The organism is Streptomyces sp. Q2 (assembly GCF_056820935.1).
The window spans coordinates 57672-113485 of record NZ_JBXEJE010000015.1 but is presented as its reverse complement, the minus strand read 5'-3'; the positions used below and the strand labels follow the sequence as shown (position 1 = coordinate 113485).

General features: G+C 70.9%; 54 protein-coding genes. 36 read left to right on the top strand and 18 right to left on the bottom strand.

Annotated features, from left to right (window positions below):
- Positions 1–51 precede the first annotated feature (51 nt).
- Positions 52–315 (bottom strand): GlsB/YeaQ/YmgE family stress response membrane protein, encoded by a 264-nt coding sequence (locus ACWBNA_RS18275; RefSeq protein ID WP_482705423.1) that lies wholly within the window; start codon positions 313–315, stop codon positions 52–54.
- 630 nt (positions 316–945) lie between these two features.
- On the opposite strand from ACWBNA_RS18275, the gene ACWBNA_RS18270 reads away from it, so the two are divergent.
- A complete protein-coding gene (locus tag ACWBNA_RS18270) occupies positions 946–1482 on the top strand; it encodes a DinB family protein (RefSeq protein WP_482705422.1) in 537 nt (178 codons plus the stop codon).
- A 31-nt stretch (positions 1483–1513) separates the two neighbouring features.
- Here the strand turns inward: ACWBNA_RS18270 and ACWBNA_RS18265 are convergent, their stop codons facing one another.
- Positions 1514–2101, bottom strand: a complete 588-nt coding sequence (locus ACWBNA_RS18265) for a DUF4291 domain-containing protein (RefSeq protein ID WP_482705420.1) — start codon at positions 2099–2101, stop codon at positions 1514–1516.
- 203 nt (positions 2102–2304) lie between these two features.
- On the opposite strand from ACWBNA_RS18265, the gene ACWBNA_RS18260 reads away from it, so the two are divergent.
- Positions 2305–2973 carry a maleylpyruvate isomerase N-terminal domain-containing protein gene (locus tag ACWBNA_RS18260; RefSeq protein ID WP_482705419.1) on the top strand — a complete coding sequence of 223 codons (669 nt, stop codon included), beginning with the start codon at positions 2305–2307 and terminating at the stop codon, positions 2971–2973.
- 95 nt (positions 2974–3068) lie between these two features.
- On the opposite strand, the gene ACWBNA_RS18255 is transcribed toward ACWBNA_RS18260, so the two are convergent.
- The 4 genes from ACWBNA_RS18255 to ACWBNA_RS18240 form a co-directional block, all read right to left on the bottom strand.
- The gene (locus ACWBNA_RS18255) at positions 3069–3902 is read right to left on the bottom strand and encodes a class II glutamine amidotransferase (RefSeq protein WP_482705511.1); all 834 of its coding nucleotides are present in this window, start codon (positions 3900–3902) and stop codon (positions 3069–3071) included.
- 326 nt (positions 3903–4228) lie between these two features.
- Positions 4229–5644: a DEAD/DEAH box helicase gene (locus ACWBNA_RS18250; RefSeq protein WP_482705418.1), complete on the bottom strand. Its 1416-nt coding sequence runs from the start codon at positions 5642–5644 to the stop codon at positions 4229–4231.
- Between the two features lie 209 nt (positions 5645–5853).
- Positions 5854–6768: a phosphatase domain-containing protein gene (locus tag ACWBNA_RS18245; protein ID WP_482705417.1), complete on the bottom strand. Its 915-nt coding sequence runs from the start codon at positions 6766–6768 to the stop codon at positions 5854–5856.
- Between the two features lie 2 nt (positions 6769–6770).
- The gene (locus ACWBNA_RS18240) at positions 6771–7979 is read right to left on the bottom strand and encodes a T4 RnlA family RNA ligase (RefSeq protein WP_482705416.1); all 1209 of its coding nucleotides are present in this window, start codon (positions 7977–7979) and stop codon (positions 6771–6773) included.
- Positions 7980–8311: 332 nt separating this feature from the next.
- On the opposite strand from ACWBNA_RS18240, the gene ACWBNA_RS18235 reads away from it, so the two are divergent.
- Positions 8312–9523: an MFS transporter gene (locus tag ACWBNA_RS18235; protein ID WP_482705415.1), complete on the top strand. Its 1212-nt coding sequence runs from the start codon at positions 8312–8314 to the stop codon at positions 9521–9523.
- A gap of 81 nt (positions 9524–9604) precedes the next feature.
- Here the strand turns inward: ACWBNA_RS18235 and ACWBNA_RS18230 are convergent, their stop codons facing one another.
- A complete protein-coding gene (locus tag ACWBNA_RS18230) occupies positions 9605–10807 on the bottom strand; it encodes a glycoside hydrolase family 64 protein (RefSeq protein WP_482705414.1) in 1203 nt (400 codons plus the stop codon).
- Positions 10808–11064: 257 nt separating this feature from the next.
- Between ACWBNA_RS18230 and ACWBNA_RS18225 the strand changes: the two genes are divergently transcribed.
- The 5 genes from ACWBNA_RS18225 (at position 11065) to ACWBNA_RS18205 (ending at position 16234) form a co-directional block, all read left to right on the top strand.
- Positions 11065–11490 carry a VOC family protein gene (locus tag ACWBNA_RS18225; protein ID WP_482705413.1) on the top strand — a complete coding sequence of 142 codons (426 nt, stop codon included), beginning with the start codon at positions 11065–11067 and terminating at the stop codon, positions 11488–11490.
- A gap of 200 nt (positions 11491–11690) precedes the next feature.
- Positions 11691–13673, top strand: coding sequence for an amino acid transporter (locus tag ACWBNA_RS18220; RefSeq protein ID WP_482705510.1), 1983 nt, complete (start codon positions 11691–11693; stop codon positions 13671–13673).
- Between the two features lie 192 nt (positions 13674–13865).
- Positions 13866–14489: a class I SAM-dependent methyltransferase gene (locus ACWBNA_RS18215; RefSeq protein ID WP_482705412.1), complete on the top strand. Its 624-nt coding sequence runs from the start codon at positions 13866–13868 to the stop codon at positions 14487–14489.
- Between the two features lie 243 nt (positions 14490–14732).
- On the top strand, positions 14733–15326 hold the full coding sequence (locus ACWBNA_RS18210) for an ALF repeat-containing protein (RefSeq protein WP_482705411.1): 594 nt from the start codon (positions 14733–14735) through the stop codon (positions 15324–15326).
- A gap of 287 nt (positions 15327–15613) precedes the next feature.
- Positions 15614–16234, top strand: coding sequence for a GOLPH3/VPS74 family protein (locus ACWBNA_RS18205; RefSeq protein ID WP_482705410.1), 621 nt, complete (start codon positions 15614–15616; stop codon positions 16232–16234).
- Positions 16235–16286: 52 nt separating this feature from the next.
- Here the strand turns inward: ACWBNA_RS18205 and ACWBNA_RS18200 are convergent, their stop codons facing one another.
- Positions 16287–17429: an acetamidase/formamidase family protein gene (locus tag ACWBNA_RS18200; RefSeq protein WP_482705409.1), complete on the bottom strand. Its 1143-nt coding sequence runs from the start codon at positions 17427–17429 to the stop codon at positions 16287–16289.
- 143 nt (positions 17430–17572) lie between these two features.
- On the opposite strand from ACWBNA_RS18200, the gene ACWBNA_RS18195 reads away from it, so the two are divergent.
- Positions 17573–18319 (top strand): sulfite exporter TauE/SafE family protein, encoded by a 747-nt coding sequence (locus ACWBNA_RS18195; protein ID WP_482705408.1) that lies wholly within the window; start codon positions 17573–17575, stop codon positions 18317–18319.
- A 138-nt stretch (positions 18320–18457) separates the two neighbouring features.
- On the opposite strand, the gene ACWBNA_RS18190 is transcribed toward ACWBNA_RS18195, so the two are convergent.
- Positions 18458–20659 carry a cytochrome P450/oxidoreductase gene (locus ACWBNA_RS18190; RefSeq protein WP_482705406.1) on the bottom strand — a complete coding sequence of 734 codons (2202 nt, stop codon included), beginning with the start codon at positions 20657–20659 and terminating at the stop codon, positions 18458–18460.
- A 156-nt stretch (positions 20660–20815) separates the two neighbouring features.
- On the bottom strand, positions 20816–21898 hold the full coding sequence (locus tag ACWBNA_RS18185) for an NAD(P)-dependent alcohol dehydrogenase (protein WP_482705404.1): 1083 nt from the start codon (positions 21896–21898) through the stop codon (positions 20816–20818).
- 72 nt (positions 21899–21970) lie between these two features.
- Here ACWBNA_RS18185 and ACWBNA_RS18180 point away from each other — a divergent pair, with 72 nt between their 5' ends.
- From ACWBNA_RS18180 to ACWBNA_RS18140, 9 genes are all read left to right on the top strand, one after another.
- Complete coding sequence (locus ACWBNA_RS18180) at positions 21971–23416, top strand: aldehyde dehydrogenase family protein (protein WP_482705403.1); 1446 nt, start codon at positions 21971–21973, stop codon at positions 23414–23416.
- 11 nt (positions 23417–23427) lie between these two features.
- Entirely contained in the window at positions 23428–24630 is a 1203-nt protein-coding gene (locus ACWBNA_RS18175; RefSeq protein ID WP_482705402.1) for a PucR family transcriptional regulator, read from the top strand.
- Positions 24631–24867: 237 nt separating this feature from the next.
- Positions 24868–25890 carry an alcohol dehydrogenase catalytic domain-containing protein gene (locus ACWBNA_RS18170; RefSeq protein ID WP_482705401.1) on the top strand — a complete coding sequence of 341 codons (1023 nt, stop codon included), beginning with the start codon at positions 24868–24870 and terminating at the stop codon, positions 25888–25890.
- Positions 25887–27308, top strand: a complete 1422-nt coding sequence (locus ACWBNA_RS18165) for an amidohydrolase family protein (protein ID WP_482705400.1) — start codon at positions 25887–25889, stop codon at positions 27306–27308. Before ACWBNA_RS18170 ends, ACWBNA_RS18165 begins: the two co-directional genes overlap by 4 nt.
- Positions 27305–27973, top strand: coding sequence for a flavin reductase family protein (locus ACWBNA_RS18160; protein WP_482705399.1), 669 nt, complete (start codon positions 27305–27307; stop codon positions 27971–27973). Before ACWBNA_RS18165 ends, ACWBNA_RS18160 begins: the two co-directional genes overlap by 4 nt.
- A 64-nt stretch (positions 27974–28037) precedes the next feature.
- A complete protein-coding gene (locus ACWBNA_RS18155) occupies positions 28038–29126 on the top strand; it encodes a BMP family ABC transporter substrate-binding protein (protein ID WP_482705398.1) in 1089 nt (362 codons plus the stop codon).
- 43 nt (positions 29127–29169) lie between these two features.
- The gene (locus tag ACWBNA_RS18150; protein ID WP_482705397.1) at positions 29170–30726 is read left to right on the top strand and encodes an ABC transporter ATP-binding protein; all 1557 of its coding nucleotides are present in this window, start codon (positions 29170–29172) and stop codon (positions 30724–30726) included.
- A complete protein-coding gene (locus ACWBNA_RS18145; RefSeq protein WP_482705396.1) occupies positions 30723–31901 on the top strand; it encodes an ABC transporter permease in 1179 nt (392 codons plus the stop codon). The genes ACWBNA_RS18150 and ACWBNA_RS18145 overlap by 4 nt, the downstream gene beginning before the upstream one ends.
- Positions 31898–32812, top strand: coding sequence for an ABC transporter permease (locus tag ACWBNA_RS18140; protein WP_482705395.1), 915 nt, complete (start codon positions 31898–31900; stop codon positions 32810–32812). The genes ACWBNA_RS18145 and ACWBNA_RS18140 overlap by 4 nt, the downstream gene beginning before the upstream one ends.
- 74 nt (positions 32813–32886) lie before the next feature.
- On the opposite strand, the gene ACWBNA_RS18135 is transcribed toward ACWBNA_RS18140, so the two are convergent.
- The gene (locus tag ACWBNA_RS18135) at positions 32887–33921 is read right to left on the bottom strand and encodes an aldo/keto reductase (protein WP_482705394.1); all 1035 of its coding nucleotides are present in this window, start codon (positions 33919–33921) and stop codon (positions 32887–32889) included.
- A 188-nt stretch (positions 33922–34109) separates the two neighbouring features.
- Here ACWBNA_RS18135 and ACWBNA_RS18130 point away from each other — a divergent pair, with 188 nt between their 5' ends.
- The 6 genes from ACWBNA_RS18130 (at position 34110) to ACWBNA_RS18105 (ending at position 38309) form a co-directional block, all read left to right on the top strand.
- Positions 34110–34562, top strand: a complete 453-nt coding sequence (locus ACWBNA_RS18130) for a VOC family protein (RefSeq protein ID WP_482705393.1) — start codon at positions 34110–34112, stop codon at positions 34560–34562.
- Positions 34547–34942: a nuclear transport factor 2 family protein gene (locus tag ACWBNA_RS18125; RefSeq protein ID WP_482705392.1), complete on the top strand. Its 396-nt coding sequence runs from the start codon at positions 34547–34549 to the stop codon at positions 34940–34942. Before ACWBNA_RS18130 ends, ACWBNA_RS18125 begins: the two co-directional genes overlap by 16 nt.
- Before the next feature lie 160 nt (positions 34943–35102).
- The gene (locus ACWBNA_RS18120) at positions 35103–35963 is read left to right on the top strand and encodes a fumarylacetoacetate hydrolase family protein (protein WP_482705391.1); all 861 of its coding nucleotides are present in this window, start codon (positions 35103–35105) and stop codon (positions 35961–35963) included.
- A gap of 27 nt (positions 35964–35990) precedes the next feature.
- Complete coding sequence (locus ACWBNA_RS18115) at positions 35991–37154, top strand: amidohydrolase family protein (protein WP_482705390.1); 1164 nt, start codon at positions 35991–35993, stop codon at positions 37152–37154.
- Between the two features lie 28 nt (positions 37155–37182).
- Positions 37183–37956 carry an HpcH/HpaI aldolase family protein gene (locus tag ACWBNA_RS18110; RefSeq protein WP_482705389.1) on the top strand — a complete coding sequence of 258 codons (774 nt, stop codon included), beginning with the start codon at positions 37183–37185 and terminating at the stop codon, positions 37954–37956.
- Complete coding sequence (locus ACWBNA_RS18105; protein ID WP_482705388.1) at positions 37953–38309, top strand: cupin domain-containing protein; 357 nt, start codon at positions 37953–37955, stop codon at positions 38307–38309. The genes ACWBNA_RS18110 and ACWBNA_RS18105 overlap by 4 nt, the downstream gene beginning before the upstream one ends.
- Positions 38310–38454: 145 nt before the next feature.
- Here ACWBNA_RS18105 and ACWBNA_RS18100 read toward each other — a convergent pair whose 3' ends face one another.
- The 3 genes from ACWBNA_RS18100 to fdxA all read right to left on the bottom strand — a co-directional run bounded on the left by ACWBNA_RS18100 (position 38455) and on the right by fdxA (position 40794).
- Positions 38455–39252 (bottom strand): IclR family transcriptional regulator, encoded by a 798-nt coding sequence (locus ACWBNA_RS18100; RefSeq protein ID WP_482705387.1) that lies wholly within the window; start codon positions 39250–39252, stop codon positions 38455–38457.
- 175 nt (positions 39253–39427) lie between these two features.
- Positions 39428–40429: an NAD(P)/FAD-dependent oxidoreductase gene (locus ACWBNA_RS18095; protein WP_482705386.1), complete on the bottom strand. Its 1002-nt coding sequence runs from the start codon at positions 40427–40429 to the stop codon at positions 39428–39430.
- Positions 40426–40794 (bottom strand): ferredoxin, encoded by a 369-nt coding sequence (fdxA, locus tag ACWBNA_RS18090; RefSeq protein WP_482705385.1) that lies wholly within the window; start codon positions 40792–40794, stop codon positions 40426–40428. The genes ACWBNA_RS18095 and fdxA overlap by 4 nt, the downstream gene beginning before the upstream one ends.
- A gap of 192 nt (positions 40795–40986) precedes the next feature.
- Here fdxA and ACWBNA_RS18085 point away from each other — a divergent pair, with 192 nt between their 5' ends.
- From ACWBNA_RS18085 to ACWBNA_RS18060, 6 genes are all read left to right on the top strand, one after another.
- On the top strand, positions 40987–42306 hold the full coding sequence (locus ACWBNA_RS18085) for an aromatic ring-hydroxylating oxygenase subunit alpha (RefSeq protein ID WP_482705384.1): 1320 nt from the start codon (positions 40987–40989) through the stop codon (positions 42304–42306).
- On the top strand, positions 42303–42827 hold the full coding sequence (locus ACWBNA_RS18080; RefSeq protein WP_482705383.1) for an aromatic-ring-hydroxylating dioxygenase subunit beta: 525 nt from the start codon (positions 42303–42305) through the stop codon (positions 42825–42827). The genes ACWBNA_RS18085 and ACWBNA_RS18080 overlap by 4 nt, the downstream gene beginning before the upstream one ends.
- Positions 42828–42848: 21 nt before the next feature.
- Positions 42849–44060, top strand: a complete 1212-nt coding sequence (locus tag ACWBNA_RS18075; RefSeq protein WP_482705382.1) for a Dabb family protein — start codon at positions 42849–42851, stop codon at positions 44058–44060.
- Entirely contained in the window at positions 44057–45220 is a 1164-nt protein-coding gene (locus ACWBNA_RS18070) for a hypothetical protein (RefSeq protein WP_482705381.1), read from the top strand. The genes ACWBNA_RS18075 and ACWBNA_RS18070 overlap by 4 nt, the downstream gene beginning before the upstream one ends.
- Positions 45221–45323: 103 nt before the next feature.
- A complete protein-coding gene (locus ACWBNA_RS18065) occupies positions 45324–46094 on the top strand; it encodes a CoA transferase subunit A (protein WP_482705380.1) in 771 nt (256 codons plus the stop codon).
- Positions 46094–46741 (top strand): CoA transferase subunit B, encoded by a 648-nt coding sequence (locus tag ACWBNA_RS18060; protein ID WP_482705379.1) that lies wholly within the window; start codon positions 46094–46096, stop codon positions 46739–46741. Before ACWBNA_RS18065 ends, ACWBNA_RS18060 begins: the two co-directional genes overlap by 1 nt.
- A gap of 349 nt (positions 46742–47090) precedes the next feature.
- Here ACWBNA_RS18060 and ACWBNA_RS18055 read toward each other — a convergent pair whose 3' ends face one another.
- Both ACWBNA_RS18055 and ACWBNA_RS18050 read right to left on the bottom strand, forming a co-directional pair.
- Positions 47091–48164 carry a TauD/TfdA family dioxygenase gene (locus tag ACWBNA_RS18055; protein WP_482705378.1) on the bottom strand — a complete coding sequence of 358 codons (1074 nt, stop codon included), beginning with the start codon at positions 48162–48164 and terminating at the stop codon, positions 47091–47093.
- Between the two features lie 123 nt (positions 48165–48287).
- Positions 48288–48428, bottom strand: a complete 141-nt coding sequence (locus ACWBNA_RS18050; protein WP_482705377.1) for a hypothetical protein — start codon at positions 48426–48428, stop codon at positions 48288–48290.
- A gap of 157 nt (positions 48429–48585) precedes the next feature.
- Between ACWBNA_RS18050 and ACWBNA_RS18045 the strand changes: the two genes are divergently transcribed.
- On the top strand, positions 48586–49542 hold the full coding sequence (locus tag ACWBNA_RS18045) for a GlxA family transcriptional regulator (RefSeq protein WP_482705376.1): 957 nt from the start codon (positions 48586–48588) through the stop codon (positions 49540–49542).
- Between the two features lie 112 nt (positions 49543–49654).
- Complete coding sequence (gap, locus tag ACWBNA_RS18040; RefSeq protein ID WP_482705375.1) at positions 49655–50653, top strand: type I glyceraldehyde-3-phosphate dehydrogenase; 999 nt, start codon at positions 49655–49657, stop codon at positions 50651–50653.
- A 346-nt stretch (positions 50654–50999) separates the two neighbouring features.
- On the opposite strand, the gene ACWBNA_RS18035 is transcribed toward gap, so the two are convergent.
- Complete coding sequence (locus tag ACWBNA_RS18035; RefSeq protein ID WP_482705374.1) at positions 51000–51860, bottom strand: SCO2400 family protein; 861 nt, start codon at positions 51858–51860, stop codon at positions 51000–51002.
- 418 nt (positions 51861–52278) lie between these two features.
- On the opposite strand from ACWBNA_RS18035, the gene ACWBNA_RS18030 reads away from it, so the two are divergent.
- Entirely contained in the window at positions 52279–52446 is a 168-nt protein-coding gene (locus tag ACWBNA_RS18030; protein WP_482705373.1) for a hypothetical protein, read from the top strand.
- Between the two features lie 57 nt (positions 52447–52503).
- Positions 52504–52944, top strand: a complete 441-nt coding sequence (locus tag ACWBNA_RS18025; RefSeq protein ID WP_482705372.1) for a GNAT family N-acetyltransferase — start codon at positions 52504–52506, stop codon at positions 52942–52944.
- Positions 52945–52966: 22 nt separating this feature from the next.
- Here ACWBNA_RS18025 and ACWBNA_RS18020 read toward each other — a convergent pair whose 3' ends face one another.
- The gene (locus ACWBNA_RS18020) at positions 52967–53557 is read right to left on the bottom strand and encodes a TetR/AcrR family transcriptional regulator (RefSeq protein WP_482705371.1); all 591 of its coding nucleotides are present in this window, start codon (positions 53555–53557) and stop codon (positions 52967–52969) included.
- A 152-nt stretch (positions 53558–53709) separates the two neighbouring features.
- Here ACWBNA_RS18020 and ACWBNA_RS18015 point away from each other — a divergent pair, with 152 nt between their 5' ends.
- Together ACWBNA_RS18015 and ACWBNA_RS18010 are read left to right on the top strand one after the other, a co-directional pair.
- The gene (locus tag ACWBNA_RS18015; protein WP_482705370.1) at positions 53710–54729 is read left to right on the top strand and encodes an aldo/keto reductase; all 1020 of its coding nucleotides are present in this window, start codon (positions 53710–53712) and stop codon (positions 54727–54729) included.
- Positions 54730–54916: 187 nt separating this feature from the next.
- Positions 54917–55792: an LLM class flavin-dependent oxidoreductase gene (locus ACWBNA_RS18010; protein WP_482705369.1), complete on the top strand. Its 876-nt coding sequence runs from the start codon at positions 54917–54919 to the stop codon at positions 55790–55792.
- The last annotated feature ends 22 nt before the right edge of the window (positions 55793–55814 follow it).

Below are 55814 nucleotides of genomic sequence, written 5' to 3'. Positions count from 1 at the left end.
CCGTAAGTCCACCGGCTGTCGCGACGTGCCGGTCAGTGCCGCAGCCTCACCTCAGTGCCGCAGCTTCACCTTGCTGACCGCGGCGACGCCGAACGCCGCGAGGGCGATCTGAATGAGCCACTCGACCCAGTCGACGCCGTCGGTGTCGGCGACGTCGAGGCCGGAGGCGATGCCGGTTCCGATGAACGCGGCGATGATGCCGATCGCGATCGTCCAGAGGATGCCGATACGTTGACGTCCGGGGACGACGAACCGGCCGAGAACACCGATCACGATGCCGATGACGATTGCGCTGATGACGCCTGAGATCTCCATGAGCGGTCTGTCACCCACCCCTCACTTGTCGGTGACATTCGAGTGCCCGTTCGAGACGACATCAGTCCGCCTCGGCGGTACGAGCGTGGGCCGGCGCGAAGACGCCCGGACCCGATGCTTCGGGACCGGCCGATTCGAAGCGAGATAGGCCGGTCACGGCTACAGGGTGCTGGTGCATGAGGACCTCCCGGTGGGTCATGACGCTCGCCGGCAGCGTGCCGAGCCCTGACAAGTCGTCGTGACAAGCCGTCGTACGGCTCACCCGCCACTACCTGGAGCACATCGAACGCGTCGACCCGCTCCTGCGTGCGGTGATCGAGGCCAACCCCGACGCGCTGCAAGAGGCCCGACGCCTGGACCGCGATCAGCGTCCCGGCCGGCTTCGCGTTCGGCCTGCCGGCCGGCCTGACCTTCATGGGCACGGCATGGAGCGAGGGCGAGGTGCACCGCGCGGTCGCCGCCCCCGACCCTGTTCCGGCCGGACTACGCCTACGAGCAGGCCGGCAGAGTGCGCAGACCGCCGACCTACCGTCCCGCCGACGTCGGTTTCTGATCCGGCAGGCGATGAGTTTCGATGCGAAAGGGAGTCTCCACGGGACCAAGTCCGTTGACACGTAAGGAGATTCCAGAGTGGGCGACATCGTGGTCCAGAGGATCGTCCGGCCCGAGCGCGCGATATCGGGCCCGTGGCTGGAGGTGATCGCCTCGAACGTCGACCACCACCGTGCGACCTTCCTGTGGAAGTGCGAGGGCCTCACGGAGGCACAACTGCGACAACGGCCTCTGCCGTCGTCCGAGTTGACCCTGCTGGGTCTCATGCGCCACCTGCAGGGGGTCGAGCGTGCCTGGTTCCAGCGGACACTGGCGGGTACGACCCCTCGGTTCTTCGCGTATCGGACCTACGTCACCGCTGCCGGTGACGAGTGGTACGACGAGTCGGACCCCACGCCGGCCAGGGACGTCTACGAGGACTACCTGAAGGCGTGCCGGGAGTCGCGACAGGTGTTCGCACGGGTGACCGACGACCCCGCACGCCTCGTGCCGAACCCGGAGTTCGGTGCCACCGATGTGCGGTTCGTCCTGGAGCACGTGATCGAGGAGTACGCCCGCCACGTCGGCCACGCGGACCTCCTCCGCGAAGCCATCGACGGTGCCGTCGGCGAGTAGCCCGGCCTGCTGCCGCAGGACGCCCCGCCTTTCAGGGGGTGGGCACGTCCAGTCGGTGCGCCGGATACGGGCGTTCCGAAGGGAGGAGTTGCCGGGCGGCATCCAGGTCCTCGTCCCGAACCCGGGCGTGCACCGCGTGCGCGAGTGCGGTCACGTCGGTGACGGAGACCATCCACTCGTCCGCGTATCGGTGTGCCGCCTCGCCGGTGAGCCCCAGTTGCAGCGAGCGATGGCCAAGGGGCCGTAGGCGCAGGTCACGCTCGGGGTCCCATTGCACCCGGGCCGGCGCCCGCTTCAACTGGCGCTGCCAGGTGGCGCGGTCGGGGTGCAAAGCGTGCTCGTAGTGCGTCAGGCAGGCGTGCTCCAACGCCCAGTCGAATCCCTCACGGGCGATCTCGACGGCGAGAACGGTCTCCTGGCCTTCCTTGGTGCCCCACCCGCAGCGGTACATCATCCAGAGGAACGACGGCTTGATCCAGGTCATTCGGTCCCGCTTCCCGGCCGCTGGAAAGCGGCCGTCCCGGGCGGCGGGCAGGCCGATCTCCGGTGTGTACGCCTGGTACACGGTGACCGTGGAGGCCGTGTAGAGGGCGCGGATCTGGTGCCTGGGTTCTGCCACGGAGCCAGAGTGACCGGCCCGGTCCGACGCGCGCCATCGAATTGTCCGGGCGCTTGGCCTCCCCGAACGGCTGGAGCATCCGCGACGGTCGCGGCACTTCCGACCGTTGTCGCGGCTCCGACCTGGCACGACCGTCAGGGTGCGCCATTCGCGAGCGGGCGAAAGCGGTCGCAGCGAGGGCCGGCCGCTGTTAGTTTGCGGCCGTGGATCTCTTCTCGCGCTCCTGGTCGGCGTTGCGCTCAGCGGTCGCCGAACTCCACGACGAGGATTTCGCGCGGCCGTCCGGCTGCACCGGCTGGCTCGTGCGGGACCTGGCCTGCCACTTGATCATCGACGCCCAGGACGTCCTGATCACCCTCGTCACCCCCGCGGAAACGGAACCGACGCGGGACGCGGTGACCTACTGGGACATCGTCGACGCCCCGACCGGTGACGACCCGCTCGACGCGCTGGTCGTCCGGCTGGCCGCCGCGTACGAAGAGCCGTGGCTGCTCAAGTTCCACTTGGACGACGTCGGTTCAGCGGCCGGTCGCGCCGCCGCACTCGCGGATCCCGCGGTCCGGGTGGGCACCCGCGACGAGGTGCTCACCGTGGGTGACTACCTCGGTGCCTACGTCCTGGAATGGACGCTGCACCACCTCGACCTGATCGCGCACGTCCCGGACGCGGCGGAGCCGCCCGCCGAAGGGCTCGCCCGGTCGCGCGAATTGCTGGAGAAGATCGCCGGTACGGCGTTTCCCCGGTCGTTCTCCGACAAGGACGCCCTGCTGATCGGCACCGGACGACGTGCCCCGGCCGACGCGGAGAAGGCCGAACTGGGTGAGCCGGCCGCGGGTCGGCTGGCCGCGAAACTCCCACTCGTCCTCGGCTGATCGGTCCGACGGGCTGGTCCATCGGGCGGCTTCGGCGGTCACGCTCTTGGGACCGGCACCCGTCATCACCCACGGAGCGGGCCGCCCGGCCGCGCTCAGGCCGGCGCGAAGGTGCTCAGCTCGTCCGCACCGGCTCGCACCACCCCGTAACTGTGCTCCGGCACCTCGTTCCAGGCTCCTGGCAGATCGCCCAAGGGCTCGGACACGACCAGGCGCGTTTCCTCGGACAGGTTCCGCAGGAACGACACGTCGGGGTGCAGCGCCCGCAGTGAGTCGACGCGGCTGCTGTAGTAGAGCGAGCGGGCGTGGCCCTCGCTGGCGTAGCGGAACGCCCAGACACTCTCGCCGTCGGTGGTCGCGATGGTCATCTGCAGCGGGGCGGCGATGCCGTGCGCGTGACCTGTGCGCTCGACCAGCCCGGCCATCCGGGCGACCGCGCCTGGAGGGTCGTCCTCGAGTCCGAAGGTGAGCGCCAGGAAGAACATCACCTCGGAGTCCGTCGACCCCTCGATGTCGGCGAACAGCGACGGGTCAACGGCCAGAGAGAGTTCCCTGCGCAGCAGGTGGAAGTCGGCAATGGCTCCGTTGTGCATCCACATCCAGCGGCCGTGCCGGAAGGGATGGCTGTTGGTCTGCTGCACGGCCGTACCCGTCGACGCGCGGATGTGGGCGAAGAACAGGGGCGACGTGACGTGCCCGGCGATCTCCCGGAGATTGCGGTTGTTCCACGCCGGTCCGGTCTCGCGGACGACGGCCGGGCTGCTGAGCCTCGCGTCCTGCGCGTACCAGCCGATGCCGAAGCCGTCTCCGTTGGTCGTCTCCACGCCCATGCGGGAGTGCAGGCTCTGGTCGATGAGTGAGTGCGCGGGTTTGTACAGGATGGTTTCGAGGAGTTGGGGAGTCCCTGAGTAGACGAGCCACCGGCACATGGCGATCACCCTTTCCACACCCGACACCGACGCCCTCCCGACTGATGTCGCGGCGGGACGGGTCCACGGTCACCATCGACCCGCTCCGGCGGCCGAGCCTCGGCGGCCGGAGAGGACGCGGACCGCACGCACACCGCGCGCCGGCCCGCATGCGGCTTCCTCTCCACGGTCGCTCCTGAAGCCGTTGATCGCATACGGACGCAGCCCGGAAGCGAGTGTGGGGGCCTCTACCGCTCGTTCCGGTGCCGCGGGCGGACCGACCCTGCGCACGACCGTCAGAGAGACGCCGGTTCAGGGGTGATCCGGAGCGTCGTGAGCGGCCGGCGTCAGCGGCCCCTGCGTACCCGGGCCGCCGCGCGGGCTTCGGCGGCCTTGCGGGCCTCGGCGGTCTTGCGGGACTCCTTCGCGGGGCCCGGACGGGTGCCGAGGCCGCGGAAGGAGGCGTTGCCGCCGGTCGGCTTCGCGCCGACCGGAGGGCGCTTCGCCCCGGTGATGGCGGTCAGCTTCTCCTCGCCGGAGCGCACCTGGGTGACCGTCGGCCGGATCCCGGCGTCGGTCATCATCCGGTTCACATCGCGCCGCTGGTTGGGGGTGACCAGGGTGACCACGCTCCCGGACTCCCCGGCGCGAGCCGTGCGCCCACCACGGTGCAGGTAGTCCTTGGCGTCGGCCGGCGGGTCGACGTTGACGACGAGGTCGAGCGCGTCGATGTGAATGCCCCGCGCCGCGACGTTGGTGGCCACCAGCACGGTGATCTCACCGCTCTTGAACTGGCCGAGCGTGTGCATGCGCTGCGGCTGCGACTTCCCGCTGTGCAGGGCGGACGCCCGTACGCCGCTGGCCCGCAGGTGGCGGGTGAACTGGTCCACGCCGGCCTTGGTGTCCAGGAACATCAGCACCCGGCCGTCCCGCGCGGCGATCTCCGTCGCGGTCGCGTACTTGTCGGCGGCGTGGATGTTCAGCACGTGGTGTTCCATCGTGGTGACCGAGCTCGCGAGCCGGTCGACCGATGCGAGCACCGGGTCGTTCAGGTGGTCGCGCACCAGCTGGTCGACGTTGCGGTCGAGGGTGGCCGAGAACAGCAGCCGCTGCCCGCCGGAGGGGAGCTGGTCCATGATGTCCGACACCTGCGGCAGGAATCCCAGGTCGCACATCTGGTCCGCCTCGTCCAGCACCGTGATCCGCACGTGGTTCAGGAGGCAGTCCCGGCGCGAGACCAGGTCGGCCAGCCGCCCCGGCGTCGCGATGACCACCTCCGCTCCGGTCTTCAGCAGCGCCGACTGCCGGTTGATCGACAGCCCGCCGACCACCGTCGCCAGTCGTACGTTCAGCACCTTCGCGTACGGATCCAGCGCGTCGCTCACCTGCTGGGCGAGTTCCCGGGTCGGTACCAGGACCAGCGCGAGCGGCCGCTTCGACTCCGCTCGCACGCCTGCCGTCCGGACGAGCAGCGCGAGACCGAAAGCCAGTGTCTTGCCGGAGCCGGTGCGTGCGCGGCCGAGGACATCGCGGCCGGCCAGCGCGTTGGGCAGCGTCGCCGCCTGGATCGGGAAGGGCTCCGTCACCCCGAGGCCGGTCATCGTCTTCGTCAGCTCGGGCGGCAGCCCCAGCGCGTCGAAGGACTCGGCCGGCGGCAGGCCCGGGGCCACCGTCCGCGGCATCGAGAGTTCGCCCTGCGGCGCTGTCGCCTGCCGGGGCTTGCCGACACGGGGGAGCCCAGAGGCCGACGGCTTCGCGTTCATGGGGAACCTTTCTGATCCGACGCCCGGAACACGCCGGGGCCCGTACCCCTAGGTACGGGCCCCGGCGGTGTCGAAGCGTGCCCCCATTTTACCAGCGAGCGCCCAACCGCCCGCCGGTCCGGTCGTCCCCCGCACCGGGCGCGCAACCGTCGCCGCCTCACGACAGGCAGACGCCTGATCGTCCGGGCGCACCGGCAGGCCGCCGCCGGCTAGAAGCTGCCGTAGTTGACCTGCCAGGTCGGCAGGCCCATGCGGCGCCACACGGCGACGACGCGATCGCGGTCGTCGAGGGAGACCCGGACCGCGAAGCGGTGGCGCACATGCCGGTCGAAGAGCTCGGCCTTCACCACGTCGTCGCGGCGGCCGTCGCCGGCGGCGCGCATCCACAGCTCGTCGTACGGGACCTCGTGCGCACGCAGCCACGCCTCCGTTCGCTCGCGGTGCTCCTCGCCGCGTCCGGAGAGCAGGACGACGACATCGCCGTCGGCGCTCCTGAAGGAGCGCAGTGCCCCGCGCACCGACACGTTGAGCAGATCTTCCCCGCAGCGCGTGAAGTCGTAGGGCCCCCGGTCGCCCCGGAGGGCGAGCGTGCCGTCGATGTCGCACATGACCGCCGAGGGAAGTGCCGGGTCGGCGGTGTACGGGTCGAAGGAGGGCTCGTCGTTCAGCCACTGAGCGGTGAGCCGCCAGCCGCCCTTGCGGGCCTTGGCGTGCTTGTCGGCGAGGATCCGGATGATCTCCTCGCCGACCGCCCGATCCCGCTCGGCGTCGCGCCGTATGCACTCCTCCACCGGTACGTCGGTGAAGTCGTGCACGACGAACGTGGCCTGTCCCGCCACCGCGGCCTTCAGCCGCTTCGGGATGTGCGGTGTCATGTGCGTGTTGTCCACCACGACATCGAATCCGCCGTCGACAGCCGCCCGCACCGCCGCGTCCTGGATCGCCAGCACGGTCTGCTCGTGCGCGTACGACTGCCCGCGCTCGGGAGCCGGGATGTCGAGCATCGCCCGCAGATCGTCGAGGTTGACACGGCGCATCCGGCCCTCGGACTCCGCCTGCAGCTTGCGCGCGGCGGTCGTCTTCCCCGAGGCAGGAAGCCCCGTCATGACGTGTACTACGGGCACGGTCAGTTCTCCTCGTCGGTCTTGAACGGGTCGGACGCCTCCGGCCGGGCGGACCGGTAGGTGACGAGCTCGGTCGGGCGCCCGTCCAGGCGCAGGAACATGGCGGGACGCAGGGCCGCGTCGGGCAGCGCACTCGCGGCGCGGGCGAAGGCTCCCCGGTCACTGACGAGATGGGCCAGGGACCGGAACGCCTCGTCGATCGCGCGCTCGCGGTCGTCCACCTGCTTCTCGATCCCCGCGATGACGCCGCGCACCCAGGTGTCGAACTCGTCGGGCACCTGCTCCAGCAGCGCGTCCAGGGGCCTGCCTCCCGACGCGTCGATGTCCTGGGCCGAGCAGCCGAGCGCCTGGGCCACCTGCTTGGCGGGCAGGTCCGCGAACCGCTGGATGCCGTGACCGCGCCAGATGTCCCGTTCGGTCACCCCGGTGAGCACCTTGTGGAGCCGGACGTACTCGGCGAGCTTGGCCTTGGCCCGCACGCCCGAGGCGAAGCGCAGCACGAAGCCCTCCGCGTCGGTGCCCGTTGCCGCACGACCGCCGGGCAGCCGGTTGGCCTCGGCCATGGCCAGGAGCTCGGCGAGCGGCATGGCGGGCCACACCGTGACCACCGAGCCGATGCCACTCCAGCCGGCCGCGGCCTCGGCCAGGGCGACTTCCGTGCCGTCCTTGGCGAACGCGGCCAGCAGCACCAGATCACGACGGTCGCCGTAGTCGACGACGATCCGGTTCTGCGGGTAGAGGATCTCGGCCAGGTAGGTCACCCCGGGCACGAGCGCCGAGGTGTCCTTCCCGTCGAGCAGACGCTGCGCCCACGTGGCCTGGGTGCTGATGAACGACCCCTTGGACGCGACCCGCCACCGGCCCGCGTAGTGGAAGACCACCGCCAGGCTGCCGTCGACCTTGTCGTACACCTCGAACGGTTCGTCGGGGAGACCGGGCGCGTACGGCTGACCGGCCTCGTGCTCACCGACGTTGAAGAACTTCGGCAGCGGAAGCGCGACGACCTCACCGGTGCTGTCGTCGGCGACGAGACCGCGGCAGCGCGTGGTCACCCGGTTCCACACCCGCTCGTACTGGCATGTCCTGGTGTACGTGTAGATGGACAGCGGCAGTTCCGGGTGCGGCTTGCGCGTGACGTGCCCCGCGTCGAGCGCGGCCGCCAACTCCTGCGGCGGCAGCAGCTCATGAAGAGTCAGGTAGGCCTGGCTCATGTGTTCCTCCCCTTGCTGGTGCCTGATTGTCACGTGCGGGGAGGGCCGGTGCACACTGGTTTTGCCGCGGGCGCCAGAGGAAGGCACAGGTCACGGCGTGCGTCGGCGGGCGACGAGACGCCCGGGAGCGTCCGGCTGCCGGTGACGGGAACCGTTGCACAAGCGACGGACACCCATGCGAACTCCGTGCGCGTGAGGCATAGTGGTGCCTCGGTGTCGCGCGGCCCAACTCCGGTCCCCGTGCGGGCGGTTCGGGATACGGGCGATCCACGGGCCGCGATGGGAAGTCCCGTACTCCGCGACTCGTCGGACGGTCGATCGGAGAGCGACGGATGCCAGGTGGGCTGGTCGCGCTGGCACTCGGCGGCTTCGGCATCGGTCTGACCGAGTTCCTGATCGCCGGGCTGCTGCCGCAGGTGGCGTCGAGTTTCGCGGTGTCCGAGGCGGCCGCCGGCTGGCTGATCTCCGGGTACGCCCTGAGTGTCGCGATCGGCGCGATCGCACTGACCGCGGCGACGGCGCGGCTGCCCCGCAAGGCGGTTCTGGTCGGCCTGGTGGCCTTGTTCGTCATCGGCAACCTGCTGTCCGCCCTCGCGCCGGACTATCCGGTGATGCTGCTCGGGAGGATCGTCGCGGCGTTGTGCCACGGTTCGTTCTTCGGCATCGGTTCGCTCGTCGCTCGCAGTCTGGTCGCGCCGGAGAAGAAGTCCCGCGCGGTCGCGGTCATGTTTGCCGGACTGACGGTCGCGAACGTACTGGGCGTGCCGTTCGGTGCGCTGGTCGGTGAGCGCTGGGGCTGGAGAGCGGCCTTCTGGGCGGTCACCGCGATCGGCGTGCTCGCACTGGCGGGAATCGTCGCCTTGCTCCCCGGCCGGGCGGGAGAGGTACCCCCGCCGACAGTGCCGGGAGAGGGCCACTCGCACCCGGTACCGCTCAGCGGCCTGCGGGATCAGCTTCGCGCGTTCCGTTCATGGCAGGTCTGGCTGACCCTGACGGCCACCGCGCTCAGCTACGGCGGGATGTTCGGTGCCTTCAGCTACATCGCCTACACCTTCACCGAGGTCGGCGGCTTCGCCCCGGCGGACGTCGCCTGGTTGCTGATGGTCTACGGCGTCGGCCTGGTCGTCGGGAACCTGGTCGGCGGGCGAGCGGCCGACCGTGACCGTGACCGCGCCCTGGTCCTCGCCTTGACCGGGCTCACCGTCACCCTGGCCGTGTTCGGTCTGCTGGCCGGCAACGCCGCCGCGTCGGTGGTGCTGGTGTTCCTGATGGGGGTGTTCGGGTTCGCCGGGGTGCCCGGCATGATCACCCGCGTCACCGACTACGCCCACGGGGCGGCGCTGGCCGCCAGTGCCAATGTGTCCGCGTCCAACGTCGGCAACGCTCTCGGTGCCTGGCTCGGAGGCCTGGCCATCACCGCGGGCCTCGGCTACCGGGCGCCGCTCTTCGTCGGCGCCGGTATCGTCCTGGCCTCCGTCATCGTCATGGTCGTTGCCGCACGCCGAGCCGGCTCACCCGCGCAGCAGGCTGAGCCCTGCACGTGAGGCGCGGAACCGTACGTGGCTGCCGGCGCGTGCCCAGCGGCTCGTGCCCGCACGCGGCCGTGACCGCGTGCGGGACACCGGTCAGCTGAAGGGATCCAGGGTGAGGTAGGCCTGGCGGGGACTGCCGTCGTGGACGAGGGACTCGTGGTGGCCGACGTCGTCGAAGGCGAAGGCGTACGCCTTCTGGTCGGTCATCTGCGCGTGGATGCTCCGGGCGTAGTGGTTGGTCACCGCGTCCTGGTAGAAGGCGGCCGCCGAGGTGTCCGGCTGACGGGGGTTGACCAGCAGCGTGGAACGGTTGAAGCCCGCGCACAGGGTGCGCGAGATCGGCCCGCGTACCGCGTCGTTGGGCGCGTCGAGGAGCTTGTGACAGCCGAAGATGCTGTCCGCGTCCGGTTTCTGGAAGCTGGTGACGACTGTGCCGGAACCGTTCGTGAAGTTCATGACATTGCCCGAGACCCGGCCGTGGTACGTGGTGTTCGGCTGGTCGGCGAACGGGGTGACCGTCAGTGTGGTCGTCGTGTACTTCTGCCAGACGCGGTTGACGTAGTCGTTCATCACCGAAGCGGGCAGGGCCCCGCTCTGCAGGCCGTGTCCGGGGGAGAGCGCTCGCAGCACCGTGCCGTCGGAACGCGTCTGGACGAGGTTCCCCCATCCGCCCGACTGCCCGCGCAGGGCGTTGAGGACCGCGTTGTACCCGCCCGGCTTGAGGCGCCCGGTGCTGGTGGTGCTGCCGTCGGCGCGCTGCACGCCGACGGCGTAGGGCGCGGCGAACATGTCCACCTGGGTGCTGTTGAGCCACAGCCCGGCGTCGTTGAGCGTGTACTCCGACCAGTTGAACAGGATGTTCCGGTTCGGGTCGCTCGGGTTCTGCACGGCTGGCTGCACCAGGCCGCCGGTGGTCAGCTGGAAGACCAGCTTCTGCCCGTAGGAGAAGTAGATCCGGCCGGAGAACTTGGGTATCTGGATCGTCACCGACTGCCCTGCCGCCGGCCCCGGGATGGATGCGTCCGGCGCCGGTGTGGGCGGGGTACCGCCGGCGGGCCAGGGATGAAACGTACCGCCCGCGTCGGCCCAGCCCTGCCGGCCGGTCGAGAGCAGGGTCCCGAGGTTGTAGATGTAGACCGGTCCGCCGCGGCCGGAGTTGTTGGTGATCTTCAGGGGGATCGTGGAGGGTACCGCCTGTGCGGGCGAGGGGGCCGCGAAGGCAAGCAGCGCGCCCAGCAGGGCGGCTACCGCGGTCAGGGCCGCGAACGGGTGCCTGGGTTTGGGTGTGGGTCGCACTCTCGACCTCCGTGCGAGTGGGGGATGGAGCGGGAAACGGATCCTGGAGATTGGTCCGTACCATTCTGAGAGCGCTCTCAATGTCGCGCTGCGGCGAGGACATGTCAATGAGTCAGGGCATGCCAATGAGTAGGGCAGAGGGGTTTGGAGCTGTTGCCGCCCGCTCGGTCTTCAGGAACGGTGTGTTGACCCCGCCCACACCGTGGCACGCGCCTGATGTCCGTCCGCTCGGCCATGGCCCACGGCACAGTGAAGGCATGAACGCAGACGAGGGAAACATCCTGGCCCGAGGACGTGTGGCGACCAGGCTCCCGGCCCAGGACCTGGACCGGGCGCGGCGTTTCTACGCCGAGCGGCTCGGTCTGGAACCCGTCGACGAACGGCCCGGCGGGCTGCTCTACCGGTGCGGAGGCACGGACTTCGCCCTGTTCACGTCGACGGGGGCCTCGCCCGGCACCTTCACCCAGATGGGGTGGGAGGTCGACGACGTCGAGACGGTCGTCGCGGAACTCAAGGAGCGTGGCGTGGTGTTCGAAGAGGTCGACCTGCCTGGCTTCCGCACGGAGAACGGGATCGCCGAGATCGACGGGAACTACCCGAGCAAGGGCGCGCGCGGGGAACGTGCCGCCTGGTTCCGTGACAGCGAGGGAAACCTGCTGGGCATCGGCGAGCCGGTCGTCTGAGCCCGGGCACGGGGCACGGGCCGGGGCCGGGGGTGTGCCGTGACCTGGGCCGGGCGGGGTGAAGCGCGCGAACGGCGGTGTGCCGCCCCCGGTGCGGTCGCGGCTGCCGCGAGGTCGCATACTCGGTGACCGGTGCGGTGCCGTGCGTGCGGTGACTGCCGTGACCGTGCGTTGGGCAGGCGGGAAGGCTGATGGGGGACATGAAGGACGCGAACGAACTGGCTGTGCCGGAAGTGGTGGACAGCCCCGCTGTCCGGACGCAGCCGACCGGCAGCCTGGCCCAGTGGTTGCTGCGCCACCGGGTGCAGCCGGTCGGACCGGCGGCCGGCGAGGGGCACACCGAGCCGCACGCCTGGTGGAAGGTGATGTGCCTGACCGGTGTGGACTACTTCTCCAGCCTGGCCTACGTGCCGGCGATCGCGGCACTCGCGGCCGGGGCGGTGTCGCCGCTGGCGACCTTGCTGATCGTGGCGTTGACCCTGGTGGGGATGCTGCCGATGTATCGGCGGGTGGCCCGGGAGAGCCCGCACGGAGCCGGATCGGTGGCGATGCTGGAGGATCTGCTGCCGTTCTGGCGGGGCAAGCTGTTCGTGCTGGTCCTGCTCGGTTTCGTGGCCACCTCGTGGATCATCACGATCACCCTGTCCTCTGCGGACGCCTCCGTCCACATGATGGAGAACCCCTACCTGCCGCATGCCCTGCACGGTCACGAGGTCGCCATCACGGTCGCGTTGTTGCTGGTCCTCGGCGGGGTGTTCCTGCTGGGCTTCAGCGAAGCGGTCAGTGTGGCCATCCCGCTGGTCGCGGTCTTCCTCGTGCTGAACGCGGTGGTTGTCGCCGTGGGACTGGTCGATGTGTTCACCACGCCGGGGGCGTTGTCGGCGTGGACGGACGCACTCGCCGAGGGCGGAGGCGGCTTCGGTGACCTGGTGGAGCCGGCGCTCGTGGCGTTTCCGCTGCTGGTGCTGGGGCTGTCCGGTTTCGAGACCGGGGTGAGCATGATGCCGCTGGTGGCCGCGGACGGCGCGGACGCCGAACAGCGGCTGCAGTCGCGTATCCGCAACACCCGCAGGCTGCTGACGACCGCCGCGCTCATCATGAGCGTCTACCTGCTGTCCGCGAGTTTCGTGACCACCGTCCTCATTCCTCACAAGGAGTTCGAGCCCGGCGGCGGGGCCAACGGCCGGGCCCTGGCCTGGCTGGCCCACGAGCACCTCGGTGAGGTGTTCGGCACCGCCTACGACGTCAGCACCATCCTGATCCTCTGGTTCGCGGGCGCCTCCGCGATGGCGGGGCTGGTCAACATCGTCCCGCGGTACCTGCCCGACTACGGCATGGCCCCGGAGTGGGGACGCGCGGTACGCCCGGTCGTGATCGTCTACACCGCCCTCTGTGTCCTCATCACCATCGCGTTCGACGCCGACGTCGACGCCCAGGCCGGCGCCTACGCCACCGGCATCCTGGCCATGATGGTCTCCGGCGCCTTCGCCGTCACCGTCTCGGTCGTACGCCGTCGGCGGCGCGCGGCCGCCACCGGCTTCGCGTCGCTCACCGCGGTCCTGTTCTACGCCCTGGTCGCCAACATCGTCGACAAGCCCGACGGCATCACCATCTCCGGCATGTTCATCGTCGGCATCATCGCCGTGTCGTTGATATCCCGGGTCTCACGCACCACCGAACTGCGCGCCGACCGCATCGAGTTCGACCCGGCCGCCCGCCGGTTCATCACCGACACCCTTGCCCACGACAACGCCATCAACATCATCGCCAACCGCCGCCAGGCGGGCGACGGCGACGAGTACGCGGCCAAGGAGCGCGAGCAGCGCGGCACGAATCCGGTGCCCGGCCCGGCCGACGTGCTGTTCGTGGAAATCGACGTGGTCGACCCGTCAGACTTCAGCGAGACCCTCGCCGTACAGGGCGTCGAGGTCGACGGCTACCGGATCCTGCGCGCCGAGGCGCCGGCCGCGCCGAACGCCATCGCGGCGATCCTGCTCGCCCTGCGCAACGCCACGGGTGTTCAGCCGCACTGCTACTTCGCGTGGGCCGAAGGCAGCCCCCTGGTGCACATGTTCCGCTACTTCCTGCTCGGTCGCGGCGACACCGCTCCGGTCACCCGCGAAATCATCCGCAGCAATGAACCCGACCCCGACCGCCGTCCCGGCATCCACGTCGGGGGCTGATCCGGGGACCCGCCTTCCCGGTCGGCCACCAAAGGCATCGCTCTGCCTGTGACCGGCCGTCACAGGCAGGGTCGACCGAGCGCTTCCGGGACGCCGACCGGGCCGTCCGCGGGCGGCCCGACCTCCACCGGGGGAGGACCATGCGTCCGGACCGGTGCCGTGCCATGCTGAAAATGAGACACGGAGGCCGCGATGGGGTTCTATGCCGAGCAGGTGCTGCCGCGGATCATCAATGTCGCCTGCGGGGGAGAGACGTCGAAGCCGCTGCGACGCCGTGTCTGTGAGGGCCTGACGGGCGAAGTGGTCGAGATCGGATTCGGCACGGGCCACAACGTCCCCTTCTACCCGGCGTCCGTCACGGGCGTGACCGCGGTCGAACCCTCTGATCTCGGATGGAGACTCGCCGGCGAACGCGTGCGGGCGGCAAGCGTCCCCGTGCGGCGTGCGGGCCTGGATGGTCAGTCCCTGCCGTTCGAGGACAACAGTTTCGACTCCGCCCTGTCCACCTGGACGCTGTGCACCATCCCCGACGCCGGTGCCGCCTTGCGCGAAGTCCGACGCGTTCTCAAACCCGGCGGGACCCTGCACTTCCTCGAACACGGACTGGCTCCGGAACAGGACGAGAAGGTGCGTGGGTGGCAACGACGTCTCGAGCCGGTCAACAAGAGGCTCTTCGGCGGCTGCCACCTCACCCGGCCCACGGCCACCATGGTCACGAACGCCGGGTTCACCATCACGGGCATCGACGTGTTCTACGAGAAGGGCACCCCGAAGCCCATGGCAGCCGACTCCCTCGGCACCGCCCTGGCCCCCTAGGCTCTTCGTTCGGATCAGCGGGCGGATCACAAGAAGGATGACCGTCGACCACGAGGCCCCCCGCTCTCGGGTGCCGTCGACGGCCCACCTCCGCAGGCCTGTTGCAGACGCCTCGCATGTGGCAGGCCGTCGGCAATGAGGAACCGGTGAAGACTGCTCGGTCCGGGCAGTGACCCGGCTCGGCTCACCTTGAAACGATGCCACCGCTGTAGCCCGTGACTACGACCCAAGGTGGTTCTCTCCGTGAGACTGACCCGCGCGACCCTCGCCGTGGCGGCCGGCGCCCTCGCCCCGGCCCTGCTGCTCTCCGCTCCGTCCTTCGCCGCCGCCACGCCGCCGTCGATCGCCGCCGCGGCGTCGGACGCGGGCTCCCCCTACGACGAGATGGACGTGGACGACCTGCGCGTCGCGATCGCCCGCATCCTGGCCGACCCCGACAGTGGCAAGCGCGTCACCCGCGAGGCCAACGAGCTCCTCGACAACGGCACCGTGGAGGAGATGCGCGCCTGGCTCAAGACCGGTTACCGGCTCGCGCAGGGCGAGGACGACCGCGTCGCCATCGGCAGGCTCCTCGCCGACCCCGACAGCGGCAGGGCCGTCATCCGTGAGGCCAACGAGGCCCTCGACGACGGCAGCCCCGAGGCCGTGCGCGAATTCCTCGAAACCGGCCTCCGTCTCGCTCAGGCCGAGGACGACCGCGTCGCGATCGCGCGGATGCTGGCTGACCCCGACATCAGCGACGCCCTGCGCGCGGCGGCGAACGCGGCCCTCGACGACAACACCCCGGAGGCGCTGCGCTACTTCCTCGAGGTCGGACAGTACGAGGTCGACGGCTAGTCCCTGCCGTTCGGGTCAGGCCGGATCAGGAAGGGGGCCTGGTGCGTGCAACCGCACGCACCAGGCCCCCTCTGCCGTGCCACGCGCACGGTTTCACACGTCTTCGCGCCGTGGCTCAGGTCCGGTCCGGCGCAGGACGTGTTCCATATTTCGGGACGATGTCTCGCACTGACGCAGGAGCTCTGGCCAGCCATAGTGCTGCGCATACTTCCTCGGGATCCGGTTCGGTTGCCCGGTCCGGAAGTACCCCGAAGCCGAAGCCGAAGTGCCGTATTGGGGAGACCGGGATGAAGACCGCTGCCACCTCCAGCCTTTGCGCGGACTTCGTGCCGGCCGTGTACCTGGACGGGCGAGGTCGTGTTCCCGGCTACGGCACCGGCCTCGTGTTCGGCCTGAGCGGCGCCATGCTGATGGAACTCGCCCTGGACGGTGCCATCGACACCGCGGACGGACACCTCGTCGCCGTCCCCGGTGCACAGCCGCGCGACGGCGCGCTCGGCGAGGTTCTCGTGCGGATCCGGTCGTCCCGCAAGCCGCGTACGGCATCGGAGTGGGTCAGGGTCCTGAGCGTCGGCGCGCACAGGAGACTCTCGGCCGGCCTGATCGCCGAGGGTGTCCTCGTCCGCACGCCGAGACGGTTGCCGTGGCCCGCAGGGTGGGCTCGTCGCTACCAGGTCCTGGGCGGGGAGAGGCGGGATGCCGCGGTCCGGTCTCTCGGCGGTGCGGCCGATTCCTCGGAGCGGTCGGTCGTGCTGGCCGCGCTGGCCGGTGCGTGCGGTGCCGCGTCGGGCGGTCGGGAGTGGAGCGGGTCCGAGGCGATGCCGGGGTCCATGAGCCCGGCCTGTGCCCAGATCCTGACCGCGGCCGCCGCCTGTGTGTGGCTCGGAGCGCTCTCCTCCTGGCCCTGATCCCGTCGCTCGTTCGCCGGTCAGCGCGGTCGCCGCTCAGCGCGGTCGCCGCTCAGCGCGGCCGGCGGACGTCGCGGAAGTCGGACTTGCGGATCCTCGCGTGGACGCCCTTCACGTCGTCGACGACCTGGGAGACCGCGAAGTCGCCTGCCGCGCTGAGGTACGCCATCGCCAGGTGGCGGTCGATGCCGTAGTCGGTCACGAGCAGGTCCAGCGCGCAGCGCACGCAGTCGCGCATCGCCTCGTTCAGGTCCCTGTCCAGGCCGATCGGCACCAGGTAGTCGTCCGTCTCGGCGAACGGGGCGACGCGGCCGTGGCCGGGCCGCAGGGCCGCGCCGCCCGGCACCACCTCCAGTTTCACGGTGGCGCGCAACGACGCCTCGAACGCGGTGAGGGCGACCTCGCCGTCGCCCTGGGCGAAGTGGGGGTCCCCGAAGTAGACCAGCGCGTCGTCGACCTGCACCGGGAGGAACAGTGTGGCGCCCTCGCCGAGCAGGGAGATGTCGATGTTGCCGCCGTGGCGCCCCGGCGGCACCGAGTGCGGCCGCTCGTCCCCGGGCACCGCCACACCCATCACGCCGAGGAACGGCCGCAGCGGGAAGCGCAGTGAGCCGCGGGAGGCATCCGTCGGATCCACCGCCATCCGGCCCCACGCGCCGTGGGTGTCCGCGTGTGCCGTGGCGAAGGTGAACAGGGGGCCGGGCAGTGACGGCATCTCGCCGGGGAGTGCGCCGAAGCCGTGGCGTGCGGAGACCATGCCGTACGGAACCCGCGGGGTGAGGCCGAGGACGGTGATGGCGAGCAGATCGCCGGGCCGGGCGCCGGCCACGGCTATCGGTCCGGTGACGAGGTGCGGTCCGTCGTCGTCGAAGTCGTGCGGCATACCGGAGTCCGCCACCTGCTGGGCGTCGTCGAGCACATGGCCGCCGCCGACGCCGTAACGGCCGAAGAACTGGGCCGGGTTGCGGCCCTGATCCTCGAGGACTCCCTCGTGGCTGAGCGTGTCGACCGTGACGACGGCGCCTGGCCGCACGACCGCGCACGGTGCGTCCGCCTCGCACGGCAGGCGACCCCACAGGGTGTTCCCGGGCGTGGCCGGGACGTAGGTCGTCGACGCGATCGCTCCGTGGCCGGGCTGGAGGATCGGGAAGCCGGTCGCGGCGACGTCGAGAAGGGGCGAGTCGATCGCAGTCATGGCCGACCTTTCATGGAGGGGAAGGGCTGGCCCGACGCTAGGAACGTCGCGTTGCGCCGGTGTTTCCGGCCCGGGTCCGTGTCGTAACGCTGTCTCGTATGTCAACATGGCATCTCGCATAAGTTGCTGTGGAGGGGACTCGGATGGACGTCGGCGACGTTGTTCTCATCGGCGGTGCCGGCCTTGTCGGCGGATTCGTCAACTCGATCGCGGGCGGTGGGTCCCTGCTCCTCTTCCCGGCACTGGTCGCCGCCGGGCTGGGCACGGTGGCCGCCAACGTCACCAACTCCGTGGCGCTCTGGCCGGGCTACCTGGGCAATGTGGCTGCCCTGCGGGGATCTTCCCGACCGCCTTCCGCGACGTCGCTGGCGGTCGTGTCCGCAGGGGGTGCCGCCGCCGGATGCGCGCTGCTGCTGCTCACGCCGTCGCAGGTCTTCTCGGTCGCGGTGCCGTTCCTCGTCCTCGGCGCCAGTGCCCTGCTGGCCTTCCAGCCCCGGTTGCGGGCACTGCTCGGCACGGCTCACGGTGACCACCGCGCGAAGCTCTACGCCGGCACGTTCGCCGCCGCCGTCTACGGCGGTTATTTCGGAGGTGGACTGGGACTCATCCTGATGGCCCTGCTCGGCCTGACGCTGACCGCTCCGCTGGCAGAGGTGAACGTACTCAAGGGGACGTTGCAGCTGGTCGTGGCCACCGTGTCGCTCGTCGTGTTCGCGTTGCTCGGCCCCGTGCACTGGATGGTCGCGCTCGTGGTCGCCCCCGCGTCCCTTGCCGGAGGAGTGCTGGGCGGCCGGCTGGCGACACGGCTCAGCGAGCCGGTACTGCGTGCCGTCGTGGTCGGCTTCGGCGTGCTGGCGGGTGTGTGGCTGGGTGTCCGCGCCTTCGGCTGAGCGTTTCCGGAGACGGGTCGTTCGCAAGGTCGTGCCGGGCCGGGAACCGCACGGGTCCAACAGCGGACATCTCGTTCGCTGTTGGACCCGTACGGCAGTCGTCCGCAGGCCGGAGGCGGCGCACAGGCCGAGGGCGGCTCAGAGGTCGAGGACGAGGCGGTCTCCCTGACACCGGCCGACGCAGATCATCATCGTGCGCCCGGCAAGGCGTTCCTCGTCGGTGAGTACGGAGTCCCGGTGCTCCGGCGTCCCGGAGAGCACCCGGGTCTCGCAGGCGCCGCAGTACCCCTTCTCGCAGTCGTAGGACAGGCCGCTCACGGCGTCGCGCAGGACCTCGATGAGGCGGCGGCCGGCCGGCACGGTGAGGGTGACTCCCGTGCGCGCGAGCTGGACGTCGAAGTCGCGGTTCTGAGCGGCGTCGTACGCCGTCTCCAGGCCGTCACCGGCGGTGAAACGCTCCAGATGCAGCCGGTCGGTGAGATCCAGGCGGGCACACTCACGCTCGACGGCCGCCAGCATCGGCGCCGGCCCGCACGCGTAGACGGCGGTGTCCGCGTCCAGCCCGCCCAGCAGCCGGGGAAGGTCCGGCAGGCCGGCCTCGTCCTGCGGGAGCAGGGTCAGCGCGTCGCCGGCGACGGTGGCGAGCTCGTCGGCGAACGCCATCGTCGAGCGGGTGCGTCCGCCGTACACGACGGAGAAGGGCGTGCCGCGTCCGGCGGCCGCACGGGCCATGGCGAGGATGGGTGTGACGCCGATGCCGCCGGCGAGGAACAGGTAGGACGGCGCCGGCACGAGCGGGAAGTGGTTGCGCGGCCCGCGTACCGCGAAGGTCGCTCCCGGGCGGGCGAGTTCGTGGAGTTCGGCGGAGCCGCCCCGGCCGTCGGGCTCGCGCAGGACGCCGATGCGCCACGTCGTGGCGTCGGCGGGGTCACCGCACAGCGAGTACTGACGCAGCCTGCCCGAGGGCAGCCGCAGCTCGAGGTGCGCGCCGGGCCGCCAGGCGGGGAGTTCGCCTCCGTCCGGCAGGGCGAGGTCGACGGCGACGACGTCCTCGGCAGCGGCGCGCACCGCCCTCACCCGCAGCGGTGTGGGCGTGGTCAGGGCGCGGACCGTGCCGGCCGCCGCGCTCGCCCGGGGGCCGGGCGTGAAGACGGCCGGGATCGCGTCCCAGCCGGACTGGTTGCCGCGCGTCGGATAGGCGACGAGACCCTCCTCGATCACCCGGTAGTCGGGCAGCCGGGTCAGCACCTGCGTCATCATCGCGCGGAACATGGCCCGGGCGAGGTGTGCGCCGGCGCACCGGTGCGAGCCGATCCCGAAGCTGAGATGCCGGCTGGCGTCGCGGTCCAGCCGCACCTGCTCGGGGTCGGGGAACACGGCGGGGTCGTGGTTGGCGGCGACCCACGGGATCAGCACCCTCTCGCCCGCTCGCATCGGGCAGCCGCCGACCTCGACGTCCTGGGTGACCGTGCGGGCCATCGACTGCGAGGGGGCGAACGCGCGCAGGAACTCCTCGGTCGCGGTGTCCAGCAGGTCGGGGGAGTCGATCAGCCTCCGGCGCTGCTCGGGGTTGCGGGCGAGGTGGACGAGCGTCCATCCGGTCAGGGAGGTGGTGGTGTCGACGCCGCCGGCGATGAGCAGGCCGATCACCGACACCAGTTCGTCCTCGCCGAACTCGCTGCCGTCGCCGCGCCGTCCGGCCATCAGCGCGCTGACCGCGTCGGCCTGTGGTGCCGACCGGCGCTCGGCGATCAGCTCGCGGATGCGCTGGTCCATGTAGGCCAGTCCGGCGGCTCCGCGCACGGCGCGCTCGCTGGCGGCCGGTGCGGCGAAGATGTCGTGGATGGGCCCGGCGAGCTTCGCCCAGTCCTCCTCGGGGAAACCGAGCCAGTCCAGGGTCACCGCGGCCGGCAGCGGGTTGGTGAGGTCGCGGACGAAGTCGCAGGAGCCGAGCTCGACGAAGTCGTCCACGACGCGGGCGGCATGGCGCTCGATCATGGGGACCAGGCGCTCGACCGCCTCCGGGGTGAGCAGCGGGTTGATCAGGTGCCGGTACTCGGTCGCCCGCGGCGGGTCGAGCTCGATCGGATACTGCTCGAGCCCGGGGCCCTTGGGGATGACGATGCCGACCCCTTGGCCGCCGTGGTCGCTGCGGGCCGAGGAGAACGTGGCGTCGTCGCGGGCGATGCGGGCCACGTCGGCGTAGCGCGTCGTGTAGTGGAAACCGTCGTGTGCGGAGGAGCGGCCTACCGGGCAGCTCTCGCGGAACCGCGCGTAGTAGGCGACCGGGTCGGCGTTGGCCTCGTCGGAATGGTGGTCGAAGTCGATGTCGGCGGACATGAAGGGCACGCTCCACGTGCTCGGTCTTCTGCGCGGTGTTGGCCGGCCGCGCCACCGGATGAACGGGTGCCTCATCTGCGTCGGGCCACCCTAAGGTGTCCCGCCGCGTGCGACAACGTCTCGTGGACGACGTCCTGAGACCCAGGGCGAGGACGTTCAGAAGGTCAGGACGGCCTTGCCGACCGAGCCGGAGCGGACCGCCGCGACGGCCTCGTTGATCTGCTCGAACGGGAAGTAGGCGATCATCTTCTCGACCGGGAACCGGCCCTTGGCGTTGAGGTCGAGCAGCTGGGGCAGGAACACCTGCGGCAGACTGGACCCGCCGATGATGCCGGTGACACTGCGGCCGTTGAGGATGCTGCGCCAGTCGAAGCTCATCGTGTCGCTCGGGCCGATGCCGATGACCCCGGCGCGGCCGAGCGGCCCGAGGGACTCCACCGCGACGCGCAGGACGTCCTCGCGCCCCGTCGTGTCGATCACGAAGTCGAACCCCTCGGGGACGAGGGCGGACAGTTGCTCGGCGGCCGGTCCGGCCGAGGAGTCGACGGTGTGCGTGGCGCCGTAGCCGCGGGCCGCCTCCAGCTTGGCCGGGTTCACGTCGACGGCGGCGACGATCGCGCAGCCGCTCAGCGAGGCCGCGATGACGGCGGCCACGCCGACAGCCCCCGCCCCGAACACCGCGATCGACGAGCCGGGGCGCGGCCGCAGCACGTTGAGCACGCCGCCGGCGCCGGTCTGGAAGCCGCAGCCGAAGGGCCCGGCCCGCCGCAGGTCCAGCGCCGGGTCGATCCTGACGACCGCCCGCTCCGGTGCGACGACGTGGCTGGCGAACGACGACTGGCCCAGGAAGTGGGCGTTGACCTCGCGCCCCTCATGCGTCACCGCGGTGGAGCCGTCGGGGCGGCGGCCGGAGAAGTTCACCGCGTCGAAGCTGCGGCAGTAGGCGGGCGAGCCCGTGCGGCACAGCGTGCACGTACCGCACGACGCGAAGGACATGGTGACGCTGTCGCCCGGGCGCAAGGAGGTGACATGCGCGCCGACCCTCTCGACGATGCCCGATCCCTCGTGACCGAGCAGCGCCGGTGTGGGGAAGAAGGTGGCGAACTCGAGGTCGGTGCCGCAGATGCCGACGCCGGCGACGCGGACGAGCACCTCGTCGGGACGGGGCTCGTCCAGGTCCACCTCGGTCAGGACGAATGGCTGTCCGGGCTGCTCCAGCAGAGCGGCGGTGGCGCGCACGGGACCTCCTCTGTGACTCACATTGCGAGATTGCATATTGACATGCGTGACAAGGTCGGTCAAGGTTCAGCTATGGCGGCTGTTGACTTCCCTTCTTCCCAGCAATTCATCGACGGCGAGTGGGTTGCGGCCCGCGACGGCGGCACCCTGGACATCGTCGATCCGGCCACCCGGCAGGTCATCACCAAGGTGGCGCTGTCGGGCGGAGCCGACGTCGACGACGCGGTCGCCGCGGCGCGCCGCGCCTTCCCTGCCTGGGCGGCGACCAACCCCAGTGAGCGCGGGGCACTGATCCGGCGCTGGGCCGACCTGATCATGGCCGAGGTCGAGGCACTGGCGGCCGTCGAGGCCCAGGACGTGGGCAAGCCCCTGTCCGGGGGCCGGACGAACATCTACATCGCCCACGGCATCATCGACTACTTCGCCGGCGCCGCCGACAAGCTCACCGGCGTCACCCTGCCGACCCGCAGCCCCGACTACCTGGGCTACACGGTTCCCGAGCCGTACGGCGTGTGCGCCGTCGTCATCCCGTGGAACGTGCCTGCCGTACTCATGGCCGCGAACGTCGCGCCGGCGCTCGCCGCGGGCAACGCGGTCGTCCTCAAGCCGTCCGAGATCGCGCCGCTGGCCCCGTTCGCACTCGTCGAACTCGCCCGCCGCGCCGGCTTCCCGCCAGGGGTGATCAACGTCGTCGCGGGCGGCCCCCAGGCGGGCGCCGCACTGACCTCGCACCCGGGCGTCGACCACATCAGCTTCGTCGGCTCCACCGCCACCGGGCGGGCGATCATGACGGCCGCCGCGCAGAACCTCGTCCCGGTGAAGCTCGAACTCGGCGGCAAGTCGCCGAACGTGCTGTTCGCCGACGCCGACCTCGACACGGCCATCGAGGCGGTCGTCGTCTCGATCACCGAGAACGCGGGGCAGAACTGCTACGCCGGTTCCCGGCTGCTCGTCCAGGCCTCGGTGCACGACGAGGTGGTGGAGCGGGTCGCCGCCGCCATGGCCGCGGTCAAGACCGGCCCCTGGGAAGCCGACCTGGACATGGGGCCGCTGGTCAGCGCCGCGCAGTTCGCGCGCGTCAGCGGCTTCCTCGAGGACGCGCCTCGCGAGGGCGCGCGCCTGGTCACCGGTGGCGCACCCACCGGCGACGGATGGTTCGTCCAGCCGACCGTGTACGACCGCGTGGACGCGGGCATGCGCGTCGCCCGCGAGGAGGTCTTCGGCCCGGTCCTCGCCGTACAGTCCTTCCGCGACACGGCGGAGGCGACAGAGCTGATGAACGCGACGGACTTCGGCCTGCTGGCCTGCATCTGGACCAACGACGTCTCCCGGGCGCTGCGGCTGGCCAAGGACGTCCGCTCCGGGCAGGTGGCGGTCAACCAGTTCCACGACGCCGGAGTGATCGGCTTCCCCTTCAACATGCAGAAGGACAGCGGCTTCAGCCGGGGCGGCGGGTACGCGGCGCTGCGTGAGTACACCCAGGAGAAGGGCGTGGCCATCCGGCTGTTGGCCCGCTGAGACTCGACATCATGGCAACCATCGCCGAAGCGTGGTCCGGACCGGCCCGGGAGAGGGCGGGGCCGGACGCCGAACCGGTCGTGCTGGAGCGGGAACTGACCGAGGCCGTACTCGCCGGCGCCGCCCGCTCGGACGTGCTCCACGCGCTGGTCCGGGCGACCGGCCGGCAGGTGCGGCTGCTGTCCGCCGACGGCACGGTGCTGGCGACCACCGACGGTGGATCGGGAGTGGCGAGCACAGTGGCGGACGGAGTGCTCGCCGGCGTGGCAGGACCGGTGGTCGACACGCTCGACGGGCTGCGGGCCACCGCGCTGGCCGTGCGGGCCGGGACGACCGTGGCCGGTGTGCTGCTGACCGTCGGCCCCGGTGACCCGCGCGTGCAGGCACTGACCGGTGCCGCCGTCACCGCGCTGCTCATCGACGCCGTGCGCGCGGGGGACGGCTCGGCCGAGGTCACGCCGCGGCACACACCGGCCGACGTCGTCGCCGCGCTGCGGTCCGGAACGGTGAGCCCCTCGGTGTGGGCGGCGGCCGCGGGACTGGGCATCGATCTGCAGCGACCGCCGGCCGGTGCCGTACTGCACTACAGCGGCTCCCGCCTGCGCGCCTGGTCCACCGCCCTCGCCTGGCTGGAGCACCCCGTGCAACAGGAGGAGCGCACGGCGTGGACGGTGGTGCCGGGTGAGGCCGTGCTCGCCCGGCTGCGAAGCCGGCTGCGCCTCATGACCGGTGACGAGTCCGCCGGTGACCACGTCGTCGCGGCGAGCGGCTCCCACCCCGACTCACCGATCGGTCTCGCCCGGTCCTTCACCGAGGCCGAACGACTGCTCGGACTGGCCAGGGCCCGGCGCGTCCCGCTGCTCACCTTCGGCGGCTGCGGAGTGGTCCGGGTGCTGTTGTCCCTCCCGCGCGCGGAGCTCGAGGCGTACGCCGAGGCGCACCTCGGGCCGATCCGGCAGCGTCCGGAGCTGATGGCGACTCTCCGTGCCTGGCTGGCCGAGAGGGGCAGCCGGCAGAGCGTCTCCGAACAGCTCCACCTCCACCGCAACTCGGTGGGCTACCGGGTGCGCCAGATCAAGAACCTCCTGGGCACGGACCCGCTGCTTCCCGCCGCCTCGGCGGAGCTGCACCTGGCGCTCGCGGCGCTCGACCTGCTCGCCGCCGACGACGAGCGGCCGCGCGGCGACGACGAGCCTGCTTCCGCCGGACACTGAACCCCCTTCGCCTGTGCCGCAGGGGGTGCGGCGGGCGTCCGCGCCCACTCCCGGCCTGCCGCGATCCGCGCTGTGCGCATGACGAAGCGCCTTACTAACAGGCGCAACGCCGACGAAACCCAGTTTTTCCCTACAAGCGTTGACAGCACTGGTCGGCATGGGCAGAGTGGCGTCACAATACGTTCCACCGCCTCGCAATGCGAGACGGCTGAGGTGAGGAGGGGCGAGGTGCGAGCGATGGTGCAGACCGACTTCGGGGGAGCCGAGGTCGTGTCCCCGCAGGACGTCCCGGAGCCGGTGTGCGGTGCGCGCGACGTCGTCGTCGAGGTCGCCTACTGCGGGCTGAACCGCCTGGACCTGCTGCAGCGCAAGGGGCCGGGCCTGATCCCCGGCTTCCGCCTTCCGCACGTGCCGGGCATGGACTTCGCCGGGACGGTGGTGGAGACCGGATCCGCGGTCAGCTCCATCGTCCCAGGCGACCGGGTCATCGCCGACCCCACCCAGGGCTGCGGCAGCTGCCCGCGCTGCTCGGTGGGCGATCGTGCCTACTGCGCCGGCCCGCGCATCCTCGGCGGCAACACCCCCGGCGCGCTGGCCGAATACGTCCTGGCGTCCGCCGCCTCGATCGTCCGGGTCCCTCAGTCCCTGCCGCTCGCCGCGGCCGTCACCCTGCCCACCGCCTTCGCGACGGCCTGGCACGCGGTGCACACGGTCGGAGCACTGGATGCCGGTGAGACCTTCGTCGTGCACGCGGCCGCGAGTCCCGTCAGCCTGGCGGCCATCGCGCTGGCCAAGCAGGCCGGTGCCTCGGTCGTCGCGTTCGCGGGCAGCGACGCGAAACTGGCCGCGGCCCGCGCGGCCGGCGCGGACCTGGCCCTGCGCAACGACGCACCGGACCCGGCGAAAGCGGTGACGGCCTTCACCGACGGCGGTGGAGCGGATCTGGTCCTGGACCACGTCGGGACCGACACCTGGCGCACCTCACTGGACTGCCTCGGCATCCGCGGGCGTCTGGTGCTGCTGGGCAACACCAGCGGCGACCAGGTGTCGTTCTCGCTTCGAGAGGTCTTCCACCGCGGCCTCCAACTGCTGGGCGCCGGCGGCTACACCTCGGCCGACTTCGTCGCCGCCACGTCAGCCTGCTTCTCCGACCGCCTGCATCTGCCCACCGCCGCCCTGTTCCCGCTCACGGACCTCGCCGAGGCCTGGGACGTGCTCGGCGCCCGCGACACCATCGGAAAGGTCGTGATCAAGCCATGACCGATCTGCCGATCGATCGAGCCATGAGCGACCTGCTCATCGTGGGCGGCGACATCGTCACCATGGACTCCGCCCGGCGGGTCCTCACCGGCGCGACGGTCGCCGTGTCCGGCACCAGCATCGCCGCACTCGGTACGGCCGAGGACCTGCGCGCCCGCTTCCCGGGTGCCCAGGAGATCGACGCGTCCGGCTGTGTGGTCATCCCGGGCCTCGTCGACGCCCACCAGCACACGACCGTCGACCCCCTCGTGCGCAGCACCATCCCGGATCACATCAGCTCGCAGTCATCGATCTTCGACTGGATCGTCCCGCTGCACGCCCACGCCGACGGTGATGACGACGAGCTCGCCGCGACCATCACCGCCGTCGAGTGTCTGTCCCGCGGCATCACCACCGTGCTGGAGCCGGGCACGGTGGCCAACCCGGAACGGGTCGCCGCGGGGCTGACCGCCGCGGGCATCCGCGCACGGGTCGGAGGCTGGGGCTGGGACGCCGACGGCGTGCCGTTCGGCGCCCCCGCCGACGAGGCCCTCGCCCGGCAGGAGGAGATCATCCGGGCCCTGCCGGCCACCGGGCCGGTCACCGGGTGGGTGACGCTGGTGGGCCACGACCTCGCCAGCGACGAGCTCTTCGTCGGGGCGGCCAACCTGGCCGAGCGGCTGGACGTCGGCCTGACCTGGCACGTCTCACCGGGACCCGCCGACGTCGAGGCCTACGCCAAGCGCTGCAGGCGCCGACCGGTGGTCCACTTCGGCGAACTGGGAGTACTCGGCCCGCGCCTGCTGCTCGGGCACGCCGTCTGGCTCGACGACGCGGAGGTCGACGCGATCCTCGCCACCCGGACCGCGGTCGCCGCCTGCCCGGGGGCCTACCTGCGCCTCGCCCAGGGCTACACCCGCGCCTCGCGCCACGCCGAACTGGTGCGCCGGGGCGGCCGGGTGGCGCTCGGCTGCGACGCCCACAACGCCGGCGACGCCCCGGACGTCCTCCTGGCCGCCTATCTGTTCGCCGGCCTCGAACGCGACCGTGACCTGCCCGACCCGATCCGCGCCGAGCAGGCGTTCGCGCTCGCCACGGTCGACGGGGCCGAGGCGATCGGTCTCGGCGAGCGGACCGGCTCCCTCGAGGTCGGCAAGGCCGCCGACCTCGTCGTCCTCGACACCAGCGACCCCGCCTGGATGCCCCGGGGCGACCTCGCCCGTCAGCTCGTGTGGGGCCACGTCTCCCGCACCGTCCGTGACGTGCTGGTCGACGGCCGCGTCGTCGTCCGGGACCGGCAGCCGACCGGCATCGACCTCGCCGCCGTCGCCGAGGCAGCCGCCGAGCGGTCCGCCGCCCTCCTGCGGCGCGCCGGCATCGCACCCCGCCCGACCTGGCCGACGCGGCAGGCGGGCACCGCAAAGGAGACCGCCCGTTGAACGTCATCCACATGGCCGGACGCTCTCCGGCCCACAAGCAGGGCCTGCTCTCGCAACTGGTGGTACCGCGGCCGATCGCCATGATCACCTCGCTCGACCCGGACGGAGGGGTCAACGTCGCGCCGTACAGCTACTACATGCCGGTCAGCGGCGAACCGCCGTTGATCGCGGTCACCATCGGCGCTCAGCGGGAGGGCACGGCGGAGCCGAAGGACACCTGGCTCAACATCCAGCGCACGGGCGAGTTCGTCGTCAACGTCACGACCGTCGCGATCGCCGAGCACATCGAGGCGGTGGCCCGCGAGTACCCTCGCGGCGTCAGCGAGATGGACGTCGCCGACTGGCGACCGGTGCCCTCACAGGTCGTCGACACACCGTCGCTGGCCGACAGCCCCGCGCACCTGGAATGCCGTGTGCACGAGGTCATCGATCGCGGAGACCACACCTCCTGCTTCTCGGGCGTGCACATCCTGCTCGCCGAGGTCGTCTGCATCACCACCGACGACTCGATCATGTCCGCCCCGGACCGTATCGACCCCACCCGGGTCCGAGCGGTCGGGCGGATGGGTTTCCCGTACTTCGTCGCCGCGGGTGAGGAGTCCCTCTTCCACCAGGAGCGGGTCGCCTACGCCGAGCTCGACCGCGCCGACACCTCCGCCAACTGACCCACTCCCCGCCCCGCCACCGCCCCTGCCAGGGCGGTTCCACCCAGCGAATGGAACAGCAACCATGACTGCAAGAACCTCGCTCCGGCGTCGTCGGGCCGCACTCGGCCTCGCCCTCGCGGGAGGCCTCGCGCTCTCCGGCTGCGCCAGCAACGCGGCGACGGCACCCAAGACGACCACCCCGGCGAGCAGCAGCAGCGGCTCGGGCCTCAACGAGCCCGACGTCAACGGCGACGGCAAGGTCGTCATAGGCGTCCTCAGTCCCGGCGACATCAACGACCACGGCTACTACGAGAGCTTCGTCGACTCGGCGGACGCCTACGCCAAGGAGAAGAACTGGAAGGTCATCAAGCGCGGCAGTGTGCCCGCGAGCGACGCGCTCAGTGCGGCACGCGCCCTGTGCCAGCAGCACGTCGACATGGTGGCGCTCGCCGCGAGTGAGCTCAAGGCCGCCATCCCGGCCTCCGAGGAGCCGGTCTGCGCCAAGACCGCCTGGTACGTGCCCTCGTCGGCCAACATCGACCAGTCCCCGCGGATCCTGCTGTCCTCCGACAACCCCAACCAGTCGATGCTCGCCGCCGGCTACGCCGCGGGCCTGAAGATGAAGGCGGCCGGCTACACCAAGGCCGGGTTCGTCACCGGCATCAAGGCCGACTTCAGTGTCCTGGGAGCCAAGGCCTTCCTGGCCGGAATCCGGGAGGTCGTCCCCAAGGCCACCCTGGTGAGCACCTACACCGGTGACTTCAACGACTCGGCGAAGGCCAAGGAAGCCATCCAGGCCCAGATCAGCCAGGGCGCCAAGGTCATCTACCCCTACCTCGGGGGCGCGACCGACGCCGCCGCGCAGGTGGCGAACGCCAACGGCGTCCTGACCCTCACTCCGGGCACCGACCGGTGCGCCTCGACCAGTCCGAAGTTCGACATCTCGGTGATCTTCAGCCCGGGTGACTACTTCCGCGCCGCGCTGGAGGACTTCGCCAAGGACAACCTGAAGATGGGCACGCTGCGCGTGTGGCAGCTGGGCGTCGACCCCTTCCCGACGATCAAGATCTGCAAGGGCCAGGGCGACGAGGACCAGCAGCTGGCCGGGTTCATGAAGAAGATCGGCAACAAGGAGATCGACCCGGAGGCCGAGGTCAAGCGCCTCGGCTGACCGCGCCGACGACCCCGAACCCGACCCAGGAGATTCACACGCGATGACACCGACGACCTCAGCAGCTCGGATCCTCGAACTGCGTGGCATCACCAAGTCCTACGGATCCGTCACGGCCTGCGACGCCGTGGACCTCACCGTCGACGCCGGCGAGATCCATGGCCTCCTGGGCGAGAACGGGGCGGGCAAGTCCAGTCTCATGAAGGTTCTGCTCGGGCTGATCCGGCGCGACGCCGGCACCGTGCTGGTGCGCGGTGAGCAGGTCGCGCTGGACAGCCCGCAGGAAGCGGCCGAGCTCGGCATCGGCATGGTGCACCAGCACTTCAGCCTCATCAACGGGCTCACCGTGTGGGAGAACGTCGCGCTCGGCGACACCGGCAAGGTGAACAAGCAGGCCATCTGTGCCGACATCGCCGAGGTCGCCGCGCGGTACGGGCTGCCGGTCGACCCCGAGGCGCGCGTCGACGCGCTCGCGGCGGGCGAACGGCAGCGTGTCGAGGTGGTCAAGTGCCTGCGGCGCAACCCGCAGATCCTGATCCTGGACGAGCCCACCTCGGTGCTGACCCAGGCCGAGTCGCAGGAGTTGTTCGCCGTGCTCGGCCGGGTGGTGCAGGAGGAAGGGCGCGCTGTCATCCTCATCAGCCACAAGCTCGCCGAGATCGAGCAGGCCACGGACCGGGTGACCGTCCTGCGCAAGGGCCGTGTCGCCTTCCGGGCGGTCACCGCCGAGACCACCGCGCCGGAACTCGCCCGCCAGATGGTGGGCCGTGACGTGTCACTGCGCGAAGAGGCCGCCGCCCTCGGCCTGCTGCCGGTGCAGAGGACGCGTACCGGCGAGGGCGGGGCGCACGACCGGCAGCCGCCCGTCCTGCGCCTCGCCGGACTCACTGTCGAAAAAGGCGGGGTCAGGGTTCTGGAAGGAGTCGACCTGACCGTGGGCGCGGGCGAGATCTGCGCCCTCTACGGTGTCGAGGGCAGCGGCCAGGCGACGCTCGGCGACGTCCTCGCCGGGCTGGTCCCGCCGACCGCCGGCACCATCGAGGTCGCCGGGCGCCGGGTCGACGTGACCCGGCCCGGCGCGCTCGCGAAGGCCGGCCTCGGCATCGTGCCGGAGGACCGGCACCAAAGCGGCGTCGTCCTTGACATGAGCGTCACCGAAAACCTGACGATGAAGTCGCTCGGCAAGGTCAGCGGCCGGTTCCTGCTGCGCCGGCGCGCGATGGCCGCCGAGGCCCGTCGCCTCGCCGACGAGTTCAACATCATCGCGCCCTCGCTCGACGCGCCGGTACGCAGCCTGTCCGGAGGCAACCAGCAGCGCGTCGTGCTCGCCCGGGAACTGTCCGGTCACCCCAGCGTCCTGGTCGCGGCGCAGCCCACCCACGGGCTGGACGTCGGCGCCATCGAGGACATGTACGCCCGTCTGCGCAGGGCGGCCGCCGAAGGCGTCGGAGTGCTGCTCATCTCCACCGAACTCGAGGAAGTCATGGCCCTTGCAACCTGGATCGCGGTGATCTCGTCCGGGCGGATCACCGGAGCACTCCCTGTCTCGGAGGCGACCCCCGAGCGCCTCGGCATGCTGGTCGGCGGTGAGGCCGCATGAGTGCCGCCGCACCGACCGGTGCCGACGATCTCGCCCGGCGCTTCCTCGCCCGGCTTCGGCCCGGGCGCGGTGGCTGGATGGCACCGGGCCTGACCGTCGTCCTGGTCGCCGTCGCCGCGGGCGCGTCCGCGCTGCTGCTCGTGCTGACCGGCGGCTCGCCGAGTGCTTCGGCGGCCGCGATATGGACAGGGAGTCTGGCCGACGCCACGGGATGGACGACGACGCTGCTCAACGCGGCGCCGCTGCTGCTGGTCGCGGTCGGCGCGTGTGTCTGCGCGGCCGCCGGCACGTTCAACATCGGCCAGGAGGGACAGGTGCTCATCGGCGGCCTGGCCGGAGCCTGGGTCGGGCTGCGGCTGGCCCTGCCCGGTCCCACCCTGGTCGTCGTGGTCATGATCGCCGCGGCGGTCGGCGGCGGCGTCTGGGCCGCGCTCAGCGCCCTGATGCTCCGCTACCGCGGTGTCAACGTCGCCGTGAGCACCCTGCTGATGACGTTCCTCGCCATCCAGCTCGTCACGTTCGCGGTCAGCACGCCGTTGCTGCAGGAGAGCAAGCAGGGTTCCTCGGGCATCGCCGACGCGGCGTCCAACCCCCTGCCGGCGAACGCCCAGCTCGGCGGCTTCGGGCAGTACCCGTCCGTGCAGTGGAACCTGGGTCTGTTCATCGCGCTCGTCGCAGCGGTCGGTGTCGCCCTGGTCCTGAGCCGCAGCCGGTGGGGCTTCCGGGTGCGCATGGTCGGACTGAATCCGCTGACGGCCAAGCACACCGGCGTCCGGGTGGCCGCGCTCGGCGGCTTCACCCTGGCGCTGTCCGGTGCCTTCGCGGGGCTGGCGGGCGGGCTGCTGCTGGTCACCCCGGTCGGCACCAACCGGTTGCAGCCCGGGCTCTCGGACAACTTCGGCTGGGACGGCCTGCTCGTCGCGCTCGTCGCCCGCAACCGGCCCCTGGCCACGATCCCGGTCTCGCTGGCCTTCGCCGTGCTGCGTGCGGGCGGTGACTTCCTCTCGGCCACCGGCGTGCCGTACTTCCTCGTCGATGTCGTCAAGGCGTTGCTGGTCCTCGCGTTCGTCGCGCCGCCCGTGCTCGTCGATCTCTTCCGCAGGCGTCGCGGTGCCTCGCCGCAGGCGGCGCCCGCCGTGTCCGTTGTCCCGACCAAGGTGAAGGCAGCCGCGTGAGCGCACTGGACAGCACCACCACCATTCTCGCCAGCGGTGTCCGGCTGACCGTGCCCCTGGCGTTCGCCGCCTGCGGTGAGTACGTGGCCGAGCGCGCCGGCACGATGAACATCTCCGTCGAGGCGATGATGCTCGGCGCCGCGTTCACCTCGATCGCCACCGCCAGTGCGACCGGCAGCGCCACCGCCGGCCTCGTGGCCGGGGTCGTGACGGGCCTCGTCCTCGGCTTCGTGCACGGCAATCTCTCCCACCGGGCGCAGATCAACACCTTCGTCGTCGGCCTGGTGCTGAACGCGCTGGTGCTCGGACTGACGAGCTACCTGATCACGACGAACCAGTTCGCCTCGCACCAGGTCCACATGCTGTCGATACCGCTGCTGCAGGACATCCCGCTCATCGGCAAGCCGCTGTTCTCCGAACGCTGGCCCGCCTTCCTGCTGCTCGCGCTGGTCCCGCTCACCTGGTGGCTGGTGGAGCGCAGCCGCTGGGGCCTGGAACTGCGGGCGGTGGGGGAGAACCCGCAGGCCGCCGACGTCACGGGCATCAAGGTGAACATGCGGCGCCGGCAGGCTCTGCTGTGGTGCGGCGCGCTGGCCGGTCTGGGCGGCGCGTACCTCGCGGTCGGTGAGGTCGGGTCGTTCAACCAGAACATGACCGCCGGCCGCGGATACATCGTCATCGCCGCGGTGATCTTCGGGGCGTGGCGGCTCGGCCGGACGCTGCTCGGCTGCCTGGTGTTCGGCCTCTCCGACGCGATGCGCCTGGCGCTCCCGGCGCTCGGTGTCACCCTCAACGCCCAACTCCTCGTCGCGGCACCGTATCTGCTCGCGCTCCTCGCCATGCTGCTGTTCACCACCCAGCACCGGGAGCCCGGCGCGCTCGGCCGGCCCTTCGAGCGCGGGTCGACGTGACGGTCCCCTGGCGAGGACGGATGCCGGCTCCGCGAGGCGAAGCCGGCATCCGTTGTGGGTGGGCGATCTCGCCGTCAGCGGCGGCGCAGCGCCGCGGTCTCCAGCGCCGGCGGTGTGTGGCCGACGTCGAGCGGGTTGAGCACGCTGCCCGGCGCGACGAGTTCGTCGATCCGGTCGAGTGCCTCGGCCGACAGCGGCCGGTCCACCGCGGTGAGCTGCGACACCAGCTGGTCGTGGGTGCGTGCGCCCATGACGGCCGAGGTGACGCCGGGATGGGCGAGCACGAACCGCAGCGCCAGCTCGACGAGCGTGCAGCCCTCCTCGGCGGCCAGGCGCACGAGTTCCTCGACGACGGCCAGCTTGCGCGTGCGCACCTGCTCGTCGGCGAAGTCGAAGTGCTCGCTGTTTCGCAGCGCGCGCGAGTCCGCCGCCGGTTCGGCGTCGGCCCGGTACTTGCCCGTCAGCCAGCCGCCGTTGAGCGGGCTCCACACCATGACGCCCATGCGGTGCCGCTCAGCGGTGGGCAGGGCAGCTGCCTCCGCGTGCCGGGCCAGGATCGAGTACGACAGCTGCTCGACGGTGAACCGCTCGCGGCCACCGCGCCGCGCCGCCCACTGTGCCTCCACGATCTCCTCGGCCGGGAAGCTGGAGGAGCCGATCGCCCGCACCTTGCCCGCCCGCACCAGGTCGCTGAGCGCACCGAGGGTCTCCTCGACGTCGGTGTGGGGATCGGGACGGTGGACGAGGTACACGTCCAGGTGGTCCGTTCCCAGCCGGCGCAGGCTGTCCTCCACGGCACGCGTGATCCACAGCCGGGAGGTGCCGCCCCGGTTGCGGTCGAGCGGGCCCGCGGGCATCCGGCTCGCGACCTTCGACACCAGGACGACGTCGTCGCGCCGTCCCTTCAGGGCCCGGCCGATGATCTCCTCCGACTCGCCGAAGGCGTACACGTCGGCGGTGTCGATGATGTTGACCCCGGCGTCCAGCGCCGTCGCCACCATGCGGTGGCACTCCGCCTCGTCGGTGTTGCCCCAGGCGCCGAACATCATCGACCCGAGGCACAGCTGACTCACCTCGATGCCCGTTCCACCCAGAATTCGGTAGTGCACGCTTGCCCTCGTCTCCCAGCCGACGCCCTGTCGCTGTCCTCTCGCAGGCTTGCACGGGGGCAGGCACGAAACCGATGTCGCGCGGGGCCAGCATCCCTGGCCTGCGTGTTGTGTCCGCAGCACATCGACCTTCGGGTGCGGGCACGCCTAGTCTCAAGGAAATCCCACCCACTCACGATGGAGGTACCGTGGCCACCGGTCTCACCTCGGCCCGCTGGACTCACCTCGCGCTGCCGACCGGCGATCTCGACAAGGCGATCGCGTTCTACACCACCCTGACTCCGCTGGTCGTGGTCGAGCGGTTCAAGGACGCCGACGGCGAGAGCGTCTGGCTCTCCAACGACCAGCAGGCCGAGACACCCTTCGTGCTCGTCCTGGTGTCGTTCAACAAGGACAAGGGCGGCCAACTGGGCCTGCTGCACCCCTTCGCGCACATCGGCATCGAGGTGCCGGCGCGGGAGGACGTCGACGCGCTCGCGGACCGGGCCCGCGAGCTGGGCTGCCTGCACTGGGAGCCCCGGCAGATGCCGGAGCCCGTCGGCTACATCTGCGCTCTGAAGGATCCCGACGGCAACGTCGTCGAGATCTCCCACGACCAGCGGGTGTTCGACTCGGTCCGCAAGAAGTGGGGTTCGTCCTGAAGGACACCCGCGCCGCCGTCGAGGCCTACCTCGCGGCGTTGAACGCACACGACGCCGTCGCCGTGGCCGCCTGCGTGGACGAGGACTTCGTCAACGAGCACACGTCGTCGACGGGACGCAGCCGCAGGGGCCGTGCCGAGTACCGCGCGGCGCTGACCGGGTTCTTCGACGACTTCGGGGACCTGCACTACGCCCCCGAGTGCGTCCTCGTCGACGGTGAGTCGGCCGCGGTGCCGTACGTCATGACGTTCCGGATGCGTTCGGCGGGCGACCGCCCCGTGCGCGTGCGCGGCGTCTTCGTGTTCACCGTCGCCGACGGCCTCATCATGCGCCGTACGGACTACTGGGACAGCGGTGAGGTGCAGCGCCAGCTCGCCTGACACCCGCGGCCGGCAGCCTGGAACGAGCGCCCTTCGACACCCCGTCCGCCTCTCGTGCGGACGGGGTGTCGGCGTGCCCGCAGCCGACCCGCGTATCACTTCGCATGATGGCGTCTCGTATTGCTTGACACGATGTCGTCTCGCATTGAAAGATGGCGTCATGCGAGTGGTAACGACACAGGCCGGCCTGGGCCGGATCGAGGACGGGGCCATCGCCCTGCTGGACACGGCTTTTCCGCACGTCGGCGCGGTCCTCCAGCAGGAGGGCACCCTGCAGTGCCTGGCGTCCTGCGCGGTGCGCCGGCGGATCCCGCTCGACGAGACCACGCTCGTGGCGCCGTTGGGCCGCCCCCGCGCGGTGTGGGGCGTCGGGCTCAACTACGCGTCGAAGGCGGCCCGGGCCGGCCGGGGACTGCCCGAGCAGCCGATCCTGTACCTGGCCGCGTCGTCCGCCGTCCTGGCACCCGGCGCGCGGGTGCTGATCCCGCGGACCGTGACCGAACCCGACTACGAGGGGGAGATCGCGGTCGTCGTCGGACGCCGGCTGTACCAGGCGTCCGAGTCGGAGGTCTGGCCCGCGATCGCCGGCATCACCGCGGCCAACGACATGACGGCACGCGACGTCATGCGCACCACGGCGGTGCCGGCCCTCGCCAAGAGCTACCCGGGGTTCACGCCGCTCGGCCCGTCGATCTGCACGCCCGACGACCTCGCCGACCGCGACGCGATCCGCGTACGGACCCGGGTCAACGGCGAGCTGGTGCAGGACGACACGAGCGCCGGGATGATCTTCGCGGTCACCGACCTGCTCAGCCGGCTGTCGTGGTTCAGCGCCCTCGAACCCGGCGACGTCGTCCTCACCGGAACCCCGGCCGGCACCGGCCAGGACCGCGCGTGCTTCCTCGCCGACGGCGACGAGGTACGGGTCGAGGTGGACGGCGTACTGCCCCTTGTCACCCGCGTCGTGCGTCCCACGGACGCCTCACTGCGCCACCCCCGGCTGACCGAACCGGTCAGCTGACCGCCCCTCACCCTGGAGCACACACCGATGCCCATCTCCTCCGCGTCGTCCTACGACCTCGTCCTGGCCGGCGGCACCGTCATCGATCCGGCGTCGGGCACCAACGCCCGGCTCGACGTGGCGGTCACCGGTGACCGCATCGCCGCGATCGGGGAAGGGCTGGCGGCGGGCGCGGCCCGCACGATCGACGTCACCGGCTCCACCGTGCTGCCGGGCCTCGTCGAGGGCCACACCCACATCTTCCAGTACGTCTCCGCCGTCGGCGCCCCCGCCGAGGAGGCCCACCTGCGCCGCGGCGTCGTCGCCGCGGCGGACGCGGGCACCGCCGGTGCCTCGACGTTCGCGGCCTTCCGCAAGCTGGTGGTCGAGGCGAACCCGCTGCGCATCGTCAACTTCCTCAACGTCTCGGTGCTCGGCCTGATCGACTTCAGGTTCGGCGAGCTGCTCAACCCCGACACCCTGGTCCCGGAGGACGCGCTCGCGACCGCCGAGGCCCACCCCGACATCGTGCGCGGCTTCAAGATCCGGCTGTCCGAGGACGTCGTGGGCGAGAACTGGGAGGCGCTGCTGAAGAAGTCCGTGGCGCTGGCCGAACAGGCGTCCCTCCCGCTGATGGTGCACATCGGCGAGACCGAGGAGCCGGTGCCCGTCGTCCTGGACTACCTGCGCCCCGGCGACATCGTGGCGCACTGCTACACCGGCAAGCCGAACGGCATCCTCGACGGCGACCAGGTGCACCCCGCGGTCATGGCGGCCCGCGAGCGCGGCGTGCTGTTCGACTCCGCCCACGGCAAGAGCAACCTCAGTTTCGAGGTGGCGCGCCGGGCGATCGCCGACGGATTCCTGCCCGACATCCTCAGCTCCGACACCAGCGCCCGCAACTGGCGCGGCCCGGTGTTCGACCTGCTCACCAGCATCTCCAAGCTGGTCGCGCTCGGCGCGCCGCTCGAGGAGTGCATCCGGCGGGCCACCGTCGCCCCGGCGCAGCTGCTCGGGCTCGACACCGAGGGCTACGGGCGCCTGGAGGTCGGCGGACGGGCCGACGTCACGGTCGTCGACTGGACCGACGAGGTCACCCTGCCCGACGCCGCGGGCAACACCATCCTGGCGCCGCGCCTGGAGCCGAGCGTCGTGCTGCACGCCGGCGCCGAGGTCGACATCGTGCCGTGGCGCGGTCTGCCGTCGGCATGAGACGCCCGCCCGTCCTGGGAAGGACGCGATGAGCGTCCGTGACGTCCACCCGCTGCGGCGCCGGCTGCGCGCGGCCCTGACGGCGGGGCAACCCGCCGTCGGCACCTTCGTCAAGCTGGCGACGCCGGACGTGGTGGAACTGGCCGAGGCGGCCGGGTTCGCGTTCGTGGTCGTCGACCTCGAACACTCCACCCTCACCGAGCAGAACGCCGTCGACCTGGTGCGTCACGCGCACGCCTGCGGCCTGCCGGCCCTGGTCCGCGTGCCCGAGGTGGACGCCCCCGCCGTCAACCGGCTGCTGGAAGCCGGGGCGGCGGGGATCCAGCTGTCCATGCTCACCCGCGTCGCCCAGGCCGAGGCACTCGTGGCGGCGACCCGGTTCGCGCCCGCCGGCCGCCGGTCGGTCAGCCTGGCCAACCGGGCCGCCCGGTTCGGCGCGGTCCCGCTGGCCGCCTTCCTGGGCGCCGAGCAGGACGACCCACCGGTGCTGGTCGGCCAGATCGAGACGGCGCGGACCGATCCTCTGCCGGATCTGCTCGCCCCTCTCGACGTGTGCTTCGTCGGCAGCACCGACCTCGCGGTCGACCTGGGCCTGCCGGCGGACCCCGCGGTGCTGCGCGCCGCGGTGGACCGGGTGCGCGAGGCCGCCCGCTCGGCGGCGGTGGCTTTCGGAGGCTGGGTGCCGGCCAGGAATGCCGCCGTCGACCTGGGCCTGGCTGACGCCGACTACCTGGTCGTCGGCTCCGACCTTCAGATGCTGGCGGCCGCCCTGCGCGCGGCCGCCGGAGAGGAAAACCAGTGACCACACGCAACACAGCGCTGTTCCACACCGTCGTCAACTGGGACGAGCTGCCGGTGACCCAGGTACGACCGGGGGTCCGCCGTCGCGTCTACGCGACGGACGAGATGATGATCTGCCACCACGAGCTCGACGTCGGTATGACGCTCAACCCGCACCGGCACGAGGACTTCGACCAGCTGGTCCATATCGCCGAGGGGCGCGCGAACTACTACGTGGACGGCGTCGCGCACGACATGCGCGCGGGGTCGTTCCTGCTGGTTCCCCGCGGCAGCGAGCACTACGTGGAGCCGACGGAGTCCCCCTGCGTGAACATCGACTTCTTCGTCCCGCCGCGGGCCGACCTGCTTCCCTGAGCGCAGCGCCGACGTGCTGAACACGCAGGGCCTCCGGGTGGAGTGGATGCGTCTGGCATTCACTCCACCCGGAGGCCCTTTTTCTGTCACACCGTGAGCGACGTGCGGATCGCGAACCGCGGGCCCGCCGCCCCCGGCATCCGGGTCAGTCGGCGGTAGGTGCGCCGTTCGAGTTGCCCAGCCGCTGCGACAGCGCGCGGGTGGTCTCCAGCAGTGCCTTGGCCATCGGTGAGTCGACGTCGTCGGGGACGGTCGCCGTCGTGCCGACGACCGCGAGTGTCCCGCTGATCTCGTCGCCCTCGAAGATCGGCGCCGCGATGGTACGGACGCCGTTGACGGCGGGGGAGTTGACCGACAGCCCGTGCCGCCGGATGGCGTCGAGTTCGTCGGTGAGCTCGGACGACTTGCGGACCGAGCGAGGCAACGCCGGTACCTGGTCCGGAGGCAGGAACGTGAGGAAGATCCGTCCCTGTGCCGAGGAGGTGAGATCGAGACGCGAGCCGACCCGGACGCTGATGCGCACCATGTGGTCGGTGTTGTCCACCGAGCGCACCACGGTCGGCGACTCGCCGTCCCAGACCGACAGGACGATCGTCTCGTCGATGCGCCGGACCAGATCCTCCATGTACGGCTCGGCGGCGGCGACGATCGGCAGGCCGGCCCGCGCGGCCGAAGCGAGCGTGAGCACCTGAGGGCCGAGGGAGTAGAGCGAGGTGCGTTCGTCGTACCGCAGCAGGTTCGCCGCCCGCAGCGCCTTCGTGTAGCGGTGCGCGGTCGCCTTGCTCGCCCCGAGACGCGCGGTGATCTCGTTGAGACTCATGTGCGGCTTGCCGACCGTGAACGAGCCGAGGATCAGCGCCGCACGCTGCACGGTCTGGATGGTCGGCGCGGTCGTGTCGGGACCGCTTCGCTCGCCGGTGCCGGGCTGCGCCTTCGTGACCATGAAATCTTGCTCCTGTCCCGTATTCAATAAGATGGTAAGACGTTGAATGGAACGTCGTATCGGATAGCGTAACGGTGAGAGCCGGGTAAATGTGCGGGAAGGGCGAGGAAAAGCGCCCCCATCACCGGGACCCGCCGCCCGTGCGCGGGCACCGCCCCGACTCGGTTCGAGAACCTCACGCATCGGAGGAGTGCCCCGGCGTCAGGGAGCGTGCCGGGTCGAGCAGGGAGGCGATGTGGTTGACGGCGAGGGCCGCCTCGCCGAAGCCGATCGAGATCAGACTGACCTTGCCGTCGTGGTCGGCGATGTCGCCGGCCGCGAAGACGCGCTGCCGGTTGGTGCGCATCGTGCGGTCGACGAGGATGCGCCGACGGCGCAGCTCCAGACCCCACTGCTCGATCGGGCCGAGATCGGCGATGAACCCGAGCGCGGCGACGACGGACTGGGCGGGCAGGCTGATCCGGTCGCCGTCCGGGCCCGTGACCACGACCTCCGACACCACCCCGTCGCCGGAGATCTTCTCGACCTCGTAGGGCGTCAGGACCCGCACGGAGGACGCGTGCACCTGCTCGACGGTGCGTTCGTGGGCCCGGAACCGCGTACGCCGGTGCACCACCGTCACCGACGAGGCGATCGGCTCCAGCGACAGCGCCCAGTCCAGCGCCGAGTCCCCGCCGCCGACCACCACGACGTCGTGACCTGCGAGTTCGGCCAGCCGGGGCACGAAGTACCGCAGTCCCCGGCCCAGGTAGTCGGAGCCCACGGGGAGCTCGCGGGGGACGAAGTTGCCGATCCCGCCGCAGACGAGCACCGCGCCCGCGGTGATCCGCGCGCCGGCGTCGGTGGTGGCGACGATGCCCTCGCCCGCGTCGTCGAGGCGGGTGACCCCGTGCCCGAGCAGGTAGGCCGGGTTCCACCGCCCGGCCTGCTCGGCCAGCCGGTCCACCAGGTCCTGGCCGCGGACGGCGGGGAAGCCGGCCACGTCATAGACGAGCTTCTCGGGGTACAGGGCGGTGATCTGCCCGCCCACCTCGGGCAGGGCGTCGGCGACCGCGACGCTCATGCCGCGGAAGCCCGCGTAGTACGCGCCGTACAGCCCGGTCGGGCCGGCGCCGATGATCAGCAGGTCGACGGACACCTCGGGGCCGGCGTCCGTGGCGGCCCGGAAGCCGCTCACGCTCCCACCTCGGGGTGGTCGTGTCCGATCCGGCCGACCTTGCGTGCGCCGCCGGGCGACCCGAGCGGCTCGCTTCCGAGGATTTCGAGGGTGAAGAACTCGGCGTTGACTCGCTGGGACTGCTCGGCCTCGGCCGGCAGGTCCTCGTGGTGGAAGATCGAGATCTGCGGGCAGACGGGTTCGCAGCGCCCGCACTCGACGCATTCGTCGGGCTGGATGTAGAGCATCCGGTCGCCCTCGTAGATGCAGTCGGCCGGGCACTCTTCCATGCACGACTTGTCCATGACGTCGAGACATGCCTGGGTGATGACGTACGGCACGGGCTTCTTGCCCTTCACACGATCGCACAGAATGCGAGATGGCATCTTCTATTACGGAATGGATGATGGCGGCGTCGGCCTGAGGTGTCAACCCTCGTCGATTGCTTGACACTGTCGCGTGTGCTAGGAGAAGCTGATGCGACATACGAGATGGCGTCTCACAGCGCGCCACTCGGGTCGGGACTTGTGAGAGGCAAAGCCGTAATGGGAAGCAACCCCCGGACCGTCCCAGCACCGATGGTCGTCGAGAACTGGGACCAGCTCACCTTCCGGGTCAACCGCGAGGCCTACCGCAGCGCGGAGATCTTCGCCCGGGAACGCGGCTGGGTATGGACACACACCTGGCTCTACCTCGGCCACGAGACCGAGATCCCCAACCCCAACGACTTCAAGGTCCGCACCCTCGGCGGCCGGCCGCTGATCTTCTGCCGGGACAGTGCCGGCGAGGTGCACGCGTTCCTGAACTCCTGTCCGCACCGCGGCACGGTGCTGTGCCGCGAGAACGAGGGCTCGACCAGGCTCTTCCAGTGCTTCTACCACGCCTGGACATTCCGCAACAACGGTGAGCTCGCCGCGATCCCCGACGCCGACGCGTACGAGTCGGGCGACGAGTTCAAGGCGTCCATGGGGCTGCGCGGCGTCCCGCGCCTGGAGATCCACGAGGGATACGTCTTCGTCGCCTTCGACCCCGACGTCCCGCCACTGCTCGAGCACCTCGGCGACGCGGCCGACTACATGACGATGATCGAACAGCAGCACGTCGGCGGCATGACCACACTGCCCGGCACACAGCAGTACAGCGTGCGGGGCAACTGGAAACTCGCCGTCGAGAACGCGATGGACGGCTACCACTTCGCGCCGACCCACAACACGTTCGTGGGCTACCTGCGCGAGAGCGGCTTCGCCGTCAGTGACGACAACCAGTTCGCGTACAACCTCGGCAACGGCCACGGACTGCTGGTCCTGACCGGGCACGGCGGGCGGATCAGCATGCTCTGGGAACCGCGCTTCGGCGAGGACGAGCGCGTGCGCACCGAGCAGCACCGGGCCGAGATGACGCAGCGGCTGGGGGAGAAGCGGGCGCACCACGTGGCCGACGAGAGCCACATCCTGTTCGTGTTCCCCAACCTGCTCCTGTTCGACATCGAAGGGCTGTCGATCCGGCAGCTGGAGCCGGTGGCACCCGACCAGACCGACGTACGCGCCTGGCAACTGGTCCCGCGTGACGAGGACCCGGCCGCGCGCGCCCTGCGCATGAAGACGGTCGTCAGCTTCGTCGGCCCGGGCGGCCTCGCCACGCCGGACGACATCGAGGCGTACGAGGCGGTCCAGCGCGGCATCCAGGCCACGGCGGGCACGGCCTCGCCCGAGCTGGACTACAGCGACATGTCGCGCGGCATGGCCGACGAGGTCAAGGGCGTGCAGGGCAGGTCGACCGACGAAGGCGCGATGCGGGGCTTCTGGCGGCACTGGGTCGAAACCGTCGGGCTCGATGACGGCCTGGAAGTCCACGGCGAGCGTCCGGCGTCCTTCCTCGCGGGGAGGGACGTGCGATGACCGCGATCACCAACACCCACTCCGTGCGGTGCCAGGGACGCACCATCACCCGGCCGGAGGTGGAGGACTTCCTCTACTCCGAGGCGGACATCCTCGATCACTGGGACTACGACGGCTGGCTGGCCCTCTTCGAGCCCGGCGCCCGCTACGAGATCCCGACCACCGACTACCGCCCCGGCTGGTCGCCGCACGAGACCGGATCCTTCGTCGACGACGACTGGGACCTCATCCTCGCCCGGGTCAAGCGCCTCAAGTCCCGCAAGGCGCACGCCGAGAACCCGCACTCGCGCACCCACCGGCTGGTGTCCAACGTGCGCTTGTCCGAGCACACGCAGGACTCCTTCCGGGTCGCGGCGTCCTTCGTCGTGCACCGCGCCCGCGACGGCCACTTCGACGCCTACGTCGGCTGGTACGAGCATGTGCTGGTGCCGACCGAGGACGGACTGCGTTTCCGGCTGCGGCGCTCGATCCTCGGCCACGAGTCGCTGGCGGCAGGCGCCCGGCTCAGCTTCATCCTCTAGCCGGCGACGGATGGTGACCCGATGATCCGACACACCCTGTCCTTCCGCTTCGCCGACGCGGTCGACCAGGCCACACGCGAGTCCGTGCTGGCCGAGCTGCGCACCTTCCCGGACCGGTACCCGGCCATGCGCGGCTTCGTCCTGGGCGAGAACGTCAGCACCCGCGACCGCACCTTCACCCACACCATGGCCGTCGACTTCGACAGCCAGGACGACCTGCTCGCCTATCTCGGCAGCGAGTCCCACGAGAGCTTCGTGCACACGCGCTGGCGACCGGTCATCGACCGGCAGGCCATCACCTCGTTCGAGTACGCCGAGCGCCCGTCGCTCACGCCAGGAAGGACAGCGCCCGTGAGCACCCGCCCGCACGGCCCGTACGGCATGGAGTACGCCCGGATCGAGGTTCCGGACATGCAGGCCACGATCGACTTCCTCGAGTACCACGTCGGACTGCAGCTGGAGCAGCGTACGGACGAGTACGCCTACCTGCGCGCCGACATCGAGCACCACGCGATCGAGCTGATCAACGCGCCCGAGCGCACCGACGGGTGGACGACCGCGGTCGGCTACAGCGTCGAGAGCGAGGAGGTCCTGGAGCAGCTGCACAAGAGCGTCCTCGACGCCGGCCTGGAGGTCCTCGATCTGCAGGAGCGCCAGCAGGCGCTGTGCGAGAACGGCTTCGCGGTCAAGGACCCCAACGGTCTCGTCGTCGAGCTGTTCACCGAGTTCCAGGAGTACGCCGAGCCGCCGCACCTCGAGATCCGGCCGCTCGACCTGGTGCATCCCTTCATCGCCACCACGAAGTACGCGGAGTCGGTGGACTTCTACCAGAACGTCCTGAAGTTCCTGCCCTCGGACCACGTCGTCGGCTCGACCACGTTCCTGCGCTGCGAGGACCACTACCACCACAGCCTCGCGCTGCAGAACAACAAGGAGCACTACGTCGCGCACCTGTGCTTCGCGATGAAGAGCCTCGACCACGTCATGCGGATGCGAGCCCGCGCGCTGTACAAGGGCGCGCCGATCGCCTCCGACATCGTCAACCACTCGGCGTCGACGTCGATCGCGTTCTACCTGCACGACCCGCGCTTCGGCCCGCGGTTCGAACTGTGCGACCGGCACCGGGTGTTCACCCCGGAGGAGCACGAGACGCACCGGGCGCGCAGGATGCCGGCCGACCCGCGCAACATCGACGTGTGGCGTCCGGCGTCCGACGACTGGGGACGTTTTTGAGACAGCAGTTGCTTGACGTCCTGCACCTGCTCGACACCACTCCCGCCCCTCGCGGGCAGGAGCGAACGGCGGCCCACCGGCTGCGCGCTTGGTGCGCGCACCGGTGGCCGCACGTCGAGTGGCAGGTACTGGAGCACGGTCCCGAGGGCGGCAGCCTGGTCGCCGCCCACGGGGCCGGACCCCTCCTGTACTCCCACCTCGACACCTCGCTCGACGACGGCGGTCCGCACAACCACCTCGTCACCGGCAACTCCGCGCCCGTCGCTCCGCTCGGCGTGCACGGCGACGTGGTCGCCGGCTTCGGTCTCGGGGTGGCCCGAGGGCCGGCTGCCGCCGCGCTCGTCGCGTTCGCCGAGGCAGGCGCCGGGCGGCTGCTGCTCGCCGGCTCCGGTACGCACCGCCGCTCCGGCGGGATCACCGGTCTGGAGGCCTACGCCGACGCGTATCAGCTGCCACGGTCGGCGATCGTCGCCAAGTGCGGCCCGCCCACGCTGCTGTGGCACGAGCCGGGCGCGCTCTACCTGAGCGTCCGGGTGACCGGCCGCTCCGGGGCCGCGATGATGGCCCGGTCTGCCACACCGCCGGGGGGAGTCGTCGCCCGCGCCGGCGTCGTCCTGGAGGAGCTGGCCCGCTGGCGCACGGCCTACCTGGCCGCCGACCCGCGGGCGGGGCAGGCCGGCCGGGCGTGCGGCATCGGCGCGATCAGCGGCGGGTGGGCCGACAAGCCGGATCTGCTGCCCGCCCAACTGCGCATCGAGCTGTACGTCGTCGCCGGTGACCGGCTGGAGCCGGCGGTGCTGGCGGCCGAGCTGGCCGACCGGCTGCGGGCACAGTGCGCGAAGTCGGTGCTGCGCGACTGCACGGTCGAGGTGGAGGCCGAGCCGGTCGCGCCGACCGCGGCGACGGACGCCGACGCCCCGGTGGTGAAGGCCGCCCGGGCGGCCTGGCGCGACGAGTTCGGCGTCCAGCCGCCGCCCCTCACCGGCTGGACGGGATCGACCGACGGCGTCGTACTGCGCGCCCGCGGCGTCGACACCGTGCGCCTGGGCCCGCAGGCCAAGCCGGCCGCCGACGATCCACGGCGCGATGCCCTGTCGTTGGGGCAGCTGACCGCCTACGCGCGCATCTACCGGCGGCTGTTGACCGAGCGGCCGGCGTAGCCCGCCCTTCCCGGCGTTCACCTCAGAGTCATGTGAACTGAAGTTCACCAGCGAACAACCAGCGTGGGGCGCGCACGCGCCCCGCAGAAAAGTGGGCAGGCGGATGGACAAGGTGGTCGCCTCCGCGGCCGAGGCGGCGAGGGACATCCCCGACGGGGCGTCCCTCGCTGTCGGCGGCTTCGGGCTCAGCGGAATACCAGGGGCCCTGATCCAGGCCCTGTACGACTCCGGCGTCACGGGACTCGACGTCGTCTCCAACAACTGCGGGGCGCTGGAATCCGGCCTCGCCGTGCTCCTCGCCGCGGGCCGGATATCCCGGGTCACCGGCAGCTACATCGGCGGCAACAAGGAGTTCGCCCGCCAGTACCTGGGCGGCGAGATCGAGCTGGAGCTGATCCCGCAGGGCACCCTCGCCGAGCGGCTGCGGGCGGGAGGCTGCGGCATCCCGGCCTTCTACACCCCGGCCGGGGTCGGCACCCAGGTCGCCGACGGCGGGCTGCCCTGGCGGTACGACGGCAGGGGCGGCGTCGCCGTCGCCTCGCCGGCCAAGGAGGTTCGCGCGTTCGGCGGCGTCGAACACGTCCTGGAACACGGCATCACCACCGACTTCGCCCTGGTGCGTGCGGCCAAGGGCGACCGGCACGGCAACCTCGTGTTCAACAAGTCGGCCCGGAACTTCAACCCCCTCGCAGCCATGGCGGGCCGCGTCACGATCGCCGAGGTGGAGGAGCTGGTCGAACCGGGCGCGATCGACCCCGACCATGTGCACCTGCCGGGCATCTTCGTCCAGCGCGTGGTGGCCCTCGGCCCGGAGCAGGCCGCCGACAAGAAGATCGAGAACCACACGGTGACACCCAGGGAGGTGCGGGTCTGATGGCCTGGACACGGGACGAGATGGCCGCCCGCGCGGCCCGAGAACTGCGCGACGGCGAATACGTCAACCTCGGCATCGGACTGCCGACGCTCATCCCCAACCACCTGCCCGAGGGTGTCCACGTCGTGCTGGAGTCGGAGAACGGCATCCTCGGCACCGGCCGTTTCCCGTACGAGGACGAGGTCGACCCGGACCTGATCAACGCGGGCAAGGAGACCGTCACCGTTCTGCCCGGTGCGGCCTTCTTCGACTCCGCCCTGTCGTTCGGCATGATCCGCGGCGGCCACATCGACGCGGCCGTGCTCGGCGCCATGCAGGTCTCCGAGCGGGGCGACCTCGCCAACTGGGCGATCCCCGGCAGGATGGTGACCGGTATCGGCGGAGCCATGGACCTGGTGCACGGTGCCCGCCGGGTGATCGTCACCATGACCCACACCGCCAAGGACGGCACCCCGAAGATCGTGCAGGAGTGCGACCTGCCGCTCACCGGAAAGGGCTGCGTGGAGCGGATCATCACCGACCTCGGCGTCCTCGACGTCACCGACGACGGGCTGGTCCTCGTCGAGACCGCCCCCGGAGTCACCGCCGAGGAGATCACCGCGAAGACGGCGGCGAAGGTGCTCATCGCTGTGGGAACCCGCACATAGCCTTCCGTGACGCATACATCCGTAGGCGGTACGTGCACTTCGCCGACGCCGTGACGGCGCCACCGCGACGGCGCCACCGTGACGGCCACAACTCCTCGCTCACCGCCGGTCCCTCGGGGCCGGCGGTGCTGGACTTCCCCCGCACACGGCGTGTCCGTGGGCGTCGGCGACCGGTGTACCGCCCCGCTCGCCAACTTCTTCGCCGGGACAGACGACCGCCGCAGCCATAGGTCGCTATGGCTGCGGCGGTCGGAGTTCTCCCGGTGGCACCAGGACGGTCATCGACGCTCGTCGGGCGACCGGGGCGGTGCCGTCGGGATTGACTGGCCGTCACGGAGAGGGCCCGACGTCACACGCCCCAGTCGTCGTTGACGGTGACGGCGTCCGTGATGCGGAACCGGCCGCCGGGCACCAGGGGTGTCGTGGGCTCTCCCATCACGACGACGTGCTTGCCGAACCGGGGGGCCAACGGCCGGCCGACGTCGCGCTTGAGCCACAGACGCAGCAGGTGCCGGCGGCGCTCCGGTTCCGGGTGGTCGACGTAGCTGGTGCGCGAGTGCAGCGCGGCGTAGTTGAGCAGCCACTGCACGTCCCCCGGCTGGAAATCCATGTCGATCGGCAGGCCGGGTTCCTGCGAGATCTCGTCGAAGAGGGTGATGGCCGCGGCCTGGTCGGGCGTCAGTGGCGGGACGCCCGGGTACTCCTGGGCGCTGAAGATCATCGAGTTGCCCGCGTAGGTGCTGAAGATGCCGTTGACGTGGCTGATGATCGGCGAGGTGTAGGTGAGCTCGGGGGAGTCGGGGTCCTGGCGCCGCCAGTCCCAGTGGTAGGTGTCGAAGAGGCGGGCAGCGAGGTCCGGCCGGCGGCGCAGCATCTCGTTGTAGATCGTGGTGCCGCTGACCAGGCTGGAGGCGCCACCCTCCTTGGCGCCGCGCAGACACATGAGGGCGACGACGTCGGAGCTGTCCGAGTGGAACGGCAGCCGGTCCCGGATGCGGGAGGGCAGCGCGCCCTCGTCGGACATCGTCTTGTTCGACGTGGCGATCACGTGGTCGAGCAGGTCGCCCCGCTGGCTCTGCCCGATCGGCTGGCCGAGGTGCAGGCCCATGATGAAGAAGATGGCCCCGGAAACGGCGTCGCCGTACTCCTCGGTGCGCAGGCCGCGCACCAGGATGAAGCCCCGGCCGGCGTCCATCTGGTGGGCGCACTCGTCGTTGAGGGCGCGACAGACGTCGAACGGGTAGTCGGCGGCCGTGACGGTGCGCAGGTCGGGGTCGTCGGCGACGAAGCGCCGTCCCAGGTCCTCCAGCTCGCTGCGCTCGGCGTCGCTGAGTTCGTGGATCCATTCGGTGGACTTCGACAGCTCGTCGCCGCGCCAGGCGGAGGGCCCGGAGATCGGCTGGAGGCCGACAGTGGTGGTCACGATGATGCTCCTCGAAAATGGTGAGGGGGAACGCCCGTCGGCGAAGACACGACGGGCGACGAACGTCGACGGACGGCGAACGCTCGGTGTGGCGGGGGCTCGTCGCGTGGCGACGAACCGCACTCAGAACGGAGTCTGAGGCTCGCCGACAGCTGTGCCGGGGCGCAGTCCCTGCCGGGGCGGGAAGTAGCTGAGCGGCTCGTCGTAGGTCCGACGGCCGGCGCACGACACGAGCAGGACGCCGATCAGAGCGACTGGCCGCATGCTGGTCCCGTCCTTTCGAGAAGTTCCTCAACCATAGGACGCGCCCGGGTTGTCGTCAATGGGCGAGACGCCGTCTCGTGATGCAGTACGTCAGTCACTTGTGGCGCAGGGCGCGAGCGCCTGAACCGCAGCCCGCACCCCTGCGTACCCTGTCCCCGTGTCAGCCTCTCGCCTGCGTCGCGTCGCCGTTCTTGTGCTCGAGGGCGCGAAGCCGCTCGACGTCGGCATTCCCGCCCAGGTGTTCACGACGCGCGCGAGCATGCCCTACGAGGTGCGGTTGTGCGGTGCGGCACCCGGGCTCGTGACCGGCGGCGACGGCCTGTCGTACCACGTCGCCCATGGCCTCGACGCGCTGGTGTGGGCCGACATCGTGTTCATCCCCGGCTACCGGTTCCCGGACCGTGACGATCCGCCCCGGGCCGTCGTCGACGCGCTGGTCGCCGCCCACGAGCGGGGCACACGGCTCGCCGCCATCTCGACGGGCGCCTTCGCGCTCGCCGCGACCGGCCTGCTGAACGGCAGGCGCGCCACGACGCACTGGCACTACACGCGGGCGTTGACGGCCAGGCATCCGCTCGTTCGGGTCGACGAGAACGTGCTGTTCATCGACGAGGGCAGCGTGCTCACGTCGGCCGGCGCCGCCTCGGGCATCGACCTGTGCCTGCACATCCTGCGGGGCGACCTCGGGGTGGCCGCGTCGAACCACGCGGCCCGGCGCCTGGTCGCGGCCCCCTACCGCAGCGGCGGTCAGGCGCAGTATGTGCCGCGCAGCGTGCCCGAGCCGCTCGGCGAGCGCTTCGCCGCCACCCGCGAGTGGGCGCTGCACCGGCTCGACGAGCCCCTCACTCTCGAATCACTGGCGCGGCAGGCCGCGGTCTCGCCGCGCACGTTCTCACGGCGCTTCGTCGAAGAGACCGGCTGCACACCGATGCAGTGGGTCATGCGCGCCCGCATCGACATGGCCCGCGAGCTGCTGGAGCGTTCGCAGCGCGGCGTCGAGCAGATCGCCGCCGACGTCGGCCTCGGCACCGGTGCGAATCTGCGGCTGCACTTCCAGCGGATCCTCGGCACCACACCGAGTGAGTACCGGCGCACCTTCGCCCAGGGCGAGTAGTCCGACCACCTGGCGCGATCGTGGCGCGATCCTTTTGAACCCTGGCGATCACGCCACTGTCAGCGGTGCGAGCCGCGAGCGAGCCTGGTGGCAAACGGAAGGGACACCACTGATGACTCGCATCGCCGTCAACGGATTCGGCCGCATCGGACGCAACGTGCTGCGCGCACTGCTCGAACGCGACAGCGACCTCGAGGTTGTCGCCGTCAACGACCTCACGGAGCCCGCCACCCTCGCGCGGCTGCTCGCCTACGACACGACGGCCGGCCGGCTCGGCCGCCCGGTGACCGTCGACGGAGACACCCTCGTCGTCGACGGCCGGCGCATCACGGTGCTGGCCGAGCGCGAACCGGCGCAACTGCCGTGGGCCGAACTCGGTGTCGACATCGTCCTCGAGGCGACCGGCCGCTTCACGTCGGCCAAGGCCGCCAGTGCCCACCTCGACGCCGGAGCGAAGAAGGTGCTCGTCAGCGCCCCATCGGACGGCGCCGACGTCACGCTGGCCTTCGGGGTGAACACGGAGGCCTACGACCCGGCCGTCCACACGGTCGTCTCGAACGCCTCGTGCACGACCAACGCGCTGGCACCCCTGGCCGCGGTCCTCGACGAACTCGCCGGTATCGAGCACGGCTTCATGACGACGGTGCACGCCTACACGCAGGAACAGAACCTTCAGGACGGCCCGCACCGGGACCCGCGCCGCGCCCGGGCCGCGGGTGTCAACATCGTGCCGACCACGACGGGAGCCGCAAAGGCGATCGGCCTGGTGCTGCCGAACCTGGACGGCAAGCTGTCGGGCGACTCGATCCGGGTGCCGGTTCCGGTGGGCTCCATCGTCGAACTCAACACGACCGTCGCCCGCGACGTGACACGCGACGACGTGCTGGAGGCATACCGCTCCGCGGCGGAGGGACCGCTCGCCGGAATCCTCGAATACTCGGACTTCCCGCTGGTCTCCTCCGACATCACCGGCAATCCGGCCTCGGCGATCTTCGACTCGGCCCTCACCCGCGTCGAGGGCCGCCACGTGAAGGTGGTCGCCTGGTACGACAACGAATGGGGCTTCTCGAACCGCGTCATCGACACGCTCGAGCTCCTCGCCGCCCGCTGACCGAGAACTGCGGCCGGTCACAAGCCTGTTGAGCGTTCTTCGACTCTCGACGGCGGTGAGGCCGAGTACGTGCGGGTCTGCCCGGCCAGGCCGCAGGACTGCACCGGCAGGCGCGGGAACCGGCCCCCCGAGCCGGCGGGGGACCGACATGAGGCGGCATCAGCCCACGAAGGGCCCACGCTGGAGCTGTCCACCGCGGTGGCCCGCTGCACGAAGGCACTGGGACTCGAGCACACCGTGGTCTACCTCGCCGATGTGCAACAACGCCGCCCCGCTGACCGACGTCGCCTCCACCCTGGCATGTGAGGCACGGGCCGTCCGCTTCCGCATGTCCGGCCGTGCGTGGTCAGCCCAGGCACACCACGAGCAGGCAGATCTGCGACGGCGAGGTGGCGGCCGGCTCGGGGCTCGCCTGTGAGGTTCCCGGGTCCGTGCCGTCGGTGGCAGCGGGTGCGGGCGTCTGCGCAGGCGTCGTCTTCGCGGTGTCGGTGCTGTCGGACGCACCGGCGCCGGAGGATGTCGCGGCGGACTGTTGCTGCGGGGCCGCCGCTGCGGCCGTACGAGCAGGGGCGGCGGCCTCCGGCTGATCGTGGGACGGCGTGGTGTGCAGCGAGTCGGTGGCGTACTCCGGGTGCGGAAGGCCGGGCGCGGGCGACTGTGCGGTCGGTGTGGGCGAGGAACGGTGTGCGTCCGGCTGCGTCGATGTCGCTCGCGCGTCCTGCGTCGCCTGCTTCTCGACGGCACCCGTTGCCGGGTCGGACGCCGCTGTGGCCGTCTGAGCCCCGTCGCTGGACTGCCGGTGCGTCGAGGCCAGGGTCAGGCCGCCGCCGACGAGCGCGACCGCGGTCGCGACCACCGCCCGGCGCTGGTTCTTCTTCCAACGGGCACGCTGGCGACGCCGTGCCGCCCGCCCCTGCGCCACGGCCGGCACACCTTCGAGGTCACCGGACTCGTTGCCCTGCGGGCCCCTGTCAGAAACGCCGTCGACCGCCGCCTCGTCCACCACGTCACCCGGCCGGCCGTCGTGCCACGTGTCCCAGGCCGCGGACCGTGAAGCATCCGCCGCGCCCGTCACCGCCGTGGCGAAGGGGGCCCGGCCGATGTGGCCGGCGGTGGCGGCCGGAGCGATGTCCGGGGCGTAGGCGCCGCAACCGGGGCACACCAGGGCGCCATTGAGATGCCTGCGGCACGTGGAGCAGTAGTCCATCTGCGGTCTTCCTGAGTCGGCATGCGGTCGACCCGCCAAGGGGTCACGGCCCGGTCACGTTCGCACGTGGGATCGAGCGTTCCGTAACAGTAACGACGCCTTCGAAAGGCGATGTGCAGACGGCGTGAGGCTCGTGCAGGGATTCTCGCGGATTACGCGTGGGTGCGGTGGGGGTTCGTTTGGCGCGGGTCACGGACGACATGGAAGGGCACCTCGCTTGCACATTCAGTAGGAGATTCGCGGCAGTTGTGCCCACATTCTGAATTTCTCGGGAGCGTGTAACGCGGCGGCCGATGCCTGACGCAGACGTAAGCGCACCCGTGCGACGAGTCGCGCCCGGCGGTGCAGAGAAATCGTTGTACTCCGACTCGGACGATGCGTCGGATCGGAACCACATGAGCAATCGAGGACCAGCCCTATGACACCCAACTCAGCCGAGAACGAGCACCTGCCGGTCTACGAGGGCTTGGTACGTGAACGCGGGGACGCCGTGGCGGAAGCCCGGCAGGTGGCCGAAGAAGCGCAGCACCAGGTGACGCAGGCACTGAACTGGCATGGCTCGGTTCAGCCGGAGGCCGCGTCCTGAGTCAGGTGACACCAACCGGGCCCAGGCGGATACCCCTCGGCCAGTAGCGTGGCGATCATGGTGGACTGGTGTATCCGGCCGGCGTCGGTGGCGGATGTCGAGGCTGTGGCGGAGCTGCGTGCCGTGGTGTTGCGCGCGGACCTGGAACGGCTCGGTCGGTACGACAAGCATCGTGTGCGGCAACGGCTGCGCGACGGGTTCGATCCCGCGCACACCCGGGTCATCGAGGTGGGCGGCGCGTTCGCCGGCTGTGTGGCGCTGCGGCCGGCCGAGGACGCTCACTGGCTGGAGCACTTCTACCTGGCCCCGCATCTGCAGGGCAGCGGTATCGGTTCGGGTGTGCTGCGCGCGCTGCTGGAGTCGTGTGACGTCGACGGCGTCCTTGTCCGGCTGAACGTGCTGCAGGGCAGTCCGGCCCGGAGGTTGTACGAGCGGTACGGGTTCACCGTCGAGTCCGAGGATCCGGTCGATGTGTTCATGGTGCGCAAGCCGGCATGAGAACGGGCTGTCCGACCGGGAGTCAGTGCGGTTGGCGTAGCCCCGCGATGAGGAGTTCGACGAGTCGGCGTGGGTCGTAGCGGTGATCGCTGTCCGCGCGGATGCAAAGGTTCCCGACGCCGCGCATGAGTTCGTAGGCCTCAAGGTCGGAGCGGATCTCGCCGGAGGCGGCTGCGGCGTCGAGCAGTTGGGCGCACACGGGCACGAGGCGGTCGAGGAAGTAGGCGTGCAGGGTGTCGAAGCCGGTGTCGTCGGACTGCAGTACGGCGGCGAGTCCGTGCTTGGTGACCAGGAAGTCGACGAAGAGGTTGATCCACTGCCCCAGGGCGGTGTGCGGGGTCGCACTGCTCGCCAGCAGGGCCGGACCCGCCTCGACGCAGGCGTCCACCTGGTGCCGGTAGACGGCGATGATGAGGTCCGCTCGCGTCGGGAAGTGGCGGTAGATCGTGCCCAGGCCGACGCCGGCCTTGGCCGCGATGTCGCGTACCGGCGCTTCCACGCCTGACGTGACGAAGACCGCGGCGGCCGCGTCGAGCAGAGTCTCCTTGTTGCGCCGGGCGTCCGCCCGCTTGGACTGGGCCGCGCGCCCCGCGCCCTCGTCGCTGTCCGTCATCGCGCCCGCCCCCTCTGCTGCCGACCTTGCCAAACGGAACAGTGTTCCGTATGTTTCCGGAACGAGGTTCCGTTTGCTCATGATGCCAGAGCACGGGCCCCGCAACCAAGCCATGCGCTGTCACGCCTCATCCGCAACGGAGGAACACGGTCATGCAGTACCGCACCTTGGGCCGCACCGGTGTACAGGTCAGCTCCCTCGCGCTCGGCGCGATGAACTTCGGCAGGATCGGGCGCACCACTCAGGCCGAGGCCACCGCCATCGTCGACGCCGCCCTCGAGGGCGGGATCAACCTCATCGACACCGCCGACATGTACAGCGACGGCGAGTCGGAGGAGATGGTCGGCAAAGCCGTCGCCGGCCGCCGCGACGACATCGTGCTGGCCACGAAGGCGAGCATGCCCATGGGCGACGAACGCAACCACCAGGGCGCCTCGCGCCGCTGGCTGGTCACCGAGCTGGACAACAGCCTGCGCCGCCTCGGCGTCGACCACGTCGATCTCTACCAGATCCACCGGTGGGACCCGAGTACGAGCGACGAGGAGACCCTTTCGGCGCTGACCGACCTTCAGCGCACGGGAAAGATCCGCTACTTCGGCTCCTCGACCTTCCCGGCCTACCGCATCGTGCAGGCCCAGTGGGCCGCACGCGAACACCACCTGAGCCGCTACGTCACCGAACAGCCCAGCTACTCGATCCTGCAGCGCGGGATCGAAAGCCACGTGCTGCCCGTGACCGAGCAGTACGGGCTCGGTGTGCTGGCGTGGAGCCCGCTGGCCTCGGGCTGGCTGTCGGGCGCGATACGGGAGGGCCGGTCCATCACCACCAGCCGCTCGACGTTCATGCCGCAACGCTTCGATCTCACCCTCCCCGCCAACCGCACCCGGCTCGACGCCGTCGAGAAGCTGGCCGAGGTCGCCGACGAGGCCGGTCTGACCATGATCCAGCTCGCGCTGGGCTTCGTGACCGCGCATCCCGCCGTGACCAGCGCGCTCATCGGTCCCCGCACACCGGACCACCTGCACGCGCAGCTCGCCGCCGCCGACACCGTGCTCACCGCGGACGTACTCGACGCCATCGACGAGATCACCGCGCCCGGCACCGACCTGGCCGCGCACGAGAAGTTCGACACTCCGCCCGCGCTGCTCGATCCGTCACTGCGGCGCCGCTGATCGTCCGGGGGCCGGCCTCCGCGCCCCCTCCCGCGGCTCGCGCGGCCGCGGAAACCGCACAACGGTCCCGCCGCATCGACCGGGCGAACCAAGCCCCTCACCCGTCAGGACGAGTCCTCCCGTCCGAACCACGGCAGCGGGCCCCAGCCGGCCCGCTGCCGGTGCTGCCGAAAGGACCACCGGCTCCATGCCGCACACACCCCCACCCCGTTTCGGGATCATGACCGCCCCCATGCACGTCGACTACCACGACGTCCTGCGGGTCTGGCGTGAGGCGGACACGATCCCCGAGATCGAGCACGCCTGGCTGTTCGATCACCTCATGCCGATCGGCGGCGACCCGGACGGACCGGCCTACGAAGGCTGGACGCTGCTCTCGGCCCTTGCCGCCCACACCCGACGACTGCGGCTCGGCGTGCTGGTGACCAGTAACCGGTTCCGGCCGCCCGCGATGCTGGCCAAGATCGCAGCGACCGTCGACGTCGTCTCCGGCGGACGGCTCGACTTCGGCATCGGCGTCGGTTCACGCCCCGACCATCCCCTGGCCCGGCGCGAGTACGCGGCACACGGCCTGCCCTTCCACGACACCGCGCACGCCGTGGGCAGCCTCGCCGAAGCCTGCACGGTGATCCGGCGGTTGTGGACCGAGGAGAAACCGTTCGACCACCACGGCACCCACCACCGGCTCACCGGCGCGTTCGGCAACCCCAAACCCGTCCAGCGTCCCCACCCGCCGATCCTGATCGGCGGTCGTTCGTCAGCGACGCTGCGCGTGGTCGCCGAGCACGCCGACATGTGGAACATCCCGGGCGGCGACATCGAGGACGTCGTCCGCCGCAGCGCCCTGCTGGACCGCTACTGCGCCGAGATCGGCCGCGACCCCGCCTCCGTCACCCGCTCGATCCACCTGCCCGTCTCCTACGACCGGCCCGCCGCCACGCGGGAGGCGATCGGCGGCGCGACAGGCGCGGGATTCCGCCACATCGTCCTCGGACTGCCAGCGCCCTACCCCGCGGACGTCGCACGGTGGGTCACCGACGAGCTGATCCGTCCGTCGGCCTGAACGCCTCTGCGGTGGAGTGCCG

What these genes read in the sequence shown, in the direction of transcription:
- ACWBNA_RS18145 (WP_482705396.1), top strand. Translation starts at nt 30,723, where the DNA reads ATGAGTGCCGCCGCACCGACCGGTGCCGACGATCTCGCCCGGCGCTTC.
- ACWBNA_RS18190 (WP_482705406.1), bottom strand. Translation starts at nt 20,659, where the DNA reads ATGTCCGCCGACATCGACTTCGACCACCATTCCGACGAGGCCAACGCC.
- ACWBNA_RS18155 (WP_482705398.1), top strand. Translation starts at nt 28,038, where the DNA reads ATGACTGCAAGAACCTCGCTCCGGCGTCGTCGGGCCGCACTCGGCCTC.
- ACWBNA_RS18025 (WP_482705372.1), top strand. Translation starts at nt 52,504, where the DNA reads ATGGTGGACTGGTGTATCCGGCCGGCGTCGGTGGCGGATGTCGAGGCT.
- fdxA (WP_482705385.1), bottom strand. Translation starts at nt 40,794, where the DNA reads ATGCCATCTCGCATTCTGTGCGATCGTGTGAAGGGCAAGAAGCCCGTG.
- ACWBNA_RS18110 (WP_482705389.1), top strand. Translation starts at nt 37,183, where the DNA reads ATGAGCGTCCGTGACGTCCACCCGCTGCGGCGCCGGCTGCGCGCGGCC.
- ACWBNA_RS18085 (WP_482705384.1), top strand. Translation starts at nt 40,987, where the DNA reads ATGGTCGTCGAGAACTGGGACCAGCTCACCTTCCGGGTCAACCGCGAG.
- ACWBNA_RS18015 (WP_482705370.1), top strand. Translation starts at nt 53,710, where the DNA reads ATGCAGTACCGCACCTTGGGCCGCACCGGTGTACAGGTCAGCTCCCTC.
- ACWBNA_RS18205 (WP_482705410.1), top strand. Translation starts at nt 15,614, where the DNA reads ATGAAGACCGCTGCCACCTCCAGCCTTTGCGCGGACTTCGTGCCGGCC.
- ACWBNA_RS18250 (WP_482705418.1), bottom strand. Translation starts at nt 5,644, where the DNA reads ATGAACGCGAAGCCGTCGGCCTCTGGGCTCCCCCGTGTCGGCAAGCCC.
- ACWBNA_RS18170 (WP_482705401.1), top strand. Translation starts at nt 24,868, where the DNA reads ATGGTGCAGACCGACTTCGGGGGAGCCGAGGTCGTGTCCCCGCAGGAC.
- ACWBNA_RS18255 (WP_482705511.1), bottom strand. Translation starts at nt 3,902, where the DNA reads ATGTGCCGGTGGCTCGTCTACTCAGGGACTCCCCAACTCCTCGAAACC.
- ACWBNA_RS18180 (WP_482705403.1), top strand. Translation starts at nt 21,971, where the DNA reads ATGGCGGCTGTTGACTTCCCTTCTTCCCAGCAATTCATCGACGGCGAG.
- ACWBNA_RS18030 (WP_482705373.1), top strand. Translation starts at nt 52,279, where the DNA reads ATGACACCCAACTCAGCCGAGAACGAGCACCTGCCGGTCTACGAGGGC.
- ACWBNA_RS18080 (WP_482705383.1), top strand. Translation starts at nt 42,303, where the DNA reads ATGACCGCGATCACCAACACCCACTCCGTGCGGTGCCAGGGACGCACC.
- ACWBNA_RS18120 (WP_482705391.1), top strand. Translation starts at nt 35,103, where the DNA reads ATGCGAGTGGTAACGACACAGGCCGGCCTGGGCCGGATCGAGGACGGG.
- ACWBNA_RS18035 (WP_482705374.1), bottom strand. Translation starts at nt 51,860, where the DNA reads ATGGACTACTGCTCCACGTGCCGCAGGCATCTCAATGGCGCCCTGGTG.
- ACWBNA_RS18060 (WP_482705379.1), top strand. Translation starts at nt 46,094, where the DNA reads ATGGCCTGGACACGGGACGAGATGGCCGCCCGCGCGGCCCGAGAACTG.
- ACWBNA_RS18065 (WP_482705380.1), top strand. Translation starts at nt 45,324, where the DNA reads ATGGACAAGGTGGTCGCCTCCGCGGCCGAGGCGGCGAGGGACATCCCC.
- ACWBNA_RS18275 (WP_482705423.1), bottom strand. Translation starts at nt 315, where the DNA reads ATGGAGATCTCAGGCGTCATCAGCGCAATCGTCATCGGCATCGTGATC.
- ACWBNA_RS18020 (WP_482705371.1), bottom strand. Translation starts at nt 53,557, where the DNA reads ATGACGGACAGCGACGAGGGCGCGGGGCGCGCGGCCCAGTCCAAGCGG.
- ACWBNA_RS18195 (WP_482705408.1), top strand. Translation starts at nt 17,573, where the DNA reads ATGGACGTCGGCGACGTTGTTCTCATCGGCGGTGCCGGCCTTGTCGGC.
- ACWBNA_RS18050 (WP_482705377.1), bottom strand. Translation starts at nt 48,428, where the DNA reads ATGCGGCCAGTCGCTCTGATCGGCGTCCTGCTCGTGTCGTGCGCCGGC.
- ACWBNA_RS18240 (WP_482705416.1), bottom strand. Translation starts at nt 7,979, where the DNA reads ATGAGCCAGGCCTACCTGACTCTTCATGAGCTGCTGCCGCCGCAGGAG.
- ACWBNA_RS18165 (WP_482705400.1), top strand. Translation starts at nt 25,887, where the DNA reads ATGACCGATCTGCCGATCGATCGAGCCATGAGCGACCTGCTCATCGTG.
- ACWBNA_RS18100 (WP_482705387.1), bottom strand. Translation starts at nt 39,252, where the DNA reads ATGGTCACGAAGGCGCAGCCCGGCACCGGCGAGCGAAGCGGTCCCGAC.
- ACWBNA_RS18200 (WP_482705409.1), bottom strand. Translation starts at nt 17,429, where the DNA reads ATGACTGCGATCGACTCGCCCCTTCTCGACGTCGCCGCGACCGGCTTC.
- ACWBNA_RS18235 (WP_482705415.1), top strand. Translation starts at nt 8,312, where the DNA reads ATGCCAGGTGGGCTGGTCGCGCTGGCACTCGGCGGCTTCGGCATCGGT.
- ACWBNA_RS18225 (WP_482705413.1), top strand. Translation starts at nt 11,065, where the DNA reads ATGAACGCAGACGAGGGAAACATCCTGGCCCGAGGACGTGTGGCGACC.
- gap (WP_482705375.1), top strand. Translation starts at nt 49,655, where the DNA reads ATGACTCGCATCGCCGTCAACGGATTCGGCCGCATCGGACGCAACGTG.
- ACWBNA_RS18215 (WP_482705412.1), top strand. Translation starts at nt 13,866, where the DNA reads ATGGGGTTCTATGCCGAGCAGGTGCTGCCGCGGATCATCAATGTCGCC.
- ACWBNA_RS18010 (WP_482705369.1), top strand. Translation starts at nt 54,917, where the DNA reads ATGCCGCACACACCCCCACCCCGTTTCGGGATCATGACCGCCCCCATG.
- ACWBNA_RS18150 (WP_482705397.1), top strand. Translation starts at nt 29,170, where the DNA reads ATGACACCGACGACCTCAGCAGCTCGGATCCTCGAACTGCGTGGCATC.
- ACWBNA_RS18175 (WP_482705402.1), top strand. Translation starts at nt 23,428, where the DNA reads ATGGCAACCATCGCCGAAGCGTGGTCCGGACCGGCCCGGGAGAGGGCG.
- ACWBNA_RS18075 (WP_482705382.1), top strand. Translation starts at nt 42,849, where the DNA reads ATGATCCGACACACCCTGTCCTTCCGCTTCGCCGACGCGGTCGACCAG.
- ACWBNA_RS18115 (WP_482705390.1), top strand. Translation starts at nt 35,991, where the DNA reads ATGCCCATCTCCTCCGCGTCGTCCTACGACCTCGTCCTGGCCGGCGGC.
- ACWBNA_RS18220 (WP_482705510.1), top strand. Translation starts at nt 11,691, where the DNA reads ATGAAGGACGCGAACGAACTGGCTGTGCCGGAAGTGGTGGACAGCCCC.